The organism is Williamsia muralis, from assembly GCF_051487485.1.
GTDB classification, from domain to species: domain Bacteria; phylum Actinomycetota; class Actinomycetes; order Mycobacteriales; family Mycobacteriaceae; genus Williamsia; species Williamsia muralis_B.
In genome coordinates, this window is sequence record NZ_JAHVCV010000005.1 from 574,526 (window position 1) to 632,196 (window position 57,671).

A 57,671-nucleotide genomic window follows, 5' to 3' on the forward strand; every position below is an offset into this window, starting at 1 on the left:
TGCCGACCTCGCAGCAAGTCTCGGCACCGAAGAACGTCAGGCCTCCGACCTCGCGATCGATGAGATGCGCGCCCGGCTCGATGCGGCCGCCGAAGTCATCCCTGACATCGCCGAGTACCGCGAGGGCGTGCTCCGTGTGTACGACGAGGCCGCACAAGTCGGCCCGACCACGATCCAGCGGGTGCATGGTGACCTTCATCTCGGCCAGGTCCTGCGGACGCCCTGGAAGTGGTTGGTCATCGATTTCGAGGGCGAGCCGGTGAAGTCGGTTGCTGATCGTCGCAAACCCGACAGCCCGCTACGTGATGTTGCGGGAATGCTGCGATCGTTCGACTACGCCGGGCACCACCTGCTGGGCGAGAAGTCGCCCAATCGAACTCACCAGCGTGAGTTCCGCGCCAGTGAGTGGGTCGAACGGAACTCGTCGGCGTTCTGTGACGGCTACGCAGCGGTTACCGGGACAGATCCGCGCGCGTCGTCAGCGCTGCTGCGGGCGTACGAACTCGACAAGGCCGTGTACGAAGCGGTGTACGAGGCGCGACACCGGCCATCGTGGCTGCCGCTGCCTTTGAGTGCGATCGCCAGGCTCGTCGCGCACTGACCTGCGGCTCGGCGCGGTCACCACTCAGGCTCTGGGGAGTAGGTGGAATTCCTCGCGGCTGTCACCGTTCCACCGTCGCAATCCGGCCACGGTGGCGGTGAACGTATCGGGCGAATTGTGGAGCGCCGCAGCGACCTCGGCGATCTGCCCATGCTCGAGTCGTCGCGCGAGCGTCACGTGTGGGGTCCAACTCCCTGGCGTCACATGCTGCAGAGGTTCACCGGTCATGTGCAAGGCGGCCGCGCGAAAGACGTCCGCATGCAGGTGCAACAACGGCAGTGATGGCACCACAAGACGCGCTGCGGTGGCGCGTCGCCCCCTGAAGATCAGGAGGGCGCCGATGTCTAGAGACATCCCCACCACGTCCGTCATCGCCACGAGAGTCGAGTCGATGGCGGGGTCAATCGAGTCCGCGGCGACAAGGGTGACGTGAGGCCGATTGGACGTCGACCTGATGTTGCCTTGACTGGGAAGACCTGCTTCGGTCAGCGCGGCCCACTGCTCACCGATGACGGTGTCGGTGTTCTCGTCGAAGATTAGCTCTATCGAATGCGCCATCAGTGATCACCTCCTCCATGCGTGATGGTCGTGGACGACCACAGGTGGACGGTCGCCGTCGTATCTCTCGATCTGGACCCTCACCAATTGTCCGGTCGAACCCTGCGCGAGCCGTGAAGTACCCACGTCAGGAGCGAGGATGTTCGGATTGCCGTGCACACAATCCGCAATGTCCGGTGCGCTGTAGTCGTACCAGGCTCCCGTGGAGATCTGTGCGACATGCCGTGCAACCTTGTCATCGAGCACCGCTCCGGCCAGCATCTGCGCAGTCTCGCTGCGGACCAGCACAACATCACCGTCGTTGATCGAGCGCGCTGCGGCATCGTCGGGGTGGAGCCGAATCGGTTCTCGCTCCTGCACTTTCGAGGCCGCGCTGTACGCGCCGTGGTCGAGCTGGCTGTGCAGCCTCGTCTTCGGGTTGTTGGCAACAAGGCACAGCGGGTACTGACCCGACCCGAGCCCGGCCACCTCTGGCGGCGCAAGCCACGCCGGATGCGGCGGACAGTCCTCGTACCTGAAACCGTCGATGGTGTCCGAGACGATCTCGATCAGGCCGCTCGGGGTCGCCAACGGGTGGGCGATGGGATCGTTGCGGAAGTCCTGGTACATCACATGACCGGCCATCGCGCCGCGAAGTTCAAGGCGGCCCTTCTCCCAGAACTGCGCGAAGTCTTCTCGGGGCCGGTACTGGTCGGGAGTCACCGCACGCCACTGCTCGTACATCTTCTCCAGCCAGCCGAGTTCGTCCAGGTTCTCGGTGAACTCCTCGTGGACTCCGAGTCGTTTGCTCAGGTGCGAGAAGACGTCGTAGTCGTTCATCGACTCCCCGACGGGAGCAGTGATTTGCCGCATGGCGACCATCGTCTCGTCGAAACGCCCGCAGCCGATGTCGTTGCGTTCGAGTGTGGTGGTCACCGGGAACACGATGTCGGCATGGCGTGCGGTCGCCGTCCAGAACGGTTCGTGCACGATGACGGTCTCGGGGCGCCCGAACGCCCGTCGGAGGCGCCCGAGATCCTGGTGGTGGTGGAACGGGTTGCCGCCGGCCCAATAGATCAGGCGGGTGTCCGGGTAGTTCAGAGTCGCGCCGTTGAACTCGTAGCTCTCGCCGGGGTGCAACAACATGTCTGCGATGCGGGCGACCGGGATGAACTCACGTACCGGGTTGTAGCCCTGATGAAACGTGGGCAGGTCGTACGGGAGTTTGGCAGCGCCCATCCCTCCCGTCGAGCCGTAACCGTGCCCGAAACCCCCACCGGGCAGCCCGATCTGACCAAGGAACGCGGCCAGCGCAATGGAGGCCCACAGGGGTTGTTCGCCGAATGATGCCCGCTGCAGCGACCACGACGTGGTCACCATCGTCCTCGACGACGCCATCCGTCGTGCCAGTGCCGTGATGGTCGCGGCGTCGATACCGCAGATCTGCGCTGCCCAGCGTGCGTCTTTGACCACGCCGTCCGGCCGGCCGCACAAGTAGTCGGCGAATCGTTCGGTACCCGCGCAATGTTTGTCGAGAAACCGTTTGTCCCAGAGGTTCTCGTCGAGAAGCACCCAGCACAGCGCCAGCATCAGGGCGGTGTCGCTCGCCGGGGCGATGGGTATCCACCGGTCCCGCGGTTGTAATTCGAGGTCGTCCGCCAGCGGGCTGATCGAGACGAACTCGGCACCGTTGTCACGTGCGACGTCGATGGCACCTCGGACGATGTGTTTGCTGACCCCGCCGGCGTTGATCTGGAAGTTCTTGGCGGGGATCCCACCGAAACACACGAACAACTCGGTGTGTTCACTCATCACCTGCCAGGTGGTCGGCTCGTACAGCGGCTCCAGTCCGCCGACCACGTGGGGGAGCAATGTCTCCGACGCACCGTGGCTGTACGTGTGCCGTGACCGCGTATATCCGCCGAGGCAGTTGAGGAACCGGTGCAGTTGGCTCTGTGCATGGTGGAAGCGGCCCGCGCTGGCCCAGCCGTACGAGCCACCGAAGATCGCGGTGTTGCCGAATGTGGAACGCACACGCTCCAATTCGCGTGCGGCGAGGTCGAGCGCGTGGTCCCAGGTCACCTCCACGAACTCGTCGTCGCCCCGTGCGGCTGCGCCAGGTCCGTCGGCCAGCCATCCGCGGCGGACGTAGGGATGCAGAATTCGCGCACGGGTGTCGAGTGATGCGGGGATGTTGCCGAGCAGGGGCGAGGGGTCGGCATCGTGGGTGTCCGGGATGACACGCAGTCCGTCGGATTCGACGGATGCAGTGAACAAACCCCAGTGAGAGCTGTTGCCCAGCGCTTCGTTCGGCATGTGGCCAAGTGTCGCAGCAGGCCGGTCTGGGAGCATCGGTGCCATGACACACCCGTATCGGATCGGTCTGATCGACGGCGACGGAATCGGGCCGGAAGTGGTGCCTGCAGCGGCCCGGATCGTGGAAGCGGCGGTCGGTGCCGCCGGTCGCGCAGTCGAGTGGGTACCGCTCGACATCGGACTCGCCGCCATCGAGTCGTCCGGGGATGCGATCCCGCAGAAAACGCTGGCTGCCCTGGACGAACTGGAGATGTGGATACTGGGGCCGCACGATTCGGCGGGCTATCCGCCGGAGCACCGCACCGGATTGACCCCGGGCGCCGTCATCCGCAAACGCTTCGATCTGTTCGCCAACATCCGTCCGGCAAGGGCCTATTCGGGGATACCGGCGGTGAACCCGCGGATGGATCTGATCATCGTGCGCGAAAACAGCGAGGGGCTGTACGCAGACCGCAACATGGCGCGGGGCACGGGGGAGTTCATGCCGACACCGGATGTGGCGTTGGCGGTCGGGGTGGTCACTCGAGAGGCGTCGACACGAATTGCGTTGTCCGCGTTCGAACTCGCGATGACCCGTCGAAAACGGGTGACCATCGTGCACAAGGCGAATGTGCTGACGATGACAACCGGACTGTTCCGGGACGTGTGCCGTAACGTCGGCAGGCAATACCCGGACGTCGAGGTCGACGAGCAACATGTCGATGCCATGGCGGCGCACCTCGTCCGTCGAGGACACGAGTTCGATGTGGTGGTCACCGAGAACCTCTTCGGCGACATCCTGTCCGACCTCGCCGCGGAGCTGGCCGGTTCGCTCGGTACCGCGGCGTCGGTGAACAGCTCGGCCGACAAGGCGATGGCGCAGGCCGCGCACGGAGCTGCCCCTGACATCGCCGGACGAGGCCTGGCCAACCCGGTGGGCATCATCGGCTCGGCGACGCTGCTACTGGACTGGCAGGCCGCGCGAACCGGGGACGGCGCAGCGGCCGAGGCGGCTGGCGCGATTCGCGCTGCGGTCGAGTCCGTGATCGCCGGTGGTCTCAGTACTCCCGACCTGGGAGGGGCGGCCACCACCGAGGAGTTCACGGCCGCCGTCCTGGATCGCTTCTAATCGGGTTTGGTGCAACAGAAGATCGCGGTGCCCGGGAAGTAGTGACCGCGCAGTGGACTCCACTGGCCCCACTCCTGGTCGAAGCCCTCGGGCCACTCCGGCTCGATCAGATCGACGAGAAGCAGGCCGGCGTCGCGGATCTCCCGGATGCGGTCGCCCAACGTCCGATGATGCTCGACGTAACTGACGGTGCCATCGCTCTCGGTCTCGACATACGGCGTCCGGTCGAAGTAGGGGAGCATCACCGTCAGGCCGGCAGGCCCTGGGTCGTCCGGAAAAGCCCACCGCATCGGGTGGTTGACCGAGAACACCCACCGGCCACCCGGTTTGAGCACCCGCGCCACCTCCGCCATCACCCCGGCCGAATCGGCCACGAACGGGACGGCGCCGAACGCCGAGCAGACGATGTCGAAGATGTTGTCGGCAAACGGCAGTTGTTCGGCGCCGGCCTGGACGAGCCCCGGCTGTGGACCGCCCCGGGCCATGGCCACCTGTCCTCGCCGCAGCATCTCCCGGGAGAGGTCCAGACCGATCACCCGCGCGCCCTGCGTGGCGAGCCAACGGCTGCACGGCGCAGAACCACAACCCACCTCGAGAACGTCGCGGTCGGCGACCTCCCCGAGCAGTCGGACGTCCTCTTCGCGCAGCCCTTCGGGGCACCACACGAAGTCTCCGTCGGCGCTTTGGGCACCGAGGAAAGCCCCGTGCTCCTCGTGGTAATTCCCCGCATCGGCGTCCCACCAGCGGCGATTCGCCGATACGCTGGTTCGCGAGTCGATTCTGGTGCGCATCAGGGGTTGTGGGTTCGGGGTATTTGCCCAGCCCAGCGGGCCTGGCGTATCCTCAGACACGCGCGTGCCTGAGCCCGCGTGGTTCTTCATGCCGGTCACTCATCTGTGGCCACTGTTGATCCCGCATTACTGTCCCTACAACCCAACCTGTCCGGAGCCATCTAACATATGCCGTCCACGACCATTACCTCACCACAAGTAGCCGTTAACGATATCGGCTCGGCTGAGGATTTTCTTGCCGCCATCGATGCCACTATCAAGTACTTCAATGATGGCGACATCGTCGAGGGCACCATCGTCAAGGTTGACCGCGACGAAGTGCTGCTCGACATCGGTTACAAGACCGAGGGAGTGATCCCGTCCCGCGAACTGTCCATCAAGCACGACGTCGACCCCAGCGAGGTTGTCAGCGTCGGCGATGAGGTGGAAGCACTCGTCCTCACCAAGGAGGACAAAGAGGGTCGGTTGATCCTGTCCAAGAAGCGCGCTCAGTACGAGCGTGCGTGGGGCACCATCGAAGAGCTCAAGGAAAAGGACGAGGCCGTCAAGGGCACCGTCATCGAGGTCGTCAAGGGCGGCCTGATCCTGGACATCGGTCTGCGCGGATTCCTCCCCGCATCGCTGGTGGAGATGCGTCGCGTGCGCGATCTGCAGCCGTACATCGGCAAGGAGATCGAAGCCAAGATCATCGAGCTGGACAAGAACCGGAACAACGTCGTCCTGTCGCGCCGCGCGTGGCTGGAGCAGACGCAGTCCGAGGTGCGCAGCGAGTTCCTGCACCAGCTCCAGAAGGGCCAGGTCCGCAAGGGCGTCGTGTCCTCGATCGTCAACTTCGGCGCATTCGTCGATCTCGGCGGCGTCGACGGCCTGGTGCACGTCTCCGAGCTGTCTTGGAAGCACATCGATCATCCGTCCGAGGTTGTCGCAGTGGGCGACGAGGTCACCGTCGAGGTTCTCGACGTCGATCTCGACCGCGAGCGGGTTTCGTTGTCGCTCAAGGCAACTCAGGAAGATCCGTGGCGTCAGTTCGCCCGCACACATGCCATCGGGCAGATCGTGCCGGGTAAGGTCACCAAGCTGGTTCCGTTCGGTGCGTTCGTGCGGGTCGAAGAGGGCATCGAAGGCCTCGTGCACATCTCGGAGCTGGCCGAGCGCCACGTCGAGGTGCCGGATCAGGTTGTCGCAGTCGGCGACGACGCGATGGTCAAGGTCATCGACATCGACCTCGAGCGTCGCCGGATCTCGTTGAGCCTCAAGCAGGCCAACGAGGACTACACCGAAGAGTTCGACCCGTCGAAGTACGGCATGGCCGACAGCTACGACGAGCAGGGCAACTACATCTTCCCCGAGGGCTTCGACTCCGAGACCAACGAATGGCTCGAAGGTTTCGAGAAGCAGCGGGAAGCGTGGGAGTCGCGCTACGCCGAGGCCGAGCGTCGCCACAAGATGCACACCGCTCAGATGGAGAAGTTCGCCGCTGCCGCCGAGGCCGCTGCCAACGCTCCGACCGACTACTCGTCGGATTCCGCTGACAAGACCGGTGGTGACGCCGCAACCGCGACGTCCTCCTCGTCGTCGTCGGCGCCGAAGAGTGGTGGATCGCTTGCCAGCGACGAGCAGCTCGCTGCTCTGCGCGAGAAGCTGTCCGGCAACGCCTGATAGAGCACTGACAAGAACGCCCCCGGCCTTTCTGGCCGGGGGCGTTTTTTGTGATCTGCTCATGCACGTATCGCGTTTTGACAATGATTATCATTACCAAGGATCATCAAATCGTGAAATCTACTCGTGCTCCACAGATCGTGTCGCTCCTCTCGGCGGTTGGCTTGCTCGCCGCATGCGGAAGTGATGGCGGTTCCAGTGATTCGACTTCAACCCAGAGTTCGGTGGCGGCCTCGTCCGCCGTCGAACAACAATCGGCCACACCTCGGTTGGCATACACACACGAGAACGGCATCGAGGTACTCGATGCCGAGTCGCTCGAGCCGGTGGGTGAGGTGGAGACCGAAGGATTCATCCGGCTCAACCCGGCCGATGACGGACGGCACCTCTTCGTCTCACAGTCGGACGGGTTCACCGTGTTCGACATGGGAACGTGGACGCGCCAGCACGGCGACCACGGCCATTACTACACTGCTCCGCCGGCGATGACGGACCTGAAGTTCGGCGGCGAAGAGCCGGGCCACGTGGTGCCGCACGATGGCCGGATCACCTTGTTCTCTGACGGCACCGGTGAGATCGACGTCGTACCCCCCGCAGAGCTGTCCCGCGGCAACGCCGAGTCGGAAAAGCATCAGGTTCCTCCGCATCACGGTGTTGCGGTCGCCCGAGAAGACGGCACCTTGGTGACCACGGTCGGCACCGAGGAGTCGCGTAACGGCATTCAGATCCTGGGGTCGGACAACGCAGTGCTGGCCGCCAACGACCAGTGCCCAGGCATCCACGGTGAGGCGATGGCCGCCGACGGAACACTCGCGTTCGGATGCCAGGATGGCCTGCTTGTCGTGCGGGGCAATGACATTCGAAAGGTCACCAGCCCCGATCCCTACGGCCGAATCGGAAATCAGGCTGGGTCGGAATCTTCACCGGTGGTGCTGGGCGACTACAAGGTGGACAAAGATGCAGAGCTCGAACGGCCCACTCGGGTCACCTTGACCAACACCGAGTCAGGTGAGCTGAAATTGGTGGAACTCGGCACCAGCTACAGTTTTCGTTCACTGGGCCGCGGCCCCAACGGGGAGGCGCTCGTGCTCGGAACCGACGGCGACATCCACGTGATCGACCCGCAGACCGCCGCGGTCACGCGAAAGATCGAAGCTGTGGGGGACTGGACCGAACCTGTCGAGTGGCAAGACCCGCGCCCGACACTTTTTGTCATGGACTCGGTGGCCTACGTGACCGACCCGAGTGACAACAAGCTGGTGGCGGTCGACCTCACCAACGGAACCAAGATCGCTGAGACCCAGCTGGACAACACCCCGAATGAGCTGTCGGGTGTCAGTGGCTGACATCGACGTGACCGCCACCGCTTGATGGTTCGGCTCCGATACGTGACACGCTCGTCGAACAAGGACCTGACGGACTCGACCACGATCCGTCGGCACCACAGATCGCAACCCTGCTGCGCATGCGCACTCGCCGATCTGTGACACTGACCACGTGATTCGAGTAGGTCTGACCGGCGGTATCGGAGCCGGCAAGTCAACGGTGGCGCGCACTCTCGTCGATCGCGGTGCATACATCATCGACGCCGACGTGATCGCCCGCGAGGTGGTGGCTCCCGGCACCGACGGCCTGTCCCAACTGGTCGCCGCCTTCGGAGACGACATCCTGGCGGCGGACGGGAGTCTTGACCGGGCAGCGTTGGCGGCCAAGGCCTTTGTCGATGACGAGCAACGCAAGAAGCTCAACGCCATCACGCATCCATTGGTCGGTGCCCGGGCGTTCGAGCTCCTCGAGGCTGCTCCGGATGATGCGGTGGTGGTCCAGGACATACCCCTGCTGGTCGAGAACGGCAGCGCTCCCTTCTTCCATCTCGTGGTCATCGTCCACGCTGCTGAAGAGGACAGGGTGGCGCGGTTGACCGGTCAGCGCGGTATGCCTGAAGCCGATGCCCGGGCGCGGATCAAGGCGCAGGCCTCGGAGGCGGACCGCCGCGCCGTCGCCGACGTCTGGCTCGACAACAGTGGTGCCCCTGACGATCTGGCGGCCCTGGCCCACGATCTGTGGGACGAGAGACTTGTTCCCTACGAACGCAACGTGCGCAGCCGGACGTGCGCCCGGCGGCCGGAGAACCTGGTGGATCATCGCCCGGAGTGGTCGCTCCAGGCCACCCGGTTGAGCAATCGGCTACGTCTTCTGGGTGCGGAGAAGATCGTCGGCGTCACCCATGTCGGACCAACGGCATCCGCCGGTGAAAGGGCCGCCGACGTTCTCGACTTCGAAGTCCAACTCGCCCCGGATGTCGATCCGGCCGATCTCGACGATGCCCTCGCCGACGGGGGTTTCCCGGCGCTGACGCCCGGACTGCACGCCAACGCCGATCCCGGCCGCGCGGTCACCATCCGCCTCATCGCCCCGAGCTGACCGCCACCGGGCTGTCTGCCCCGAACTTCCCGCGTCAGTCCCAGCTGAGTTCGGCGCCTTGCGCCGCCAGCCAGGACTCGACGTCATGGTTGTGCTCGGCGGCACCCGCCATCGTGCGTGCAGCGATGCGGACTGCCGCCTCGGCCCGGTCGTGGGGCAACAGCCACGCCGCGTGCGCGTCGAACAGCTCGTCGACGTCCTCGAGCTCGAGTGGCCGGCCCGGACGGTCGATCAGGTCGAGGTACCAGTCCTCGGAATGCCAGCGGCCGTGTGCGTCGGGACCGGAGAACATCCCGACGTCGATGTAGAGCCGCTGGTCACGCTCGAAACCGGCTCGGTAATGGAAGATGCTGACGCGTAGACCGAAGCCGGGAAGCAACCAGCTCTGCAGGCGGTGGAACTCGGCGTGGTCGGCAGGGCGGTCCATATAGAGCCCGAAGTCGGTGGTCCGGTAGGTGTCCACCTGCCGCCGGAAGCCTTTCGGATCGGTGTTCGTGCCCGCCGCGACGTCGAAGACCTCGTGTTTGGGTGGATGCAACGCGGCCATGCAGCACGCTAACCCACCGCGGCGCGACGAGATCAACACCGAGCCGGTGCGTTTCCCTGTGTTCGCGCACGGCGCATTCGGCGGGCGCCGCTTGTCGGACGTCGCGTTTACTCTGGATACATGGCTTTTGCAGCAGAACATCCGGTCGTTGCGCACTCAGAGTTCCGGCCGGTCGGGGAGATCGAGCGGTCACACGCACCTTTTCAGGTGGTCAGTGACCACAAGCCGGCCGGTGACCAGCCGACCGCGATCAAAGAACTCGAGCGACGACTGCGTGCTGGAGAGAAGGACGTGGTGCTGCTCGGTGCCACCGGTACCGGTAAATCCGCGACCACGGCCTGGCTGATCGAGAAGGTACAACGCCCGACCCTGGTGATGGCACCCAACAAGACGCTTGCCGCGCAGCTTGCCAACGAGCTGCGAGACATGTTGCCGCACAACGCAGTCGAGTACTTCGTCTCGTACTACGACTACTACCAGCCCGAGGCGTACATCGCTCAGACCGACACCTACATCGAGAAGGACTCCTCGATCAACGACGATGTCGAGCGGTTGCGGCACTCGGCCACGTTCAACCTGCTGTCGCGGCGGGATGTTGTGGTGGTGGCCTCGGTGTCGTGCATCTACGGTCTTGGTACCCCGCAGTCATATCTCGACCGTTCGGTTCAGCTGGACGTCGGCCAGGAGGTCGACCGGGATGCGCTGCTGCGACTGCTCGTCGATGTGCAGTACACCCGCAACGACGTGAGTTTCACCCGCGGCAGCTTCCGGGTCCGCGGCGACACCGTCGAGATCATCCCGTCGTACGAGGAATTGGCGGTCAGGATCGAGTTCTTCGGCGACGAGATCGAGGCGTTGTACTACCTGCACCCCTTGACCGGTGATGTGGTGCGTCAGGTGGAGAACCTCCGCATCTTCCCGGCCACGCACTACGTCGCGGGGCCCGACCGGATGGAGCGGGCCATCGCCTCGATCGAGGCCGAACTCGAGGAGCGGCTCGCCGAACTCGAGGGCAAGGGCAAGCTGCTCGAGGCACAGCGTCTGCGGATGCGCACCAACTACGACGTCGAGATGATGCGGCAGGTCGGGTTCTGTTCGGGCATCGAGAACTACTCGCGGCACATCGACGGTCGCGGTCCGGGTACCGCACCAGCAACGCTCATCGACTACTTCCCCGAGGACTTCTTGCTTGTCATCGACGAGTCGCATGTCACGGTTCCGCAGATCGGCGCCATGTACGAGGGGGACATGTCGCGTAAACGCAACCTGGTCGACTTCGGTTTCCGTCTGCCATCAGCCGTGGACAACCGGCCACTCACGTGGAGTGAGTTCGTCGACCGGATCGGGCAGACGGTGTACTTGTCGGCCACGCCGGGCCCGTATGAGTTGGGCCAGGCCAACGGTGAGTTCGTCGAACAGGTGATCCGGCCTACCGGTCTCGTCGATCCGCAGGTGGTGGTCAAACCCACGAAGGGCCAGATCGACGACCTGGTGCACGAGATCAAGCTGCGCACCGACAAGGACGAACGCGTCTTGGTGACCACACTGACCAAGAAGATGTCCGAGGACCTCACCGACTACCTGCTGGAGCTCGGCATTCGGGTGCGATATCTCCACTCGGAGGTCGACACCCTTCGCCGCGTGGAACTCCTTCGGCAGCTGCGCACCGGTGAGTACGACGTCCTGGTTGGTATCAACCTGCTACGCGAGGGGCTCGACCTTCCCGAGGTGTCGCTCGTGGCCATCCTCGATGCCGACAAAGAAGGGTTCCTGCGCAGCACCACCAGTCTCATCCAGACGATCGGCCGTGCGGCGCGAAACGTCTCCGGCGAAGTACACATGTACGCCGACAAGATCACCGACTCGATGCGCAACGCCATCGACGAAACCGACCGCCGTCGCGAAAAGCAGGTCGCCTACAACAAGAAGATGGGCGTCGACCCGCAGCCGCTGCGTAAGAAGATCGCCGACATCCTCGACCAGGTGTACGAGGAAGCCGAGGACAACGCCGTCGCGATCGGTGGGTCGGGGCGCAACTCGAGTCGCGGTCGCAGGGCCCAGGGCGAGCCCGGCCGGTCGTCGTCGTCTTCGGGTGTCATGGACTCGCGCGACGTCTCGGCCATGCCTCGTGCTGAGCTCGCCGACCTCATCGCGGCACTCACCGACCAGATGATGAATGCGGCGCGGGATCTGCAGTTCGAGCTCGCCGGCCGATTGCGAGACGAGATCTCGGACCTCAAGAAGGAGCTGCGTGGTATGGATGCAGCCGGAATCCGCTGAACCCGGCCGACTGTGATCGTCATGACGATCTGCTGTTTTACCTGGTCAGCGGTACGTCTGACGGCCCCGTCGGCCAATACCACGTAATCGAACGGCCGTTACGGGATACCCTCTCCACGGAAGATGCCGCCCGGGGTGGCAGGGGCACGGACAATCGTCGGCGCCCGTGATCTACACAGAACATTGATGGAGGATGGATGAGCGCATACCAGACCGTCGTTGTGGGAACCGATGGTTCTGAATCGTCGATGAAGGCGGTTGAGCGGGCAGGCGCGATCAGTGGTGACAAAGCGCAACTGATCATCGCTTGCGCCTACTTTCCGACCGACGATCGTGACGTTTCCGCAGTCTCGGATGTGCTCAAGGAAGAGGCGTACCAGGTCCACGGATCTGCGCCCACCGAAGAGATCTTGCGAACGGCGCGCGAGCGTGCGGCCAACGCCGGGGGCGGCAACATCTCCACCCGGCCCGTGGTCGGATCACCGGTCGACGCACTGCTGAACCTCGTCGCCGACAGCAAGGCCGATCTGCTTGTCGTCGGTAACAAGGGCCTTAACTCGATTGCAGGACGACTGCTGGGTTCGGTGCCCGCCGATGTCGCGCGCAAATCGAAGTGCGACGTCCTGATCGTTCACACGGTCTGAGCAGGCGCCCGGAGCGGTTCGGGCAACTCGGCGTTGTGCACAATCGCCAACTGCTGAGTTGCCCGGGTCAGCGCCACGTAGAGGTCGCCCCACCCACGTGCCGACTGGCCGACGATCATGGCCGGTTCGACCACCACCGTGCGGTCGAACTCCAATCCCTTGCACTGCGCCACGGTCAGTACCGACAGCTCGGGTGAGTCCTCGATCTCTCCGGTCACCGCCCGGATCTGGTCCACAAGCCCGTCCGGCGCAATGATCGCTGCAATGCCGTCGAGTGACGCCGTGGCCAGTTTGGCCGCAGTGGCCGGAAGGTCGTCGACCGACGTTCGCTCGAACGTCGGGGCCTTGCCGCTCGACCGGATCGAGTTCGGGGCGGCCATGTCGGGGTCGATGCGTTCGAGGATCGGCGCGGCCACCGCCATGATCTCGCTGGGCGTCCGGTAATTCACCGTCAGGTCGTACTTGCGCCAGCGTCGTGCCACGTAGGGACTGAGAACTTCATCCCATGACGTGGTGCCCGCCGGATCTCCTGTTTGCGCAGTGTCGCCGATGACCGTCATCCAGCGGTTCGGTATGCGGCGCATGATCATTCGCCAGGCCATTGCCGACAATTCCTGGGCCTCGTCGACGATCACGTGACCGAAGGCCCACGTCCGGTCGTTGTAGGCGCGCTCAGCGGTTGTCAGGGCAACCCTGGTGGTCTGTCGCGCAGCGAGCTGTTCGGCGTCGATCAGGTCGTAGGCCATCAGGATCTCGGGGTCCAGCTCGTCTTCGAGGTCTTGCGGTGCCGAACCGGTCAGGATGTCGAGCGCGTCCTGCGCTTCGGACAACTTCTGTCGCCACTGCGCTCGCTCACGTTCTTCATCACCGTCGTCGTCGACACCGATGAGCTCCGCGAGCTCGTCGAGCAACGGCGCGTCGGCCGCACTGAATCCGCCGCGCTGTGTTCGCAGGATGGATTGCCGCTCGCTGTCGGACCACGTCGGGGTTGCGGAGGCAATCCGCTCGGGAGAGGTCAACAGGTCCGCCAGCACCACCTGCGGTGAGAGCTGCGGCCAGAAGTGCGCCAGGGCGGCATTGATGTCGGGATCGGCCCGCATCTCGTCGCGGATGTCGGCGATGTCCATGTTGCTCAGCAACTGCGATCCGTCGATCAGGCTGGCGCCGATACGCTCGGCGTGCTGCTGCGCCAGCGAGTCGAACGCCGACCGCAGGAAGACCGATCGAGCGTGATTGTGCGGGCGCCGAGACGATCGTGCCCGGCCCCTGGCGCGCTGAATCACCTTGCTGCTGATCCTGAGTGGGTAGCCGTCGAACCTCAGCTCGATGGGCGACTTCGGCAATTCCTGCCGATCACGCACCGCTTGCCGCAGTACATCAACGATCGCGAGGTCGCCTTTGAGGGTGGTGGCGACGGGGTTGTCGGTCAACGATGCCCGCACGCCCGGGTAGAGGTCGCCGACGGTGGACAGCAATACGCCGCTCTCGCCCAGGGAGGGAAGCACCTGACCGATGTAGTTCAAAAATGTGGTGTTGGGGCCCACGATGAGCACACCGCTGCGCGCGAGGGTGTCTCGGTAGGTGTAGAGCAAATAGGCCGCACGGTGCAGGGCCACCGCCGTCTTCCCGGTTCCCGGTCCGCCCTGCACCACGAGGACGCCGCGGTGCGAGGCTCGAATGATCTCGTCCTGCTCACGCTGGATGGTCTCGACGATGTCGGTCATGTGCCCGGTGCGGGCGGCATTCAAGGCGTTGATCAGTGCGGATTCGTTCACCACGTCGCCGTGACCGGTGGTGTCGGCATCCTCGAGCTCGGTCATGTCGAGCCGCTCGTCGTTGACGGCGGTGATCTTGCGGTTGCGGGTTCTGATGTGGCGACGGACTTGCACGTCCTCTGGAGAGGCTGGGGTGGCCAGGTAGAACGGCCGGCTCATCGGTGCGCGCCAGTCGAGCAGCAGGGTGCTGTCCTGCTCGTCGTCGTCCAGGATGCCGATACGGCCGATGCGGCGAACCTCGCCGGTCTCGAGATCGAGACGACCGAAGTAGAGGTTGTGTTCGGCGGCATCGAACTTCGTCAGATCGTCGGTGTAAAGGCGCTCGTAGGACTCACGCTCGGACCGGGCCTGTGGCGTTCCGCCGGTGTCGCGGAGGGCAGACGCCAACCGCGACTGGGTGTTGCGGCGCATCCGGTCCAATCGGCCGTACACCCGGTCGAGATGACGCTGTTCAGCCTCGAACACGTTCCTCCTTGTTGTGGTGGAGCAAAAATAGTGCCAAAGGATAACGCGGTGGCCCGGGAGATCGTTCCCGGACCACCGCGTCGTCAGGTGTCCATCATCGAGGGGGCCGCACCGACCGTCACAACCGGGTCGGGCGTTCGGGCGGCGAACCTGGAGTCGAGTGCGCCGCTCGCCGATCAGGCGTCGAGGTCGGACGCCACCAGTTTGGCAATGGTGTCCAGTGCCGCCTGGTCTTCGCTCTCGACGGTCACCTCGGTGCCGGCGGTGGCGCCGAGGGTCATGATGAGCAGGGCCGACCCGGCATCCACCGGTTCGCCGCCCGCAACCGAAAGAGTCACCGGGACACCGGCTTCGGCTACTGCTTCGGCGATAACCGCGGCGGGGCGGGCGTGCAGGCCGACTGACGAACCGACTAGGACGTTGGTGCTGGGCATGATTTCTCCTTTTTTGACGATTGCTTTCTGAGTTTTTGAAACTGCCGGATCAGGCGTTGGCGAGAACCTTCGACTTCGCCGCCTGTGGCTTACGCGGCTTGATCAGCTGCTTCGCTGCGACGACACACGCGGCCGAAATCGCGGTGCCGATGGCCAGCGACAGGAAGAACCATCCGATTCCACCGATCGCGAACGACACGAAGATGCCGCCGTGCGGCGCGCTCAACGTGGCACCGGTGGCCATGATCAATCCGCCGGTGACTGCTCCACCGGCCATCATCGAGGGGATGACACGCAGCGGGTCGGCTGCCGCAAACGGGATTGCGCCCTCGGAGATGAACGAAGCACCCAAGAGCCAGGCTGCCTTGCCGTTCTCCCGTTCCGCTTCGGTGAACAAGCCGGGTCGAACCGTCGAGGCCAATGCCATCGCCAACGGGGGAACCATGCCGGCAGCCATCACAGCGGCCATGATCTTCAGCGACGCGTTATCGGTGACCGACAGGCCCGCCACGGCGAACGCATACGCGGCCTTGTTGACCGGGCCGCCGAGGTCGAAGCACATCATCAGACCGAGGATGATCCCGAGCAGGATGGCCGAGGAACCGGAGAGCCCGTTGAGCCAGTCGGTCAATCCGTCGGTGACCGCTGCGAGGGGCTTGCCGAGCACCACGAACATCAGGACACCAACGATCAGAGAGGCGAAGAGCGGGATGACCACCACGGGCATCAGCCCGCGCGCCCACTGGGGTACCCCGATCCGGCCGATCCACAGAGCGGCGAAGCCCGCGATCAGGCCACCGACGAGGCCACCGATGAAGCCGGCACCGACGAACACTGCGACCGCACCGGCGGTGAAGCCGGGTGCCAGTCCGGGCCTGTCGGCTATCGCGAAGGCGATGTACCCGGCGAGCGCCGGGACCAGGAAGCTGAACGCGAGCGACCCGAGTTGGAAGAGCACTGCGCCGAGGTAGGTCTTCAGTCCGCCATCAGGCAGTTGTGTCAGAGAGTTGTCGAGAGTGATCTTCTCGGCGGTGTCGGTGATCTCGTAGCCCGCGAGCAAGAAACCCAGGGCTATGAGCAGACCTCCGGCGGCGACGAACGGGATCATGTAGCTCACGCCGGTCAGCAGGATCTGCCGTAGACGTGTGCCCCAACCGATACCGGTGGTCGTCGATGCTCCGTCGTTGCCGGCGGTGGCGTCGCCCGCCACCTTGGCCGCGGACGGGTCGAGGCTGGCTCGCAGCGCCTCGGTGACCATGGCGTCGGGCTCATTGATCGCCCGCTTGACCCCGGACGCCACCACCGGCTTGCCCGCGAATCGTTCACGGCCTTTCACGCCGACGTCCGTGGCGAAGATGACCGCCCCCGCATCGGCGATGATCTGGGCCGCAAGGGGAGTGCTGCCACTCGAGCCCTGCGTTTCGACATGCACGGTCACGCCGGCCCGCTCACCCGCGGCGACCAGGGAGTCGGCCGCCATATAGGTGTGCGCGATGCCGGTCGGGCACGCCGTCACCGCGACCAGGGTCTTGCTCGGCACGTCGGAGCTGTCGGTGTCGGTCGGCTTGGTGTCGGCAGGCTCGGTGGTGGCCGCCGACGCGGTTGCGGTCGAGGCAGCCGACGCCGTCGGACTCGGTGGCGTGGCGGGTGCGAGTACTTCCTCCACAAGAGCGACAACGTTCGTGGGAGTGGCTGCTGCTCGCAGCGATGCCACGAATGCCGGCTTGACCAATGCGCGCGCAAGACTGGACAGCAGCTTCATGTGTTCGGAACCGGCCCCCTCGGGTGCGGCGATCAGGAACACAAGGTCGGCAGGGCCGTCCGGCGCGCCGAAATCGACTTTCGGTGACAGACGGGCGAAACCGAGAGATGCGGTGGCGATCGACGCATCCCGGCAATGTGGGATCGCGATGCCGCCCGGCAGGCCGGTGGCCGACTGGGATTCACGTGCCAGGGCAGCGGCTTTGAGCGCATCCACGTCGGACGTGCGGCCATCTGCTGCGAGCCGGTGGGCCAGCGCGTCGATGACAGCATCTTTGGTGGTGCCCAGATCGGCGTCGAGCGCGATCAGTTCCGGGCTGATGATCGCCGGTGCGGAACCGGCTCGGATCGTCGGGTGGGACATGACTTTTCCTTAGGGGGTGGTGGAGCCGGGATCAGTGGTTGCCGATGACCGGGTTGAGCGCGGTGACGGTCACGGCGCCGGGCTGGGTGTGGTGCGGACTCGGCAAAGCCGTTCCCGGTAGCGCTGCTGCGGCGCTGCCATACGAGACCGCCCATGCGAGGCGGTCGGCCGGTCCGGCATTTTGCAGATCGGCGAGTAGATATCCGGCCAGCGACGAATCGCCGGCTCCGACCGTGCTGCGCGGCGCGATCGGGGGAGTTGTTGCGTGCCAGGCGCCTTCGTCGTTGACGAGTACGGCTCCTGCGGCGCCCAGAGTTGCCAGTACGGCACGCGGACCGCCGGCCTCGATCAACGACCTCGCGGCCCGGGCGGTTGGCAACGGGTCGCCGTGCTCGGCGGCGAGTTCGAGCTCGGCGCCGTCCAGCCCGGTGAGCTGACCGAGTTCGGATGCGTTCGGTTTGATGAGATCCGTTGCGGCCGAAGGGAACCGGGCCGCGAGGGCGAGCAGCGGTTCATCGGAGGTGTCCACTGCGATCTGGGTCGGCCCGACGCGGAGCGCGGTGACGAGGTCGGCGTACCAATCGGCCGGAACACCAGGTGGTAGCGACCCGGACAACACGACCCACACGGCCGAGCCGGCCAGATCCTGCAGGCAGGCCGTCAGCGCTGCCAGCGTTTCCGGTGGCAGAGCTGCCCCCGGCTGGTTGATCTTTGTTGTCGTGCCGTCGGGTTCGGTGACCGTGAGGTTGACCCGGGCTGTTCCCGGGTGCGAGATACCGCGATGGTCGATTCCTGCCTCGTCCAATGCCAGCAGGATCGGCTCACCGGGGTTACCGGGCAACACCGCAATCGAGCGCTTGCCTGCAGCCGTGACGACGCGCGAGACATTGACGCCCTTGCCTCCCGGATGCGAGGTCGCTGCCGATGCGCGGTGTACTGCGCCGCGCTGGAGTGGCCCGGTCAGATTGATCGTGCGGTCGATGCTGGGATTGGCAGTGAGGGTGACGATCATGCCGTCACCACCTCGACGTCGTGTGCAAGCAGTTCGGCACGATCCGACTCGCGCAGGGCGCTGTCGGTGATGAGGACGTCGACCCTGTCGATGGGGGCGAAACTGATCAGGTCTTCTCGGCCGACCTTCGACGAATCAGCAACCACCACCACCCGGTGCGCACTGGTGACCATCGCCCGTTTGATGGCGGCCTCATCGCTGTCGGGAGTGGACAGTCCATGGCGCAGACTGAGTCCGTTGGTCCCGACGAAGGCGACGTCGATGCGCATCGACGCCAGCGTTCGCAGCGCGTCGTCGCCGACCACTGCCTGGGTGATCCCGCGGACACGTCCACCGAGCAGATGCAGGCGTGACCCACCGAGGCCTCCCACTCGGGCCGCGACCGGGATCGAGTTGGTGACGATGACGAGGTCCATGTCGGCGGGGAGGTGCGCCGCAACTCGGGCCGTGGTCGTCCCGGCGTCGAGCAGGATGCTGCCGCCGACCGGGGGGAGCTGGTCCACGGCCGCCTTCCCGATGCGATCCTTCTCGCCGGAGCGACTGTGCTCGCGTTCGGCCGTGCCGACCTCGATGGCTGTGAGCGCGGATGCGGGTACTGCACCGCCATGGACCCGTCGGATCACGCCGAGCCTGTCGAGGGCCGCCAGATCGCGACGAACCGTCTCGGTCGTCACGCCGTACAGATCGGACAGATCAGCGACCGACATGCGGCCTTTCTGCGCGATCAGCGCGGCCATGGCCTGCTGCCGCTCCTCTGCGTACATCTGCCCTCCATGTGGGATACGTTGCTAGTTGGTGTTGCTTTATGTTGTTTTATGCCCGATCGTATTGCTTTGTCAAGGATTTTGAGTAATCTGAATCACATCGAGTCGGGCTGGTGACGTAGACACGAAAGCCCGCAAGACTTGTCAGAGGAGGACGGATGACGAAGTCAACGCTGATCGGAAGCCCGCGAAGGGTGTTGCACGGAACTCCGGTGGTGCCGGGCGTGGTGGCGGGCCCGGTGATCGTTCCGGGTCCCCGCGTCGCGCCGCCGCTCGACGACGCCGTGATCGACCCTGCGGACCGCGACCGCGAGCTGCAGGTGTTCCGCGAAAGCACCACAGCTGTTGCGACGCGACTGCAGGCACGGGCCGCGGTGTCGAGCGGGGCGGCGTCCGAAGTGCTCGCCGCCAATGCGGCCATGGCAACGGACCGGGGCTGGCTGGGCGCAGCCGAAAAACTCATCGCCGCAGGCAACTCCGCCACCGCAGCGACCGCCGCGGCCACAGAACAGTTCGTGGCCATGTTCACCAAACTCGGCGGCTTGATGGCCGAGCGTGTGACCGATCTCCGCGATGTCCGTGACCGCGTGCTCGCCGAACTGATCGGGGCTCCCGAACCAGGGGTTCCGGAACCGGACGTTCCGTCGATCCTGTTCGCGGAGGACCTGGCGCCGGCAGATACGGCCGGCCTCGACCCGGCGAAGGTCATCGGACTGGCGACGTCGCTCGGTGGCCCGACTAGCCATACCGCGATCATCGCGCGCCAGTTGGGTATCCCGTGCGTCGTGGCGGTCACCGGCCTCGACGAGGTCGCAGCAGGGAGTTCGGTTCTGCTCGACGGCGCGGAGGGCGAGATCACCGTGTCGCCCGATGCTGCCGCGGCGTCCGATGCAGTGGCGCAATACCGGTTGATTGCCGAGCGCACAGCCGCGTGGACCGGACCCGGGGCCACCGCCGACGGTCATCGAGTAGACGTCCTGGCGAATGTGCAAGACGGCGCCGGGGCGCGGGTGGCTGCGGAGACCTCGGCCGGCGGAATTGGGTTGTTCCGGACCGAGCTGTGCTTCCTCGACCGGGAGACCGAACCCACGGTCGCCGAGCAATCCGCGATCTACCGCGAGGTGCTCGATGCCTTCCCGGACGCAAAGGTTGTCGTTCGCACACTCGATGCCGGGTCGGACAAGCCTTTGCGATTCGCTGAACACCCACATGAGGCCAATCCGGCTCTCGGGGTGCGTGGCATCCGGATCGCAGCCCGTGACAGCGGCATTCTCGATCGGCAACTGGACGCGATTGCCGCTGCGGCCGAAGGCATTTCACGCCCGTGGGTGATGGCGCCCATGATCTCGACGGCTGCTGAAGCTCAGTCGTTCGCCGCGAAGGTCCGCGAACGCGGGCTTGTCCCCGGAGTGATGATCGAGGTCCCGGCAGGGGCGTTGCTCGCCGAACGGATTCTCGACCACGTCGACTTCCTGTCGGTGGGAACCAACGATCTTGCGCAGTACACGATGGCAGCCGACCGGATGTCGGCCGATCTCGCCGAGCTCACCGATCCCTGGCAGCCCGCAGTCCTGTCACTGCTGGCGCGAACGGCTGTTGCCGGCGCCGCCGTGAACAAGCCGGTGGGGGTATGCGGTGAAGCGGCGGCCGACCCACTGCTCGCCTGTGTGCTGGTCGGTTTCGGGATCACATCGCTGTCGGCGGCAGCATCGGCGGTTGCGGGTGTGGGTGCCAAGCTGGCGACCGTGACTCTGGATCAGTGTCGTCGAGCAGCGGATGCGGTGTCGCAGACGGCAGATCCGATGAGTGCGCGGGCAGCAGCTCGCAGTCTTCTGGACTGACTGCGTTTGTGGGCTGCTGCCCGCGCACTCGGGAGATCAATCGGTCGAACGGGCGAACCTACTGCGCTTTCTTTGCCTGCTTGCGTGCCTGGGCTGACAGCTTGACGCCCTCATCGGCTGCACGCTCGGCGAGCTGCGCGGCGTAGACGCGGGCCGATTCGGCCAGCTCGGGTGCCCGGTCACGAGCGGTCGCCAGCGTCTTCTCGGCGTACCCATTGGTGGCAGCCAAAGTCTGCGACGCAGACGCGGCGAGTTCTGCCCGACGATCGGCGGCAGCACTCTTCGCCTTGGCTCCGTTGGTCAGAGCCTGCTTGGCGAACTTGGTCTGCTGCTTGGTCAGCTTGGCCTGCTGCTTGGCGGCGGTCTTACCCAGCTTCGCCTGCTTCTTGCCGGCCTGCTTGCTCAGCTTGGCCTGCTTCTTCGCAGCGGCCTTGCTGAGCGACGCGGTGCGCTCGGTGGCGACCTCGGCGAGCTTCGCGCTCTGTGTGGTGGCCTTGGCCGCGAGCTCTCCGGCCCGCTCGGAAGCGACTCCGGCGAGAACTGCGCCCCGCTTGGAAGCGACGTCGACGATCTCGCTTCCACGTTCGCCTGCGACATCGGCCAGGACGGCCGCACGTTGCGACGCCTTTTGTGCCAGTTCAGCCGCCCGCTCGGACGCGACCTCGGCGAACTTGCCGCCGCGGTCGGAGGCCACCTCGGCCAGATCGCCGGTTCGCTCGCCGACCACCTCGGCGATGTGCGACGCACGATCGGCAAGGACGCCCGCGGTCGAAGCGCTCGCAGCGGCAGTAGGCAGTACTGCACTGACCTTGTCACTCGCGATTGCAGCGGCCTTGCGTCCGCGCCATGCCAGCGACGGCTTGCCCTCGGTGTCGACGGTTGCGATCAGCAGCCCGCCGAGCAATCCCACGTTCTTGATGAAATGCGCTTGCTGCTCGGCCCGCTCGTGCGGGTCGGTCTCATTCCAGAAGTCGTTTCCGGCCAGCGTGGTGGGGATGACGACGCCGGCAAGGGTCAGCGACGCGAGCCGCGGGAACTTGCCGGTCGCCAGCGCCAAACCACCGATGATGTGAATGGCGCCGTTGATACGGACAACCACCTGCGCGTCAGCCGGGATCAGGTCGGCGGCCTGCGGCGGGAGCTGGGTTTTTGCTTTGTCGACGAACGGCTGCGCGGTTTCGGCTAGCTGTTCCGGGCGTCGGATCGCGTCGATCCCAGTTGCGATGAACGCGGTCGCGAGCATGGGACGGGCAATGCGGCGGATGAGCATAGAAGGGCCTCCTCAAGACACTTGTTACATGGACCTGTCCCCGGGAAAGTCATGCGTGAAACCTTCCTCTCGCCAGGTGGTCCGACAGAACCTGCTTAACGGATGGACTCTGTTGACCCTATAGATGAAGCAGGACCTGTGTGATGGTCCCTCGTAATGGGTAGACATCGGCCGACCGAACGGAGGTGAGTGGTGCCCATCGAACACGGGGATGTCGGCTGCTGGGTGGTGAAGTGCAACCCGGTGACCGGGACCGACTACTTCGCGGCCATCGCTGCAGATGATCAGGCCCAGGGACCTTTCCCTAACCTTCATGCAGACAGCTGGTGCCTGAGTCCGCGGTCCGGCAGAAGCCGCATGGTCTCGGCCGGCGATCTCATAGCCCTGTGGGTGACCGGACCGAAGAACCCCGGGGTCTATGAGGTGGGCTGGGTGGTCGAGAACCGCGAGGACCCTTCGAACTCGATCGGCGCCCCCGAACCACGAAAGGTCCACTACATGGGCGTGCGGCTCGGCGCCGAGAACCATGTGCCGCGTGGCCTGATCCAGGCCACCCCGGGTCTGGACCGGTGCGAGCAGTTGCGGGCGCCGATGATGTCCAATCCCAGTTATCTGACGGTCGACGAAGCCACGGTGCTTGCTCGTCTCGTCTCGGCCAGGATGTCCGAGGATGGCATGACAGCGGCCCGGTGGAACACGCTGCTCACCTGATCACCAGCCGCGACAACCCCGTTTACGTAGCGGCGCGGTACCCGCACCGGGCCAAAGCCCCTGGTTGCCTCGTGAACGTGCGCTCGACGAGTGCGGGCAGAGTGGTTCCAGCTCGGTTGTTTAGTGGCTCCAGCAATCGAATACCAGCACTAACGAAATCCGACCGATCTCCATGCGGATATCCGCAGCTGCCGCGACCGAGCAACGCAGGATAGGTATCCTGGCCCTAGATTCGAGGGATGCCGGACGGCGTCTGTCGCAGACCCGAATTTTTTGATTGGTCTGCCTACCTTGTTTTTACGAGACCAAGTGCCGTCCTGCAGTTCATCGACCAAGCAAATAGTATTGGGGGTCACGTCTCTGATTTTTGGCATTTTGTCGGGAGTAGAGTTTCCCTGCAGAATTCGGTTGCATCCAAAACTTGCTAGCATGTCAAACGAAGCCGCGAAGTCCACGGCAAATAGCGCGAGTTGCTCCAGGTCAGCGATTGTAATATTGGCAGTCGAGGTATGTGCAGCTTCGTGCCGTTTGCTTAGTGTGGAAGTGAATCGCTGCTCTAGGATGAGTCCGCGACTCCCAATCTGGGCTAGAAGTTTGTCCATCTGACTCCAACCGTCGCCGATGTGAAAAGCTCCAAAAACCGTGTTGATGTCCTCTTTGCTAACGTTTGAACCCGTGTGCATGAGGGAGTAGCGATAAATGCGAAATCCGCCTCCGCCGGATGTGCTTGCCACGTCGGCAGCCATGTCCCTCAGTAAGGCATCCTGATTCGACCGATTGAATCTGGCCTGAATTAGGGAGTTTTGAACTGCATCTCTTACAGCAACTTCGCGCATCTTACGCGGAAGCTGGCTATAGGGGATACCTGAACCACTAGCTTCATCTAGGAGTTCAATCGTGCGGCTCCTCAAGAAATCTTCTAGGGTATTGAAAGTAACGACGTATAGTCCGCGTCGCAGAATCTCAGCCTGCCTGTTGTGGTCCGCATTAGAACGCGTGAGTGCCTGTGTCTGCAGTGTTTGCGCACTGGACTGAAGCGCACCGCGGACAGCCTGGATTTGGTCGAGGAAGCGAGATCTTAGTGTCACGACGATTCGTCAGCCTCGCGACGCTCGACGCATGGTTTTGACCATCTCTTCGACTCGGTAAACCACTCGAGTCGGTGTGTTTGTGCCGGTGCGAACCGCCAAGTCAAAATCCGGATCTTGAAATAGCTTCCGAATCGCTGGGCGCACTCGTGCTCGATTACTGGTCTGAAGTCGTTCGAGTTCCGCCTCCGACAACATGCTCATTGCTATCATTTGTGCTTCGTATACCGCCGCGAGAGTTTGGTCTCGCCATGCGCCATTGCCGTACCTCTTAAAGGCGATCTCACCGAGGATTTGCTCACATGCTCCGAGGGAGCGGATGAATTTTCCCTCCAGCTGCATAAGCTGGCGTCTGCCCAGAAATTGGTTTGCCATCATGAACTGGTCCATTGACTTTCGGAAGTCTCCACCGAAATGAGACCAAGACGATTCCAATGTGAAAAACCGCAGCACATACTCCACGTCTTGCATCGTCCGATAATTCGGCGAACGATTGTCCCGAATTTTTAGTTTTTTTCTTAGAAATGTGTTAGCGGCCAGCTCAAAAAGGAGATCATTGAGTGGTCCTCGATAGATGACATTGCGTATCTCCTGCGCGAGAAGGGGTTCCCCTCCTGAGTTTAGCCGATGAAAAACCTCATACTTTATAACAGGGTCGGACTGGCGAAGGAGCGTGACTACGCGAATGTATGGACGCACCTGAAGTGCGTTGCTTAATGAGACGGGAAGATCGGTGAAGCGGAGTCCCTCGATTTCTGTGAAACGAGAGAGTCCAGTCAATGTTAGCTCGTCTCTCATAAACGAGTGAATTGCCGTTATCCTCTGTTTTCCGTCAATCACGGAGTAGCTACCAAATTCCTCTTCGGCTAGATAAATCGGAGGCACGGGAATGTTAAGGAGGAACGATTCAATCAAAGCGGACGCCTGTTTAGGTGACCATCTCTCCCGCCTCTGGAACTCCGGGGCTACGTCGATCGCATTATTTGCCACCATGCTCGCGATCGATTCGAGGGAAAGATCGCTCGCTTGTTGAACGAGGCGGTCTTGGGCCTTCTTGAAGTTCGCTGTTATACGATCGTTATCCATTGCTTGTGTGACTCCGCTCGTATGCATGGAAGTTTAGTGGAAGGCGTGTCCCAGTGTAGCCAATAAATGAGTTGCGAGCGATCGGGTTTATCAGATTCTTCATCATTACGATGCTCGCTGGGGCAGCGCTGCGGGCAATCCGCAATTATTGTTCACGTCAATGTGTCGCTACCGGAGCGCCTCTGGTACGTGGGCCGCTAGTCACTGATCCGGTTGCGCTGGGTCGTTCCGACTTGATTGTCGGTTTGAACCCAAGCCGATACATGGTGGCCGAATGGCGCGGACCCGATGTAGTCACGAAACCTGAGGCCCGTTGTCCATGCGGTGGCAAACTGTTCGTTGAGGTGAGCGGCAAGTTGCAATAGAACTTCTCCTGGCGTGCTAGCGATCGCTTGGAGGGAGTCGCCAGGGTTCGGGCTTGGGCGAATGTTGTGAGTGAGCGGGTCGGCCCAGGTTAGAGACCCCCTTCCGAGGATCCATACGCTGTCTACATGTTGATAAGGCTCGTCCTCGAACTCCGCTGCCACTTCGGCCATGGCATCGCCCAACGTCTGCAGTTCGGCTCCCTCGTAGCCGAAAATCATCCCTACGGTTGGCATGTGCGTCCATTCGCGACCATAAACTTTGCGTGTCCGGTGTGGCCCGAGCGATGGTAAGTAGGCAGTTTTTGGAATACCTTTTATGGCCGCAATCTTCCTGTATGACGCCTTTAGTTCGGCTGCGGTCAAGTTTGACTTCACTTCGATGACCCCGAAGACGCTCTCGACAGCAGCGATCCTGTAATCATCTTTCTCTAGAAGAAATGGACTAGTTGGATCGGTGATCATAAGGTCGCACTGTGTTGAGAATTGCCCTTTGACACTGCAAATTTCGCCGCTGCCATGGACGGCCACATTGTTGGGTATGTACTTTTTGAAAAATTGCTCCAGTGCAAGCGCTTCACGGACGCTTCCCTTCGAGCCGCGGTGTTGTATCTGCCTCGTGCGTTCGTAGTCGGCAACCATTATATTGGCGGTTTCCAGGAGTACTTCCGCGAGAGTGTTTGGACGCGGTGCCTCCAGTCCATCACCAACCACGGGTGCGCCACTCATCGAGGTGAGGCCGCTCGGCCCCCAGCGTGGTGTCGAGACCGTGCCCGGGGTAGACCACCGAGCTGTCGTCGAAGCGGTCGAAGAGTTTGGTCGCCACGTCGTTCAGCAGGATCTCGAAATCGCCGTCCCGGTGTGTCTTTCCGACACCACCCGGAAAGAGCGAGTCGCCGGTGAACAGGTGAGTGACGTCGTCTTCGAGTGCCAGCGCGATGGAGCCGTCGGTGTGACCCTTCAAGTGGATCGCCTCCAGGCGGAGTTCGCCGACCTCGATGACGTCGCCCTCGTCGATCAGCCGGTCTGTCTTCACCTGGATCGGCTCGGCGTCGATTCGTCCTGCGGCGGTGGGAAGACCGGTCGCCTTGACCACCTCTTCGAGCGCGATCCAATGGTCCGGGTGCCAATGGGTGGTGAAGATCAGCTCGATATTGCCGTGATTTCTGATCAGCTCGATGAGCGTGTCCGCGTCATTCGCAGCATCGATCAGCAGCGCCTTGCCGGTCTGCTTGCAGGTGATGACGTAGACGTTGTTGTCCATCGGACCGACCGACAATTTGACGATGGTCGCCCGAGGAGTCGATTTGCGTTGAGGGACTTCGGATTCACTGAAGTCGCCGGTGTATGTGTCGGAGATCGGGGCCGCTGCACTCATGGCTCAAGACCTTACTTGGTCACCGGACTTGGTCACTGGCCCTGAAAGGTCCGGCGATAACGGGTGGGGGACGTCCCCAGATGGTGGCGGAGGTGGTGACGGAGATTGGCCCCGGTGGCAAGACCCGACAGTCTGGCCACCTCGTCGACCGGGAGGTCGCGGGACTCGAGTAGTTCGCGGGCGTGATGCACACGCTGCTTACGGACCCAGACCGCAGGCGTGTCTCCCGTTTCTTCGCGGAATCGCCGGTTGAAGGTACGCACACTCATGTTGGCCTGGCGGGCGAGCTGGGCAACGGTGAGTGGCTCGGTCAGGTTGTGGCGAGCCCACTCCCGCACCGCCGATGTAGAAGCGTCGCCGACGTCGGGTACTGCAGCGTCGATGTATTGGGCCTGGCCGCCATCGCGCCAGGGTGGCACCACGCAGTACTTGGCCACCCGGTTCGCCACCCGCGCGCCGTGGTCGCGGCGAATGATGTGCAGACACAGGTCGATTCCCGCGGCCAGGCCCGCCGAGGTGAGAACGTCCCCGTCGTCGACGAACAGAACGTCCTCGTCGAGGTGCACCGCCGGGTAGAGCCGGCGCAGGTCGTCGGCCTTGTCCCAGTGGGTGGTCGCCGGCCGGCCGTCGAGAAGCCCCGCTGCAGCGAGCGCGAAGGCGCCGGTACAGATCGACACCATTCGCGTGCCCGTCCGTACGCGCTCCAGCGCTTGACGCAGTTCGGCGGGGCAGGTGCCGTCGAAGCGGACCTCGTGCAGCCTGGTGCCGGGGATCACGACCGTGTCCGCCGAGTCGAGAGCCTCAGGACCTCGGGTGGGCACCATCGCGAATCCCGACAGAGTCTGCACGGGTCTGGTCGAGAGGCCGATCAACTCGACGTCGTACAGCGGATTTCCCGCATCGTCGGCGGCCTGCCCGAACACCATCGGCGGAATCGTCGCATCGAATCCGATCACCGGCTCGAGCATCAGCACAGCGATTCGGTGAGGGATCGGGATGCGAGGGGACATGGCAGTATTTTTACAGATGTTGTCATCTATGCCAATGGCGGTGCCGATCGGCGACAGCGACAGTTGTCCGGTGACCATCGCCGAGAACCCGTGCGTCCGATCCGGGCCCCGTCTGCACTGGGCGTGGATAGTGGCCGCCGTCAGCTTCGTGGCTCTCCTTGCAGCTGCCGGTTTCCGGTCGGTTCCCAGCGTGATGATGGACCCGTTGCACGAGGAGTTCGGCTGGTCCCACGGCACGGTGGGTCTGGCGATGTCGATCAACATGACATTGTTCGGCCTGACCGCGCCGTTCTCGGCGGCGTTGATGGACCGTTTCGGGGTGCGCCCGATCCTGGCCGGCGCACTTACCCTGATCGCACTGGGCACGGCGCTCAGCGTCTTCATGACTGCCGAGTGGCAGCTGCTGTTGCTGTGGGGCGTTCTGGTGGGCATCGGCACCGGGTCGATCTCGATGGGGTTCGTGGCGACGGTCGCCACCCGCTGGTTCGTCGAACGCCGCGGATTGGTGACCGGGGTCCTGACGGCTGCGAGCGCCACGGGACAGCTGATATTCCTCCCGCTGGTGGCCCTGGTCACCACTCGATACGGGTGGCGGTTGGCGGCCCTGATCGTCGCGGCAGCTGCCTTGGCGGTGGTTCCGCTGATCGTGGTCTTCATGCGAAACCATCCGAGCGACAAGGGGATCACCGCATACGGTGCGCCGATCGAGCAGCAACCGTCGCAACCGCCCGTCGCGCGCTCGGGCAGTTTTCGCATGGCTCTGCACGGGCTGGCGATAGGTGCGCGTACACGGGTGTTCTGGTTGCTCGCGGCGAGTTTCGCGATCTGTGGGGCGACGACGAACGGACTGATCGGCACCCACTTCATCCCGGCTGCGCACGACCATGGCATGCCGACAACGGTCGCTGCCGGTCTACTCGCCACCATCGGGGTGTTCGATGTCGCAGGCACGATCTTCTCCGGCTGGCTCACCGATCGTGTGGACGCTCGGATCCTGCTTGCCGTCTATTACCTGGGCAGGGGCGTGTCACTGCTCGCCCTCCCCGTGCTGCTGTCTCCGCATGCCGAACCGAGCACATGGGTGTTCATCATCTTCTACGGTCTGGACTGGGTCGCGACGGTCCCGCCCACCATCGCGCTGTGCCGAACCCACTTCGCGGACCGCACACCGGTGGTGTTCGGCTGGGTGTTCGCCGCTCATCAACTGGGGGCTGCGGTGGCGGCGTTCGGCGCGGGCCATCTGCGCGACCAGCACGGCAGTTACGACATGGCGTTCTACGTGGCGTCCGGCCTCTGCGTCGTCGCTGCGCTGCTGTCCCTGGGCATTCGGCGGCCGGCAAGTATCAACACACAACCGTCCGTGCCCGCGAAGCGACTCGCGAACGATAAGCACTGATCAGCGGGGTTGAATGGGCGGTTGAGGGTCGGCTCGGCCGGGGTGCGATTTGCTGGGGCCGGTATCTTGTCAGTGGGTGCCTCTAGCATTGCCGGGTACGCCCCTGGCTGACACCGACCTTCCGACCTGCATGCGGTCGGTACCCCCGATTCGACCCCGAAAAGGACCACTGTGGCTGATCGCCTCATCGTGCGCGGAGCCCGCGAACACAACCTGCGCGGCATCGACGTCGACCTCCCGCGTGACAGCTTGATCGTCTTCACGGGGCTGTCCGGCTCGGGGAAATCGAGCCTGGCGTTCGACACGATCTTCGCCGAAGGGCAGCGCCGCTACGTCGAGTCGTTGTCGGCGTACGCGCGTCAGTTCCTCGGTCAGATGGACAAACCCGACGTCGACTTCATCGAGGGGCTCTCACCCGCGGTCTCGATCGATCAGAAGTCGACCAACCGGAACCCGCGTTCCACCGTCGGCACCATCACCGAGGTCTACGACTACCTCCGTCTGCTCTACGCACGCGCGGGCAAGGCCCACTGCCCCGAGTGTGGTTCGGCCATCGAGAAGCAGACCCCGCAGCAGATCGTCGACCAGGTGCTCGAGATGGAACAGGGCATCCGTTTCCAGGTGTTGGCGCCGGTGGTCCGCACCCGCAAGGGTGAATTCGTCGACCTGTTCGGAACCCTTCAGACACAAGGCTTTTCGCGTGCCCGGATCGATGGTGTGGTGTACCCGCTCACCGATCCGCCGAAGCTCAAGAAGCAGGAGAAGCACGACATCGAGGTCGTGGTGGACCGGTTGTCCGTCAAGTCCTCGGCCAAACAGCGACTCACCGACTCGGTCGAGACCGCATTGGGCCTGGCCGACGGTGTGGTGGTGCTCGACTTCGTCGACCTGGAGGAGAACGACCCCCACCGCGAACGGCGCTTCTCCGAGCGGATGGCCTGCCCCAACGGCCACCCGATCGCCATCGACGACCTCGAGCCGCGGTCCTTTTCGTTCAACTCGCCATACGGTGCGTGCCCGGAGTGCGACGGGCTCGGTATCCGCAAAGAGGTGGACGAGGAACTCGTGGTTCCCGACCCCGACCTGTCGCTTGCCGACGGTGCGATCGCGCCGTGGTCGGGCGGCCACAACGCCGACTATTTCCTCCGGTTGCTCTCAGGCCTCGGCGACGAGATGGGGTTCGACACCAAGACACCGTGGAAGAAGCTCCCGATCAAGGCGCGTAAGGCGATCCTGAACGGCAGTGACCACCAGGTGCACGTCCGTTTCCGCAACCGCTACGGACGTACGCGCTCGTACTACACCGAGTTCGAAGGTGTGATGTCGTTCCTGCACCGGCGCATGGAACAGACCGAGTCCGAGCAGATGAAGGACCGGTACGAGGGATACATGCGTGACATCCCTTGTCCCGAGTGCGGTGGTGCCCGCCTGCGCCCCGAGATCCTCGCCGTCACGCTCGACCACCAGCGTTTCGGTGAGAAGTCGATCGCGGACGTGTGTGCGTTGTCGGTCGCCGAGTGCGCCGACTACCTGTCCGACCTCAAGCTGGGCTCGCGCGAGCAGGCCATCGCCGGACGTGTGCTCAAAGAGGTGCAATCCCGCATCACGTTCCTGCTGGACGTCGGTCTCGAGTACCTGTCGTTGTCGCGGGCAGCGGGATCGCTCTCCGGCGGCGAGGCGCAACGCATCCGTCTGGCCACCCAGATCGGTTCCGGCCTGGCCGGCGTTCTCTACGTGCTCGATGAACCATCGATCGGCCTTCACCAGCGCGACAACCGTCGTCTCATCGACACCCTCACCCGGCTGCGCAACCTGGGCAACACCCTCATCGTCGTCGAGCACGACGAAGACACCATCCGCTCGGCCGATTGGATCGTCGACATCGGACCGTATGCCGGCGAGCACGGTGGGCGTGTGGTGCACAGCGGTAGCTACAAGGATCTGCTGACCAACACCGAGTCCCTGACCGGTGCGTATCTCTCCGGTCGAGAGTTCCTCGAGGTCCCCGAGATCCGGCGTCCGATCGACCGCAAGCGACAGCTGACCGTTGTCGGCGCACGCGAGCACAACCTGGACAACATCGATGTGGTGTTCCCGCTCGGTGTGCTCACCGCGGTCACCGGCGTGTCGGGTTCGGGCAAGTCCACGCTCGTCAACGACATCCTGGCCACGGTGATGGCCAACAAGCTCAACGGTGCGCGCCAGGTACCGGGCAGGCACACGCGGATCAACGGCATGGACAACCTCGACAAACTGGTGCGCGTCGACCAGTCGCCGATCGGTCGGACCCCGCGGTCGAATCCGGCCACCTACACCGGTGTGTTCGACAAGATCCGTACGCTCTTCGCCGCGACCACCGAGGCGAAGGTTCGTGGCTACCAGCCGGGACGATTCTCGTTCAACGTCAAGGGCGGTCGCTGCGAGGCGTGTACCGGCGAGGGCACCATCAAGATCGAGATGAACTTCCTGCCCGACGTGTACGTCCCCTGCGAGGTGTGCCACGGTGCGCGATACAACCGCGAAACGCTGGAGGTCCACTACAAGGGCAAGACCATCTCCGAGGTCTTGGACATGCCGATCGAGGAGGCCGTCGATTTCTTCGAGGCCATCACCTCGATCCACCGGTACCTCAAGACCCTCAACGACGTCGGCTTGGGCTACGTCCGACTCGGACAGCCGGCCCCGACACTGTCCGGTGGTGAGGCGCAGCGTGTGAAGCTGGCCGCCGAGCTCCAGAAGCGGTCCACCGGACGCACGGCCTATGTGCTGGACGAGCCGACCACCGGTCTGCACTTCGAGGACATCCGCAAGCTGCTCAAGGTGATCAACGGGCTCGTCGACAAGGGCAACTCCGTGATCGTCATCGAGCACAACCTCGACGTCATCAAGACCGCGGACTGGGTCATCGACATGGGGCCGGAAGGTGGTTCCGGTGGCGGCACTGTCGTGGCGGAAGGTACGCCCGAAGATGTCGCAGCCGTGGCGGAAAGCCACACCGGGAAGTTCCTCGCGGAGATGCTCAAACCGCGGACGGTCGCGTCCGTCCCGGCCAAACCCAAGCGCAAAACGCCCGCACGCAAAGCTGCGGCGAAGCAGACTGGTCGTAAGCAAGAGGTCGCAGCGAGTTGATCGCGGCCGACCGGCTGTCCCATCCACCGAGTAGGAGTCAGCACCATGGTTGACATGAAGCCGCGCAGTCGCACCGTCACCGACGGGATCTCGGCGGCACCCAGCCGCGGGATGTTGCGGGCGGTCGGAATGGGCGACGAGGACTGGGGTAAAGCCCAGATCGGCATCGGAAGCTCGTGGAACGAGATCACACCGTGCAACCTCTCGCTCGATCGGCTCGCGCAGGCGGCCAAGGAGGGCGTGCACGCCGGCGGTGGTTATCCACTGCAGTTCGGCACCATCTCGGTGTCGGACGGCATCTCGATGGGCCACGAGGGCATGCACTTCTCCCTGGTGTCGCGCGAAGTGATCGCCGACTCGGTGGAAACCGTGATGCAGGCCGAACGGCTCGACGGGTCGGTCCTGCTCGCCGGTTGCGACAAGTCGCTGCCCGGGATGCTGATGGCCGCCGCTCGCCTCGACCTCGCCTCGGTGTTCCTCTATGCCGGCACCATCGCCCCCGGATGGGTCAAGCTGAGTGCCGGCACCGAACGGGATGTCACGCTGATCGACGCCTTCGAGGCTGTCGGGGCGTGCCGGGTCGGTTCGATGTCGGAAGAGGATCTCGGCCGCATCGAGCGCGCGATCTGTCCCGGTGAGGGTGCCTGCGGCGGTATGTACACCGCGAACACGATGGCGTCGATCGCCGAGGCGATGGGTATGAGCCTCCCAGGATCGGCGTCACCTCCCGCAGCGGACCGCAGGCGTGACGCCTTCGCGCACCGCTCCGGCGAGGCAGTGGTCAACCTGATCCGTCTCGGCATCACCGCCCGCGACATCATCACCAAGCCCGCGCTCGAGAACGCCATCACGGTCACCATGGCCCTCGGCGGTTCCACCAATGCCGTCCTGCACCTGCTTGCCATCGCCAGTGAAGCGGATGTCGATCTCGATCTCGACGACTTCAACCGTATCGGCGACCGCACCCCCCACCTGGGCGACCTCAAGCCCTTCGGCCGGTTCGTGATGAACGACTTCGACCGTCACGGCGGTATCCCGGTGGTCATGAAGGCCCTGCTCGACGCCGGCCTCCTCAACGGTGACGCACTGACCGTCACCGGAAAGACGTTGTCGGAGAACCTCGCTGCGATGGACATCGCGCCACTCGACGGCGACGTCATCCGCACGCTGAGCAACCCCATCCACAAGACCGGCGGGATCACGGTGCTTCACGGCTCGCTGGCGCCCGAGGGTGCAGTGGTGAAGTCCGCGGGATTCGACGCCGACACCTTCGAGGGTCCGGCGCGAGTATTCGAGCGCGAGCAGGGTGCGCTGGCCGCTCTCGCGGACGGCGTCATCAAAGCCGGTGACGTGGTGGTCATCCGATACGAGGGACCCAAGGGCGGACCGGGCATGCGCGAGATGCTCGCGATCACCGGTGCCATCAAGGGCGCCGGTCTCGGCAAGGACGTGTTGCTGCTGACCGACGGCCGTTTCTCCGGCGGCACCACCGGCCTGTGCATCGGGCACCTCGCGCCCGAGGCATCCGACGGGGGACCGGTGGCCTTCATCCGCGACGGGGACCGCATTCGTGTGGACATCGCTGCGCGGACATTGGATCTCCTCGTCGACGACGACGAGCTGGAGTCACGCAAACAGGATTGGCAGCCTCTCGACCACAAGTACCAGCGGGGTGTGCTTTCCAAGTACGCCAAGCTGGTCCGTTCGGCGTCCGTCGGAGCCGTCACCCACTGACCCCGCCGAACCCGAAAGTGTGCCCTTCTGGCGAATGAATACCCAGGTCGCCTCCGCCAGAAGGGCACACTTCGGGCTAGTCGGTGACGGGGCCGGTCTGCTTCTCGCCCGGGCCCTTGCCCGGTTCATCGGGGTGCGCGCTGGCCTCGCGGAAGGCGAGCTGCAGACTCTTGAGGCCGTCGCGCAGGGGAGCGGCGTGGATACCGAGGTCGGCAACCGACGACTGTACGAGTCCGGCCAGTGCGCCGATCAGTTTCCGCGCCTCGTCGAGGTCGAAGTGCGGACTGGTCGATGGGTCGCTCTCGGACAAACCGAGCTTTTCCGCCGCCGCACTCATCAACATCACTGCGGCGCGCGTGATCACCTCGATGGCCGGGACCTCGGCCAGGTCGCGCACCTCGGGCTCGGAATTCACGTTTTCCGTCATGGCTGTTAGACTTCCACCTACGACCGCCCTGGCGTACGCCGGGGTTGCAAGTGGAGTTCACACTCCCACCGCTCGACGTCGGTGTCTTCGCAAGAAGTCCGCACAGTTGAACGGTCCGGTTTTGTCGCCGGAGGTATCCGTGTCAGCGGAATATTTCCGGTGGCCTCTGAGTTGGAGGCTGTGATCGCTGGGATGCGATAGGTGACATGAACCGGTCGGTGTGGGCCCCGTCGATGAACATTCATCGAGCCGGGGCCTTTTCGCTGAGGATCTGTCTTCACCAGTTGCTCCCGCGGTCCAACCCGACAGAAAACGTCTGCCACGAGGAACCACCTACGTACGCGGACACAAATGAGGAGGCCCCATCAGCACTGAGACTCGTATCAATGAGCGCATCCGAGTTCCCGAGGTCCGTTTGGTCGGACCGAACTCGGAGCAGGTCGGTATCGTCCGCGTGGAAGATGCCCTGCGCTTGGCTATCGAGGCCGATCTTGATCTGGTCGAGGTGGCCCCGAACGCGCGCCCGCCGGTCTGCAAGATCATGGACTACGGCAAGTTCAAATACGAGGCGGCACAGAAGCAGCGCGAATCGCGTCGCAACCAGCAGATGACCGTCATCAAGGAGCAGAAGCTCCGCCCCAAGATCGACGACCACGATTACGAGACCAAAAAAGGTCACGTCATCCGCTTCCTCGAAGCCGGGTCCAAGGTCAAGGTGACGATCATGTTCCGCGGACGCGAGCAGTCGCGACCCGAGCTCGGTTACCGATTGCTGCAGCGCTTGGGCAACGACGTCGGCGAGTACGGGTTCGTCGAGACCTCCGCCAAGCAGGATGGCCGCAACATGACGATGGTTCTGGCACCGCACAAGGGCGCCAAGACCAAAGCACAAGCTCAAGCACAAGCTCAGGCACCGAAAGCGCAACCAGCGCAGAGTGCACCCAGTAAGCCTGCGGCAGATTCAGGACCGGCTCCGGCCGCAAATCCTGAGGCCTGACCGCCTCCCAGGCTGACCGAGAAGAAAGGCATAACCATGCCCAAGACAAAGACCCACAAGGGAACCGCGAAGCGATTCAAGGTGACCGGCAGTGGCAAGATCGTCCGCCAGCGCGCAAACCGTCGCCACTTGATGGAGCACAAGCCCACCAAGCGCACGCGTCGTCTCGACGGCACCGTTGTCGTCTCCGAGAACGATGCTCCCCGCATCAAGCGCCTGCTGAAGATCTGACGCTCCCCACAGACCACCCGCTGGCCGGTTCCCGGCAGCCGCACTACTAAGAGGTAAATCAACGATGGCACGCGTAAAAAGGGCGGTAAACGCCCAGAAGAAGCGTCGTACAACCCTGGAGGCTTCCAAGGGCTACCGCGGACAGCGTTCGCGGCTCTACCGCAAGGCCAAAGAGCAGCAGCTGCACTCGCTCACCTACGCGTACCGGGACCGCCGGGCGCGCAAGGGCGAGTTCCGCAAGCTCTGGATCTCGCGGATCAACGCCGCAGCCCGGGCCAACGACATCACCTACAACCGCTTCATCCAGGGTCTGAAGATCGCTGGTGTCGAGGTCGACCGGAAGATCCTCGCCGAGATCGCCGTCAGCGATCCCGAGGCCTTCACCGGTCTGGTTGCTGTCGCCAAGAAGGCGCTGCCGTCGGACGTCAACGCGCCGGCCGCCTGATCGAGCCCGCCAACAACATGTCCGCGCCGGACGTTCTCACCGAACGTTCGGCGCGGATTGTTTCGTACGCCAAACTGCACCGTTCCGCCGGCCGACGCAAGGCAGCCGCATTCCTGGCCGAGGGCTTCAACTCGGTGGCGGCTGCACTACAGAGTTCCCGTGCCCGAGTCCTGCTCGCGACGGACGACGCGCACCTCCGGCACGCTGACCTGATCGATGACGCTCAGCGCTCGGGCATCGAGGTCTGCGCGATCACCGAGGGTGCCGCGGCCAAGCTCGCCGACACGGTCACCAGCACTGGTCTGTTCGTGATTGCCGACCTGGTCGACGTGCCTCTCGCCGGCGTGCTGGCGACCTCGCCCCGGCTGCTTGCGGTTCCCGTCGAGATGACCGACCCCGGCAATGCCGGCACGCTCATCCGGACTGCAGATGCAATGGGTGCCGACGCCGTGGTGCTGGCAGGCGACAGTGTGGACCCCCACAACGGGAAGTGTGTGCGTTCCACCGCCGGAAGCGTCTTCCATATCCCCATTGCCCGTGAGCGTGACATCGATGTGGTCCTGGCAGAACTGCGTGCTGCCGGGGTTTCGATCTGCGCGACATCCGGGAATGCCGACCTGAGTCTGCCCGAGGCCGGCGACGTGTTGTCGGGTCCCACTGCGTGGCTCTTCGGCAATGAGGCGCACGGTCTGTCCGAGGACATCCTCGGTCGCGCCGACCATCGCATCTCGATCCCGATCAGGGGGCGGGCCGAGAGCCTCAACTTGGCTGCTGCGGCCGCGATCTGCCTGTATGCCAGCGCCGATGCGCATTCGGGTGTCGACTACCCTCGTACGGGGTCCAGCCCGACCCCCTGAACCTTTCTCCCGAACATCTGACGAGCAGGAGTTACCGCAGCCGTGGCCGACGAGTCGATCCCAATCAGCGAGGCGGACAAGTCACTCGCTACCGCAGTGGACGCCGCTGTGGCAGCGTTCTCCGACGCGGTCGACCTGCCCGCGCTCGCGGTCGCCAAGACCGAACACATGGGGGACAAGTCGGCGATCGCTCTGGCCCGCCGCGAGCTCGGCGCGCTGCCCAAAGAGCAGAAGGCCGAAGCGGGCAAGCGTGTCAACATCGCCCGTGGCCAGGTCCAGCGCGCCTACGAGGAGCGATTGGCGGTCTTGACCGCCGAACGCGACGCGGCCGTCCTGGTCGCCGAGACCATTGACGTGACCTTGCCCAGTGCGCGTCGTCCGTCGGGAGCGCGTCACCCGATCACGGTGATCGCCGATCAGGTCGCCGACGTGTTCGTCGGGATGGGCTGGGAGATCGCCGAAGGCCCGGAGGTCGAGACCGAGCACTTCAACTTCGATGCGCTGAACTTCCTGCCCGACCACCCGGCGCGCTCGATGCAGGACACCTTCTACATCTCCCCACCCGATTCACGGCAGGTGCTGCGTACGCACACCTCACCTGTTCAGGTTCGCGCGATGCTCTCGCGTGACCTCCCGATCTACGTCGCCTGCCCGGGCCGCACCTTCCGCACCGACGAACTCGACAGCACCCATACCCCGGTGTTCCACCAGGTCGAGGGTCTGGCCGTGGACAAGGGGCTGACGATGGCGCATTTACGCGGCACGCTCGACCTTTTCGCGAAGGCGCTGTTCGGGCCGGAGACGGTGACCCGGATGCGGCCCAGCTACTTCCCGTTCACCGAACCGTCGGCCGAGGTGGACGTCTGGTTCACCGGTAAGAAGGGCGGCGCAGGCTGGGTGGAGTGGGGCGGTTGCGGCATGGTCAACCCTAATGTGTTGCGCGCCAGCGGAATCGACCCAGACGTCTATTCGGGATTCGCTTTCGGCATGGGTCTCGAACGCACGCTGCAGTTCCGCAACGACCTGCCCGACATGCGCGACATGGTCGAGGGTGACATCCGATTCACGGTGCCCTTCGGCCCCGGCGCCTGATTTCCTTCCGAACGAAAGAGCTGAGTCCCAGTGCAAGTAGCGCAGTCGTGGCTGACCGAAGTCCTGCAACGTGGCGCGCCCGGATGGAGCGCATCGTCTGCCCAGATCGATGAAGGCTTCGTGCGGGTCGGCTTCGAGATCGAAGAGATCCGCTCGTTGCCCGTGATCACCGGCCCGCTGGTGGTCGGCCGGGTCAACCACATCGAGCAACTCACCGAGTTCAAGAAGCCGATCCGGTTCTGTCAGGTCGACGTCGGTGAATCCGCTGATCGCGGAATCGTCTGTGGTGCACAGAACTTCGCCGAGGGGGACCTGATCGTCGCGGCTCTGCCGGGCAGCGTCTTGCCGGGCGACTTCGCCATCGCGGCACGCAAGACCTACGGCAGGGTGTCCGACGGGATGATCTGCTCGGTGTCGGAGATGGGCATCGGCAACGACCACAGCGGGATTCTGGTGTTGCCCCCGAACATCGCCGCCCCGGGGTCGGACGCCCGCGTGGTCCTGGGCCTGGACGACACCGTCATCGACGTCAATGTGACTCCCGACCGTGGCTACGCGTTCTCGGTCCGGGGGTTGTCCCGCGAGCTCGCCTGCAGCTTCGATCTTGAGTTCGTGGATCCCGCGGACAAGCCCGAGCTGCCCACGAGCGCAGGCGATTCCGGCTGGCCCGTGCGGATCGACCCGGCATCTGGGGCCACCCGGTACAGCGCAGCTGTCGTCCGTGGCATCGACCCGACGGCTCCGTCGCCGTGGTGGCTTGTCAAGCGGCTCATGTTGGCCGGTGTGCGTCCGATTTCTGCTGCTGTCGACATCACCAACTACGTGATGCTCGAACTGGGCCAACCGCTGCACGCTTTCGACGCCGCCAAATTGTCGGGCGAGATCGTGGTGCGCCGCGCACTGGCCGGAGAAAAGCTGACCACACTCGACGATGCCGTCCGCGTGCTTGACCCCGAAGACGTTGTGATCACCGACGACTCGGGCCCCATCGCATTGGCGGGTGTGATGGGCGGGGCGTCCACCGAGATCAACCTCGAAAGCAGCGACGTGCTGCTCGAAGCCGCTACCTTCGATCCGGTTGCGGTTTTCCGGACGGCAAAAAGGCACCGCCTCACCAGTGAGGCGAGCAAGCGATTCGAGCGGGTGGTCGACCCTCGCATTACCGATGTCGCATTGCTCAGGGCTGCGCAGCTCCTCACCGAGATCTGCGGTGGCACCATTGATCCTGTCTACACCGATGTCGGTGAGGTGGCTCCGCAGACTCCGGTCACGATGGCATTGTCAGCGCCTTCGGCCACTGCGGGTATCGCCTATCCCGATGGCACCGCGGTGCGGCGCCTCGAGCAAGTCGGCTGTGAGGTCACCGCGTCCGGCGACAACCTCACCGTGGTTCCGCCGAGTTGGCGTCCCGATCTACGCCAGAGCGCCGATCTCGTGGAAGAAGTGCTACGCCTCGAGGGCTACGAGAACATCCCGGTGGCCGTTCCGACGGCCCCCGGAGGCACTGGCCTGACCCCGGCTCAGCGCCGTCGACGCAGCATCGGACGCAGCCTTGCGTTGTCGGGCTATGTCGAGGTGCTGCCTTACCCGTTCATGCCCGCCGGTGTGTTCGACGTGTGGAACCTCCCGGCCGACGATCCGCGCCGCAACACCGTCAAGGTGCTCAACCCACTGGAAGCCGACCGTCCAGAGTTGAACTCCACCCTGCTGCCCGGACTGCTGGAGATGGTCGGGCGCAATCTTGCTCGGGGACAACGTGATCTGTCGATGTTCGCAATCGGTCAGGTGGTGCTGGCCGGCGCCGGTGTGCACCCGGTGCCAGCGCTGCCGGTTGATCGTCGACCCAGCGATGACGAGGTCGCCGAGCTGATCGGTTCGTTGCCCGCGCAGCCGCTGCATGTTGCCGCCGTTTTGACAGGCTTGCGAGAGCCGGCAGGGCCGTGGGGCAAGGGGCGTCAGGCCGACCCCACCGACGTCTTCGATGCCGTACGCATCATCGGCCAGGCTGCGGGTGTCGAGCTGACGCTGCGCTCGGGCTCCGAGGTGCCCTGGCATCCGGGCCGTTGCGCCGAAATCCTGGTCGATGACTCCGTGGTCGGCTGGGCGGGTGAACTACATCCGGCGGTGCTCGAGAAGATGCATCTTCCGGCACGCTCGTTGGCGCTCGAGATCAATATCGACGCCGTACCGCTCAGCGAGCGTCTGGTGTCGCCGCGTATCTCGCCGTATCCTCCCGTGCTGCAAGATCTCGCAGTGGTCGTCGACGCCGATGTCGCTGCCGCCGAGGTGCAGGCCGCGCTGGCCGCCGGTGCCGGTGAGCTGCTCGAGAGCATTGCTCTGTTCGATGTGTTCACCGGTGAGCAGGTGGGGGACGGCCGCAAGTCGTTGACCTTCTCCCTGCGCTTCCGGGCATCGGACCGCACCCTCACCGAAGACGAGGCCACTGCAGCCCGCGACGCCGCGCTCGCACAGGCGACGGCGACTGTCGGTGCACAGATGCGGAGCTGACCAACCGGGCACTGCCTAGTGTTGGGCTCGGTCGGTTGCGCGAATGGTGTGCTCACGCCTACGAGATCGGGTGATGCCCTGATGCTCTACGGGCTGATCGGCCCGGTGAGGTACCGCTGGATCGTGGGTCCGAGGTTGGCGACCACGTCGTCGGCGGGCAGCGAAGCGAGTGGTTCGAAACGCAGCAGGTACCGCGTCATGATCATGCCGAGTACTGCGCTGCCCACGAGGTTGGCCCGCAATCGCCCTGTGCCGGCGGGGTTGTCGGCGCGTTCGGTGATCTCTGCGAGCACCACCTCGAGCACCATGGTTCGGATCAACGTCGGGTCGGGTCCACTGATCACCGTGCGCAGCAACGCGATTCCCGATTCTTGCAATTCGCCGTCCCATACCCCGACCACCGTACGGACGAGGGTGGGACCCAATTCGTCTATCGGGACCTCGCGTAGAGGCCCCACCACGTCGAGCGGATCGATGGGCAATTCGATCGCGGCCAGGAACAGCTTGTGCTTGGTGCCGAAGTAGTGGTGCACAAGTGCCGGATCCACCCCCGCGTCCGCGGCGACCGCACGAATGGATGTGCGGTCGAGACCGTCGCGAGCGAAGAGTGTGCGGGCCGACGTCAAGATCTGTCCCTTGGTGTCGGGTTCACCGGGGCGCCGTCCTGATCGTCTGGGTGCGCTCACCCCGGCATCATCTCAAGGTGCCGGTGGTGCCGGACGGGCCGGTCCATCACTCGGTCCGTCTCCGCAGCGAGGCGGCGGCCAACGCCAGTGCGGCGATGGTGCACAGAAGTACAACAAGCAGGTCCCGCCACATCGTGCCGGTCGGGTCGGTGTATCTACCCACTTGATCGAGCGCTTCCACGGCGTAGCTCAGCGGCATCACATTGCTGATCATCTCGAGCCACTGCGGCAGATCGGCTCGCGGGACGAAGAGTCCACACAGGAACAACTGGGGGATGACCACCACCGGCAAGAACTGGACGGCCTGGAATTCGGTCTGGGCAAACGCGCTGCACAACAATCCGAGACCGACGCCGAGAATGGCGTCGAGGATCGCGATCACGAGAACCCATCCGATGCTTCCGGCCGTCTGCAGTCCGAGAATCCAGAACGACACAACACATGCAAGTGCTGCTTGGGCCATCGCGGCCGTGGAGAACGCCGCGGCGTAGCCGACCAGCAGGTCAGCCTTGCTCATGGGAGTGGTGAGCAGCCGTTCCAACGTGCCGGACGATCTCTCGCGCAACATCGCGATCGAGGTGATCAAGAACATGATGGCGAATGGGAGCACTCCGAGCAGGACGAGCGCGATCCGATCGAACGGCTCGGGTCCGCCGGGGGGACCGACCTGGTTCTCGAACATGAAGTACAGCAACGTCATCAGGATCACCGGGATGAGCAGGATCATGGCGATCGTTCGTGGGTCGGCCTTGAGTTGCCGCAGAACCCGGCCGGTGGTCGAGAGGGCGATGGTGGCATTCATGATGCGGTCCGTTCGGTGATCAGGGCGAGAAAGGCTTGTTCGAGGTTGGTCTGATGTGTCCGCGCGCGTAGTTCGTCCGGTGTGAGTTCTGCGATCACTCGCCCTTCGCGCATCAGCACGAGGGCGTCGCAGTGGTCGGCCTCGTCCATCACGTGACTGGACACGAGCAGGGTGGTCCCGGTGTCGGCCAGTGCACGGAACCGTTCCCACAGCTCCGACCGCAGTACCGGGTCGAGCCCCACGGTCGGTTCGTCGAGGATCAAGATCTCGGGGCTGCCGACAAGGGCGCAGGCGATCGACACCCGGCTGCGCTGACCGCCTGACAACTGGGCAGTTCGGCGACCACGGAAATCGTCGAGACCGACGGCGCGAATCGAGTCGTTGATCAGGTCGCGACGACGATAGAGGTCGGCGAAGTAACGGACGTTCTCCTCGACGGTGAGATCCGTGTAGACCGAGGGAGCTTGCGTCACGTAGCCGACGCGTCCGCGGAGTTCTTTCGCGCCGGCGGGTCGGTCCAGCACGTTGACGGAGCCGGATGTGATGCGTTGGGTGCCCACCACTGAACGCATGAGCGTGGTCTTGCCGCACCCCGATGGTCCGAGCAGTCCGGTGATCGAGCCGCGGGGTACCGACAGCGTCACGCCGTTCAGTGCGCGAGCGCTACCGCGCTTGACGACCAGGTCGTCGATTCGGACGGCGGGTTGCGGATGGCTGATGGGGTCTGGCTGCACCATGACGATCTCAATTCATCTTGTGTTGAATTCATTGCCTGATGAAAAAGGTAGACCGCACTAGCGCGGACGTCAATGATGGGTTGATGAATTAACTTGCGGCAAGGTGCATAATGAATCATATGACTGTGTCAGTGGCTGTCGCCGGAGCCAGCGGGTACGCGGGCGGGGAGATTCTCCGCCTGTTGCTCGGCCATCCCAAGTACATCTCGGGAGAGATGCGAATCGGTTCACTCACCGCTGGTTCGAATGCGGGGTCGCTGCTGGGTGCCCATCATCCCCACCTTTTACCGCTGGCGGATCGCGAACTCGGCGAGACCACCACCGAAGCGCTGAGCGGCCACGACGTGGTTTTTCTGGCGCTCCCGCACGGTACGTCGGGGCCGGTCGCCGACGCGTTGCCGCCCAGCACTCTGGTGATCGACTGTGGTGCGGACTTCCGCTTGCAGGACTCGGCGGAGTGGGACAAGTACTACGGCGGAAATCATGCCGGCAGTTGGCCCTACGGTCTGCCTGAGCTTCCCGGAAATCGCGAGATCTTGTCCGGTGCCTCGCGAATCGCCGTGCCTGGTTGCTATCCGACAGTGAGCACACTTGCGTTGTTACCCGCTGTCGCGGCGGGAATCGTCGGTCCGCAACTGACGATCGTCGCGGTGACCGGTGCCTCGGGTGCCGGCCGTTCGCCACGGGTCGATCTGCTGGGTTCGGAGGTGATCGGTTCTGCTCGTGCCTATGGGGTTGGCGGGTCACACAGGCACACGCCCGAGATCATCCAGAACCTGTCGGCCGTGGGGAACTCACCGGTCAGCGTCTCCTTCACCCCGATACTGGTGCCGATGACCCGGGGCATTCTCGCCACGTGCACAGCCCCCTCGACCGCAACCACCGCCGAGGCGCGTGCCGTGTACGAGAAGGCATATGCCGATGAGCCTTTTGTAGCGTTGTTGCCCGAAGGCCGGCTGCCGGCCACGGGGTCGGTGATGGGGTCGAACGCCGTGCAACTCAGCGTGGCCGTCGACGAGCGTGCGGGCACCCTGGTCGCCGTCGCTGCGATCGACAATCTCACCAAAGGCACCGGCGGCGGTGCGGTCCAATCCATGAACCTGGCTATGGGCTGGGACGAAACAGAGGGTCTGAGCACTGTGGGTGTGGCGCCATGAGCAACGGTGATACGACTGTCAACGGCATCGAGCCCGATTCGGTTGCCGCGCCAGAGAATTGGCGAGAGGTGGCCGGCGGGCACCGGATGACTCGATTGCAGGGCGTCACGGCATCCTCAGGTTTCCGGGCGGCGGGCATCGCTGCCGGTATCAAGGCCAGCGGCAAGGAAGATCTGGCGTTGGTGTTCAACGAGGGCCCCGAGTACGACGCCGCTGGTGTGTTCACGGAGAACAAGGTCAAGGCCGCCCCGGTGTTGTGGAGCCGGCAGGTCCTGTCCACGGGCAGGCTGCGGGCCGTGATCCTCAACTCCGGCGGTGCGAACGCCTGCACAGGGCCCGGGGGGTTTCAAGACGCGCACGCCACGGCAGAAGCCGTGGCAGAAGCCATCAGCGGCTGGGGTACCGAGACCGGCGCCATAGAGGTGGCCGTCTGCTCGACCGGTCTGATCGGTGACCGGTTGCCCATGGACAAGGTGCTGGCAGGCGTGACCGAGGTGGTACACGAGATGGGCGGCGGTATCTCGGGTGGGACCGATGCCGCGCACGCGATCATGACCACCGACACCGTGCCGAAGCAATCTGCGTTCCACCATGCCGACGGCTGGAATGTGGGAGGCATGGCCAAAGGCGCAGGCATGCTTGCTCCCTCGTTGGCGACCATGCTGTCGGTGTTGACCACGGACGCGAAAGTGACCGCGGCTCAGCTCGACGAGGCACTGCGGGCGGCGGCAGCGGTCACATTCGATCGGCTGGATGTCGACGGCGCCAGTTCCACCAACGACACCGTGTTGCTTCTGAGTTCTGGTGCCAGCGAGGTCGAACCCACGCAGGCCGACCTCAACGAGGCGGTGCGGCTGGTGTGTGACGATCTCGCCGCCCAGATGCAGGCCGATGCCGAGGGTGTCACCAAACGAGTGGTGGTCACCGTGACCGGCGCGGCCAGTGATTCCGAAGCACTTGTCGCGGCACGCACAATCGCCCGGGACAGTCTGGTGAAGACCGCGTTGTTCGGATCCGATCCCAACTGGGGCCGTGTCCTGGCCGCAGTCGGTATCGCGCCCATCGAGCTCGACCCTGATCGGATTGCCGTGCGGTTCAACGGTTCACCGGTGTGTGAACAGGGGATGGGTGTCCCGGGTGCACGCGAGGTGGACCTGTCGGTCACTGATATCGACCTCACCGTCGACCTGGGAATCGGATCGGGCAGCGCGTGGATCCGCACCACAGACCTGTCCCATGCGTATGTCGAAGAGAACTCGGCGTACTCGTCGTGATGGGCGCACTCACGCCTCTCGAGAAGGCACACGTTCTCGCCGAAGCACTTCCGTGGCTGCAGCGGTTCTCCGGCAAGGTGATCGTCGTCAAATACGGCGGCAATGCCATGATCGACGACACCCTGAAGGCGGCATTCGCCGAGGACATGGTGTTCCTGCGGACCTGCGGAATCCATCCGGTCGTGGTCCACGGCGGCGGACCGCAGATCTCGGCGATGCTGAAGCGGCTCGGGCTCACCGGCGAGTTCCGCGGCGGATTCCGGGTCACCACGCCGGAAGTGATGGATGTGGTGCGGATGGTGCTCTTCGGTCAGGTCGGCCGGGAGCTCGTGGGTCTTATCAATGCGCACGGACCCTATGCGGTCGGCATCTCCGGGGAAGACGCGCACCTGTTCACCGCGACGCGCCGCTCGGTTCTCGTGGACGGCGAGGCCACCGATATCGGGCTGGTGGGTGACGTGACGACAGTCGATCCTGCTGCCGTCACCGATCTCATTGCAGCGGGGCGTATTCCGGTGGTGTCGACCATCGCGCCCGACGCGGACGGGGTGGTGCACAACATCAACGCCGACACCGCCGCGGCCGCGCTGGCTCAGGCACTCGGTGCCGAGAAGCTGGTGGTGCTCACCGATGTCGAGGGTCTGTACACCAATTGGCCCGACCGCGACTCGCTGGTGTCGCAGATCAACACAACCGACCTCGCCGAGCTGCTCCCGCGGCTTGATTCGGGCATGGTCCCGAAGATGGAGGCGTGCTTGCGCGCAGTGGGTGGAGGTGTCGGTCAAGCGCACGTGATCGACGGGCGCACACCGCATTCGATGCTCCTCGAGCTCTTCACGAGTGAGGGCATCGGCACCATGGTGGTTCGCGACCAAGCACATGCGGCGCCGCCGGCCTATGGGCATGAGGTGCCCGCCGTCGACCACGCTCAGACGCACCCGACACCTAGTGGGGAAAACAAATGACACACGATCGGACCGAGGCCTTGCAAGAACGGTGGTCGGCCTCGCTGATGAAGAACTACGGGACGCCGAAGGTGGCCCTGAAGTCCGGGCTCGGCGCGGTTCTCACCGATGTTGAGGGACGCGAGTATCTCGACCTTCTCGGTGGGATCGCGGTGAACATCCTGGGGCACGCCAACCCCGGCGTCATCGCGGCGGTGACCGAGCAGATGTCCACCCTCGGACACACCTCGAACATCTACCTCAACGAACCGGTGGTCAAGCTGGCCGAGGCGCTGCTGTCGAGGTGGGGTGTCGAGGGCAGGGCGTTCTTCTGCAACTCCGGCGCCGAGGCCAACGAGGCGGCGTTCAAGATCGCCCGGCGCACCGGGAGGCCCGAGATCATCGCGGCCGAGCAGGCGTTCCACGGACGCACGATGGGGGCTCTGGCACTGACGGGCCAGCCGGCGAAACGCACGCCGTTCGAGCCGATGCCTCCAGGGGTCCGCCACGTGCCCTACGGGGACATCGACGCGATGGCCGCAGCCATCGGACCGCAGACCGCTGCAGTCTTTCTCGAACCCATCATGGGCGAAAGTGGGGTGGTGGTGCCGCCTGCGGATTACCTCGCGTCGGTGCGGCAGCTCACCACCGACCACGGCGCCCTCCTGATCCTGGACGAGGTACAGACCGGAATCGGCCGTACCGGAACGTTTTACGCACACCAGTCGGTCGGGATCACCCCGGACGTGATCACGTTGGCCAAGGGCCTCGGCGGCGGACTGCCGATCGGAGCGGTCCTGGCGACCGGCCCGGCCGCAGATCTGCTCGAACCGGGTCAACACGGCACCACGTTCGGTGGTAATCCGGTCTGCGCCGCAGCGGCGCTGTCGGTGCTCGATCAGATCGACTCACAGGGGCTCACCGAGCATGCTGCGTCGCTGGGCAAGTTCATCGCCAGTGGCATCGACGATCTCGGCCACCCGCTGATCTCCCATACCCGCGGTGCGGGTCTGCTGTTGGCCGTTGTCCTCACCGAGCCGGTCGCCGCCGCGGCCGAGGCCGCGGCTCGAGAGCGGGGGTTCCTCATCAATGCTCCGGCCCCGGACGTGCTGCGGCTGGCACCACCGTTGATCCTCACCGAAGATCAGGCAGCAGGGTTCGTGCGAGCGTTACCCGCCATCCTCGACGCGGCCGGGCAGGCACAATCATGACGCGGCATTTCCTGAGGGACGACGACCTCTCGCCGGAGGAGCAGGCCCAAGTCTTGGCGCTGGCGGCCGAGGTCAAGGCCCAACCTTTCGCTCACACACCGCTTTCCGGCCCCAAAGGTGTCGGGGTCATCTTCGACAAGAACTCCACCCGAACGCGATTCTCCTTCGAGATGGGTATCGCCCAGCTCGGTGGGCACGCGGTGGTTGTCGACGGCAAAGAAACCCAACTGGGCCGTGATGAGACCCTGGCCGACACGGGCCGGGTCCTGTCCCGGTATGTGGAGGCGATCGTCTGGCGCACATACGGTCAGAACCGTCTCGAAGAGATGGCGTCCACCGCAACCGTCCCGGTCATCAACGCATTGTCCGACGACTTCCACCCGTGCCAGGTGCTGGCTGATCTGCAGACGATCATCGAACACAAAGGTCGTGCTGAGGGTCTCACGTTGACTTACCTCGGGGACGGCGCGAACAACATGGCCCACTCGTTGATGCTCGGCTGTGTGACCGCGGGAATGCACGTCAAAATCAGTGCGCCGGAGGGTTTTACACCCGACGAACGGTTTGTCGGCTACGCACGGGACCGAGCGGCACTCACCGGCGGAAGCGTCGAGGTTGTCGTCGACCCGAAGTCGGCCGTTGCCGGGGCCGATGTACTCGTGACCGACACCTGGGTGTCGATGGGTCAGGAAGACGACGGACGTGATCGGAGGGCGCCCTTCCGCGCCTATCAGATCAACTCCGATCTGCTGGCGCTCGCCGATCCCGAGTCGATTGTGCTCCACTGTCTGCCCGCACACCGCGGGGAGGAGATCACCGACGACGTCATCGACGGACCACAAAGCGTGGTGTTCGACGAGGCGGAGAACCGGTTGCACGCCCAGAAGGCGGTGTTGTTGTGGCTGCTGGATCAACGGTGACCACCCGGGCCGGCCGACACGCACGGATCATCGCTCTGCTGGCCGGCCGCGAGGTGCACAGTCAGACCCAGCTGCGGGAGCTTCTCGCCGCCGATGGCATCGACGCGACCCAGGCGACGATCTCCCGTGATCTCGACGAACTGGGTGCGGTGAAGATCCGCGGCGCCGACGGCGGATCCGGTATCTACGTGGTGCCAGAGGACGGCTCACCGGTCCGCGGGGTCAGCGGCGGCACCGACCGCTTGTCGCGCCTGATGGGGGACCTGCTCGTGTCGATCGACTTCAGCGGCGCCATGGCGGTGTTGCGAACCCCGCCCGGCGCGGCGCACTATCTGGCCAGTGCGCTCGACCGGGCGAGCCTCCCCGAAGTCGTCGGCACCATCGCCGGGGACGACACACTTTTTGTACTGGCCCGTGAGCCGATCACCGGCGCCGACCTGGCCGAGATGCTCGAGGCGCTGGCATGAGATTCTGAGCAGCACCACCTGACGTACAGCCCTAAGACCTACAACGCACGACCGAACTACAAGGAGTAACCCCCTCATGGCGCAGCGCGTGATCCTCGCGTATTCCGGCGGCCTGGACACCTCGGTGGCCATCAGCTGGATCGGTAAGGAAACCGGTAAGGAGGTGGTGGCCGTGGCCATCGACCTCGGCCAGGGTGGTGAGGACATGGAGGTGGTCCGCCAGCGAGCCCTCGACTGCGGGGCGGTGGAGTCGGTGGTGGTCGACGCCCGTGACGAGTTCGCCGAGCAGTACTGCCTGCCTGCCATCACCAGCAACGCGCTGTACATGGATCGCTACCCACTGGTGTCGGCCATCTCCCGGCCGCTGATCGCCAAGCACCTGGTGACCGCGGCCCGCGAACACGGCGGCACCATCGTCGCGCACGGTTGCACCGGCAAGGGCAACGACCAGGTTCGATTCGAGGTCGGATTCGGTTCGCTCGCACCGGAACTCGAGGTGATCGCACCGGTCCGCGACTACGCCTGGACCCGTGAGAAGGCCATCACCTTCGCCGAAGAGAACGCCATCCCCATCAACGTGTCGAAGAAGTCACCGTTCTCGATCGACCAGAACGTGTGGGGCCGGGCAGTGGAAACCGGTTTCCTCGAAGATCTCTGGAATGCGCCCACCAAGGATGTGTACTCGTACACCGAAGATCCGACCATCAATTGGCAGGCGCCCGACGAGGTCATCATCAGTTTCGAGAAGGGCCGTCCCACGGCGATCGACGGACGGCCGGTCTCGGTCCTCGAGGCGATCGTCGAACTGAACCGTCGAGCAGGCGCGCACGGCGTCGGCCGTCTCGACGTGGTCGAGGACCGATTGGTCGGCATCAAGAGCCGCGAGATCTACGAGGCTCCGGGCGCCATGGTCTTGATCCGCGCGCACGAAGAGCTCGAACACGTCACCCTCGAGCGCGAACTCGGTCGTTTCAAGCGCGGCACCGACCGCAAGTGGGCCGAGCTCGTCTACGACGGACTGTGGTTCTCGCCTCTGAAGTCATCGCTCGAAGCGTTCGTCGACCACACGCAGCAGCACGTGAGCGGCGACATCAGGCTCAATCTGCACGGTGGTCACATCGCGGTCACCGGTCGGCGCAGTGAGGAGTCGTTGTACGACTTCAACCTCGCCACCTACGACGAAGGCGACACGTTCGACCAGTCGGCAGCCAAGGGCTTTGTCCATCTGCACGGCCTGTCGTCGAAGATCTCGGCGAAGCGGGATCTGCGCTAGATGTCCACGAACCAGGGATCTCTGTGGGGAGGCCGGTTCGCCTCTGGCCCGGCCGACGCCATGGCTGCCCTGAGCAAGTCCACTCACTTCGATTGGGTGTTGGCTCCGTACGACATTCGGGCCTCCCAGGCTCACGCCCGAGTTCTCCACAGCGCCGGCTTGCTGTCGGACGACGACCTGCAGACCATGCAGGACGGACTCACGAGGTTGGCCGACGACGTCCGGTCGGGCGAGTTCGCACCGGCGGACAGCGACGAGGACGTCCATGGTGCGCTCGAACGCGGTCTGATCGAGCGGGTGGGAGCCGAGGTCGGTGGCCGGTTGCGCGCCGGGCGATCGCGAAATGACCAGGTGGCAACCCTCTTTCGGATGTGGCTGCGCGACGCCGTGCGGATGGTGTCGGCGGGTGTCCTCGACGTGGTGGACGCGCTGGTCGATCAGGCACGGGCGCATCCCGATGCGGTGATGCCGGGCAAGACGCACCTGCAGGCGGCGCAGCCGGTGTTGCTCGCGCATCACCTGCTCGCGCATGCTCATCCGTTGATCCGTGATGTCGAGCGGCTGAAGGACTTCGATCGTCGCGCCGCCGTCTCGCCGTACGGGTCGGGTGCCTTGGCGGGGTCATCGTTGGGTCTCGACCCCGAGGCCATCGCAGCTGATCTCGGATTCGATTCGGCGGCAGACAATTCGATCGACGCCACGTCGTCGCGGGACTTCGCCGCGGAGGCCGCCTTTGTCTTCGCGATGATCGGGGTCGACCTGTCCAGGATGGCCGAAGAGGTCATCCTCTGGAGCACACCGGAGTTCGGATATGTGACGCTGGCCGACGAGTGGTCGACTGGCAGTTCGATCATGCCGCAGAAGAAGAATCCGGACGTCTCGGAACTGACCCGCGGAAAATCCGGACGGATGATCGGCAACCTCACCGGGTTGCTGGCAACCCTGAAGGCACAGCCGCTCGCGTACAACCGTGACCTGCAAGAGGACAAAGAGCCGGTCTTCGACTCGGTCACCCAGTTGCTCCTGCTGCTGCCGGCAATCGCCGGGCTGGTCAGCACCCTGACCTTCGACGAGAACCGGATGGCAGAACTGGCTCCCGCCGGGTTCACGCTGGCCACCGACATAGCGGAGTGGATGGTTCGCGCGGGTGTGCCGTTCCGTGTTGCCCACGAGGTCGCGGGTGCATGTGTCCGCACCGCCGAGGAAAAGGGGATCGGGCTGCCCGATCTCACCGACGACCAGTTCGCCGAGATCCATCCGGCGTTGACGCCGGCGGTTCGTGACGTGCTGACTGTCGAGGGGTCGATCGCCTCGCGGGACGCGCGCGGCGGAACAGCCGGTGTGCGCGTCGCCGAACAATTGAACAGGCTGGCCGAGGCCGCAATCGGACACAGGGACTTTTAGGGTTCCCGCCGGGGGCGGCCGCTGCGGCCGGGGTAGAGTGTGACGCCAGTCACGGTCCAACCAGATGTTGTTTCTTAGGGGTGTTTGTGCGCGGCCTTCCGAACGTCAAGGAAACCCTTGATCGTGTTGTAGCCACTGCCCAGAATGGGCTGGAGGTCATCAGGTACGGCAGTCTCGAGACCGGGACCAGACCTGCTCCGTTCCGGATCGAGGAAACCGTTCCGATGTACCAGCTGCGGCGGTACTTCCCGGACGAGCCCGGCGACGGTCCGCCCGTGGTGCTGGTGCCGCCGATGATGGTGTCGGCCAACGTCTACGACGTCACGGCCGACAACGGGGCGGTCACAGTCCTCCATCGCAACGGTCTCGACCCCTGGGTGGTCGACTTCGGTTCGCCGGACAAGGTCGTCGGCGGGATGGACCGCACGCTCGCCGACCACGTCGTGGCCATCAGCGAGGTCATCGACTCGGTTCGGGAGGTCACGGGCAAAGACGTCCATCTCGCCGGGTATTCGCAAGGCGGGATGTTCTGCTACCAGACCGCCGCGTACCGCCGTTCCGAGGGCATCGCGAGTCTCATCACCTACGGCAGCCCCGTCGACGTCCTCGGTGCGCTCCCGCTGGGATTGCCCGCAGCGCTGGTCACCCCGGGCGCACAGTTCCTGGCAGAGAACGTGTTCAACCGGATCTCTGTGCCCGGCTGGTTGGCGCGCACCGGGTTTCAGCTCCTCGACCCCGTGAAGGCGGCGCGCAGCCGTATCGACTTCCTGCGTCAGCTCCACGACCGCGAAGCTCTGCTGCCCCGGGAGGACTCGCGTCGGTTCATCGAGGTCGACGGCTGGGTCGCGTGGTCGGGGCCTGCCGTGGCAGAGCTGTTGCGCCAGTTCGTCGTCCACAACCGGATGGTCGGCGGCGGCTTCGTCATCAAGGACCGTGTCGTCACACTCGCCGAGGTCAGCTGCCCCGTACTGGCATTCCTCGGCGAGGCCGACGACATCGGTCAGCCGGTGGCCGTCCGCGGGATCATGCGTGCGGCGCCGCTGGCGCAGGTGTATGAATCGTCGCTCCCGGTCGGGCATTTCGGACTCGTTGTCGGATCGACCGCCGGCACCCGCACGTGGCCCACCACCGCGCAATGGATTCGATGGCAGGACGGTTCGGCCGATCAACCCGAACTGATCGAGAAGATGCACGACAACAGCGACGCGCTTGGTGGCTCCGGTGTCAGCTTCTCGTCGCGAGTCGTCCATGGTGTGGGGACGGCCGCAGGGGTCGGCGCAGAGGCCGGCCGGGATCTGGTTGGTGCAGCGAAGTCGGTCGGACGCACCACCGATGCCGTGCTCCGGGAATCGGCACGTGTGGTCCCTCGGCTCGTGCGGCTGGGCCAGTTGCAGGCCCGGACCACGATCTCGCTCGGGAAGTTGATGAACGAGAACGCCCGACGCAACGGCAAACAGGAGCTGTTCCTCTTCGAGGATCGGGTACTGAGTCATCGTCAGGTCAACGACCGTATCGACAACGTCGTGCGCGGTTTGATCGCGTGCGGGGTGCGTCCGGGCGAGCACGTCGGTGTACTGATGCTCACCAGACCCAGTGCCCTGGTTGCGATCGCGGCACTGTCGAGGCTGGGCGCCGTGGCAGTGATGCTCTCACCCGGGAATGATCTCAAACAGTCTCTGCGGCTCGGGGATTGCTCTCTCGTCCTCGCCGACCCCGCCAACCTCGACGACTCTGCGGCGATCGCAGACCGGGTGCTCGTACTGGGCGGCGGCGACACCCGAACGCTGTCGCAGGCCGACGGTGAACGCATCATCGACATGGAACAGATCGATCCGGACGCTGTCGAAGTACCCACGTGGTACCGGCCCGATCCGGGCCGCGCCGGCGACCTCGCATTCGTTCTGTTCAGCAAGAACGGTGGCACCCTCGAGAAGTGGCCGGTGACCAACCATCGGTGGGCGCTCTCGGCCTTCGGAGCCGCATCTGCCGCAGCACTCAGCAGCAACGACACCGTTTACTGCCTCACGCCGCTGCATCACGCCTCGGGACTGCTGACCGCCCTCGGTGGCACCGTTGCAGGTGGTGCCCGGATCGCGCTGTCCAACGGGATCGATCCGAAGCTGTTCTCCGCCGAGGTTCACCGGTACGGGATCACGGTGGTGTCCTACACGTGGTCGATGCTGCAGGACGTCATCCAATGCGACAGCCTTGCCATCCAGCCGCACAACCCGATTCGGTTGTTCATGGGTTCGGGCATCAACACCGGGCTGTGGGAAGACCTCCTCGAACGTTTCCCGCGTGCCCGGGTGCTCGAGTTCTTCGCCACCGGCGACGGTTCGGCGATCCTGGCCAACGTCACCGGCACCAAGGTCGGGTCGGCAGGCAGGCCGGTGCCCGGTGTCAACGAAGTCGCGATAGCGGCATACGACCTGGGGGAGAGCCGTCTGATCACAGACGACACCGGGTACGTCAGGGAAGCGCGCGTCGACGAGGTCGGGGTGATGCTGTCCAAGGCGCAGCAGCAGTACGAGGTGGGGGCAACGGTGCTGCGCGACGTGTTTGTCATAGGTGATCGCTGGCAGCTGTCCGAGCACATGTTCAGACGCGATGCCGATGGGGATTTCTGGTTCATGGGCCACACCTCTTCGGTGATCCACTCGGCGGAGGGCTACATCTACCCCCAGCCGATCGTCGACGGGCTGTCGCGGCTGGTGCAGGTCAAGCACGCGGTCGTCTACAAGGTGGGGGAGCCCGGTAACCAGCTCGCGATCGCGGCGATCTCGAGGCAGTCCGACACCGGCTCACCGACGGGCTCGGCACTCAGACTCGCGCTGGCCGAACTGACTCCGGCCGAACGGCCGCACATCATCCGTGTGCTCGACAACATCGAGGTGACCAACTCCTACCGTCCGCGGTCGGAAGCCCTGCGTCAGGCGGGCATCCCCGCCGCCGGCGCGGGCGTCTGGTTCCGCGACGACGAGGGTCGGTACCGGAGGCTGACGCGGGCGATCGCCACCGAACGCGGTTGGCACGCCGGCGCGCGATCGGTCGCAGCGGTCGCCCACTGAGGTGACCGATTCGAAAAGGTACCGTTGACGCCGTGTCACATGAAGCCGGACTGAACCCCTTGTTGCTGACCTTGCTGGCATGCCCGCAGGACCATGGGCCCTTGCTGGTCATCGGCGACGAGCTGATGTACAACCCCAGGCTCCGCCGTGCCTATCGCATCGATGACGGCATACCTGCCCTGTTGATCGACGATGCGCGTGATGTCGGCGACGAAGAACACGAGCAATTGCTCCAGCGCGTCACTGCCACGACCGGTCCCTCGCCCAGCTGAACCTTGGCCCAACCGACTCTCTTCGACGTGGAGCGGCTGGCAGGTGCCACGCCGCTGCAGGCGGCTCGCCGTCTACTCGGATCGTTGCTCGAGGTGGAAGCCGCCGATGGCGTGGTGCGGATGCGCATCGTCGAGGTCGAGGCCTACGGGGGCACCCCCGACAGTCGGTTCCCTGACCCTGCGTCGCACGGATACCGCGGACCGACCGACCGGAACCGGGTGATGTTCGGGTCGGCGGGTCACCTGTACGTGTACCGGTCGTATGGCATCCACTGGTGCGCCAACATCTCCTACGGCCGGGCCGGACAGTGCGGTGGTGTGTTGATGCGCGCGGGTGAGATAGTCGGTGGCCTCGACATCGCCAGACTCCGACGCCCGACGGCCCGTGCTGATCACCAATTGGCCTGCGGCCCAGGCAATGTCGGGTCAGCGCTGGCCATCAGCAGAGAACTGAACGGGTCGGCCGTCTGCACGGGGGAGTCGCCGGTCAGGTTGTTCAGGGGCCCACGTCTACCGGCTGCCGCGATCGAGAACGGGCCGCGCGTCGGCGTCAGCACCGCCCAGGATCGTCCGTGGCGTCTCTGGGACGGGCGCAGTCTCGCAGTGTCGAAGTACCGGCGCGCCCAGCCGTTGCCCTCCGGGACGCGCACCCTCCGCCTATCGGTACCTGCGGCGGGTACGGAAGGATCGACACCGTGACCGATGCGATCCTCGACGAACTGACCTGGCGCGGGCTGATCGCCCAGACCACCGACATCGACGAGTTGGCAAAAGTGCTGACGAGTCCGACGACGCTCTACGCAGGGTTCGACCCCACTGCGCCGAGCCTGCACGCCGGCCACCTCGTTCCACTCCTCACGCTGAAGCGGTTCCAGCGCGCAGGCCACCGGCCCATAGTTCTCGCCGGTGGCGCGACGGGAATGATCGGCGATCCACGCGACGTCGGGGAACGCACCATGCAGTCAGCGGACACCGTGGCCGAATCAGCGCGGAGGATCAGGTCCCAGTTGGAACGATTTGTCGACTTCGATGATTCGCCCACGGGTGCTGTCGTGGTCAACAACCTCGATTGGACAGGCAACCTTCCAGTGGTCGACTTCCTACGAGACGTCGGCAAACACTTCTCGGTCAACGTGATGCTGGCTCGTGACACCGTGCGGCGCCGACTGGAATCCGACGGCATGAGCTACACCGAATTCAGCTATATGTTGTTGCAGGCCAACGACTATTTGCAATTGAACCGCGAGTTCGGTTGCGCTCTGCAGGTGGGTGGTTCCGACCAGTGGGGCAACATCGTCGCCGGTGTCGACCTCACCAGGAGGGTCGATGGCCGAGCTGTCCACGCGTTGACGGTCCCGCTTGTGACGTCGTCCGACGGCAAGAAGTTCGGCAAGTCAACCGGTGGTGGAAGCCTGTGGCTGGACCCGGAGCGGACCAGCCCCTACTCCTGGTACCAGTACTTCCTGAACACCGCGGACGCCGATGTGGTGCGTTACCTCAAGTGGTTCACCTTCCTGGGTCAGGAAGAGATCACCGAACTCGAGCAGGTCACCCTGGAATCGCCGCACAAGCGCGAGGCGCAGAGACGGCTGGCGCAGGAGATGACCACTCTGGTCCACGGTCAGGCGAACACCGACGCGGTGCAACTGGCGAGCCAGGCGCTGTTCGGCCGTGCCGAGTTGACCGAGCTCGACGAGAACACGCTGGCCGCAGCTCTGTCAGAGACCACGATTGCCGACCTGGCCGCAGACTCGCAGCCGACCATCATCGACATCTTGGTGGCGACGGGACTGTCCGAGAGCAACAAAGCCGCTCGCCGAACCATCGGAGAGGGCGGCGCGTACGTCAACAACGTCAAGATCTCGGATCCGCAGTGGCAGCCCGGTTCGACAGATCTGCTGCACGGATCATGGTTGGTGGTGCGTCGCGGGAAGCGAAACTTCGCCGGCGCCCGGGTCCGATGACGGCTGTTCATGCGGTGTTACTCGAAAACACCCCTCTGACCAGGCGATTTGACGCCACGCTCACGACCGCGTAACTTTCTTCAAGTCAGCGAGTGAGGCGCCGGAGAGCGAGAGTCCGGAGCGGCCAAGAACACCGACAGGATGTTTTCCTGAAGGAACAACGCTGACCGCCCAAGTAAGATACGGATCCACTCCGGTGGAGCGTTTCTGCGCGGGTGGCTGAAGGCCGAGAGACCACGGAGCAGCCGGAAACGGAATGTTGCGAGCAGGTTTCAGAGCTGATAGGCTGGGAGACCTGCTCCGGACGAGATTCGGAGCGGAACTTCTAAGCAAGACAATAACAAATGCCCTCCGGGATGGCACCTGATTTCAGGTGTCGAAGTCGGGGAGTGTGTGTTCTTTGAGAACTCGATAGTGTGTCGATGGATTGTTAGTGCCAATTTAGGTG

General features: G+C 64.4%; 49 protein-coding genes (1 of these 49 cut by a window edge). 30 read left to right on the forward strand and 19 right to left on the reverse strand.

Annotation, left to right across the window (positions count from 1 at the left end):
* A protein-coding gene (locus KXR83_RS16990) for a maltokinase N-terminal cap-like domain-containing protein (RefSeq protein WP_437425797.1) crosses the window boundary here: on the forward strand, positions 1-601 show its end. Its footprint begins 665 nt before the window's first position; 601 of the gene's 1,266 nt are visible here — the last part of the coding sequence; its start codon lies off the left edge, out of view; its stop codon occupies positions 599-601.
* 24 nt (positions 602-625) lie between these two features.
* On the opposite strand, the gene KXR83_RS16995 is transcribed toward KXR83_RS16990, so the two are convergent.
* Together KXR83_RS16995 and KXR83_RS17000 are read right to left on the reverse strand one after the other, a co-directional pair.
* Positions 626-1,159, reverse strand: coding sequence for a 2'-5' RNA ligase family protein (locus KXR83_RS16995; protein ID WP_437425798.1), 534 nt, complete (start codon positions 1,157-1,159; stop codon positions 626-628).
* Between the two features lie 6 nt (positions 1,160-1,165).
* Entirely contained in the window at positions 1,166-3,454 is a 2,289-nt protein-coding gene (locus tag KXR83_RS17000; RefSeq protein WP_437425799.1) for a molybdopterin-dependent oxidoreductase, read from the reverse strand.
* Positions 3,455-3,497: 43 nt separating this feature from the next.
* On the opposite strand from KXR83_RS17000, the gene KXR83_RS17005 reads away from it, so the two are divergent.
* Positions 3,498-4,562: an isocitrate/isopropylmalate dehydrogenase family protein gene (locus KXR83_RS17005; RefSeq protein WP_437425800.1), complete on the forward strand. Its 1,065-nt coding sequence runs from the start codon at positions 3,498-3,500 to the stop codon at positions 4,560-4,562.
* Here the strand turns inward: KXR83_RS17005 and KXR83_RS17010 are convergent.
* Positions 4,559-5,353, reverse strand: a complete 795-nt coding sequence (locus tag KXR83_RS17010; RefSeq protein ID WP_437425801.1) for a class I SAM-dependent methyltransferase — start codon at positions 5,351-5,353, stop codon at positions 4,559-4,561. The genes KXR83_RS17005 and KXR83_RS17010 overlap by 4 nt on opposite strands.
* A 168-nt stretch (positions 5,354-5,521) precedes the next feature.
* Between KXR83_RS17010 and rpsA the strand changes: the two genes are divergently transcribed.
* The 3 genes from rpsA (at position 5,522) to coaE (ending at position 9,436) form a co-directional block, all read left to right on the forward strand.
* Complete coding sequence (gene rpsA, locus KXR83_RS17015) at positions 5,522-7,012, forward strand: 30S ribosomal protein S1 (protein WP_437425802.1); 1,491 nt, start codon at positions 5,522-5,524, stop codon at positions 7,010-7,012.
* Between the two features lie 83 nt (positions 7,013-7,095).
* Positions 7,096-8,358 carry a zinc metallochaperone AztD gene (aztD, locus tag KXR83_RS17020; protein WP_437425803.1) on the forward strand — a complete coding sequence of 421 codons (1,263 nt, stop codon included), beginning with the start codon at positions 7,096-7,098 and terminating at the stop codon, positions 8,356-8,358.
* Positions 8,359-8,509: 151 nt separating this feature from the next.
* Entirely contained in the window at positions 8,510-9,436 is a 927-nt protein-coding gene (gene coaE, locus KXR83_RS17025; RefSeq protein ID WP_437425804.1) for a dephospho-CoA kinase, read from the forward strand.
* Between the two features lie 34 nt (positions 9,437-9,470).
* On the opposite strand, the gene KXR83_RS17030 is transcribed toward coaE, so the two are convergent.
* Positions 9,471-9,983, reverse strand: coding sequence for a DUF402 domain-containing protein (locus tag KXR83_RS17030; protein WP_317714622.1), 513 nt, complete (start codon positions 9,981-9,983; stop codon positions 9,471-9,473).
* Positions 9,984-10,103: 120 nt separating this feature from the next.
* Here KXR83_RS17030 and uvrB point away from each other — a divergent pair, with 120 nt between their 5' ends.
* Together uvrB and KXR83_RS17040 are read left to right on the forward strand one after the other, a co-directional pair.
* On the forward strand, positions 10,104-12,263 hold the full coding sequence (gene uvrB, locus KXR83_RS17035; protein ID WP_317714623.1) for an excinuclease ABC subunit UvrB: 2,160 nt from the start codon (positions 10,104-10,106) through the stop codon (positions 12,261-12,263).
* Positions 12,264-12,460: 197 nt separating this feature from the next.
* Complete coding sequence (locus KXR83_RS17040; protein ID WP_023960716.1) at positions 12,461-12,907, forward strand: universal stress protein; 447 nt, start codon at positions 12,461-12,463, stop codon at positions 12,905-12,907.
* Here KXR83_RS17040 and KXR83_RS17045 read toward each other — a convergent pair.
* From KXR83_RS17045 to KXR83_RS17065, 5 genes are all read right to left on the reverse strand, one after another.
* Positions 12,895-15,093, reverse strand: coding sequence for a HelD family protein (locus tag KXR83_RS17045; RefSeq protein WP_437425867.1), 2,199 nt, complete (start codon positions 15,091-15,093; stop codon positions 12,895-12,897). The genes KXR83_RS17040 and KXR83_RS17045 overlap by 13 nt on opposite strands.
* 230 nt (positions 15,094-15,323) lie before the next feature.
* The gene (locus tag KXR83_RS17050; protein WP_317714624.1) at positions 15,324-15,581 is read right to left on the reverse strand and encodes an HPr family phosphocarrier protein; all 258 of its coding nucleotides are present in this window, start codon (positions 15,579-15,581) and stop codon (positions 15,324-15,326) included.
* Positions 15,582-15,630: 49 nt separating this feature from the next.
* The gene (locus tag KXR83_RS17055; protein WP_437425805.1) at positions 15,631-17,706 is read right to left on the reverse strand and encodes a PTS fructose transporter subunit IIABC; all 2,076 of its coding nucleotides are present in this window, start codon (positions 17,704-17,706) and stop codon (positions 15,631-15,633) included.
* A 31-nt stretch (positions 17,707-17,737) separates the two neighbouring features.
* Positions 17,738-18,718 (reverse strand): 1-phosphofructokinase family hexose kinase, encoded by a 981-nt coding sequence (locus KXR83_RS17060; RefSeq protein WP_437425806.1) that lies wholly within the window; start codon positions 18,716-18,718, stop codon positions 17,738-17,740.
* Positions 18,715-19,482: a DeoR/GlpR family DNA-binding transcription regulator gene (locus KXR83_RS17065; RefSeq protein WP_030173170.1), complete on the reverse strand. Its 768-nt coding sequence runs from the start codon at positions 19,480-19,482 to the stop codon at positions 18,715-18,717. The genes KXR83_RS17060 and KXR83_RS17065 overlap by 4 nt, the downstream gene beginning before the upstream one ends.
* 158 nt (positions 19,483-19,640) lie before the next feature.
* Here KXR83_RS17065 and KXR83_RS17070 point away from each other — a divergent pair, with 158 nt between their 5' ends.
* Positions 19,641-21,323, forward strand: a complete 1,683-nt coding sequence (locus KXR83_RS17070) for a phosphoenolpyruvate--protein phosphotransferase (protein ID WP_437425807.1) — start codon at positions 19,641-19,643, stop codon at positions 21,321-21,323.
* 58 nt (positions 21,324-21,381) lie between these two features.
* Here the strand turns inward: KXR83_RS17070 and KXR83_RS17075 are convergent, their stop codons facing one another.
* Positions 21,382-22,593, reverse strand: coding sequence for a DoxX family protein (locus KXR83_RS17075; protein WP_223248955.1), 1,212 nt, complete (start codon positions 22,591-22,593; stop codon positions 21,382-21,384).
* A gap of 192 nt (positions 22,594-22,785) precedes the next feature.
* Here KXR83_RS17075 and KXR83_RS17080 point away from each other — a divergent pair, with 192 nt between their 5' ends.
* Entirely contained in the window at positions 22,786-23,304 is a 519-nt protein-coding gene (locus KXR83_RS17080; protein ID WP_437425808.1) for a hypothetical protein, read from the forward strand.
* 149 nt (positions 23,305-23,453) lie between these two features.
* Here the strand turns inward: KXR83_RS17080 and KXR83_RS17085 are convergent, their stop codons facing one another.
* The 5 genes from KXR83_RS17085 to KXR83_RS17105 all read right to left on the reverse strand — a co-directional run bounded on the left by KXR83_RS17085 (position 23,454) and on the right by KXR83_RS17105 (position 28,228).
* A complete protein-coding gene (locus KXR83_RS17085; RefSeq protein ID WP_437425809.1) occupies positions 23,454-24,392 on the reverse strand; it encodes a HEPN domain-containing protein in 939 nt (312 codons plus the stop codon).
* 9 nt (positions 24,393-24,401) lie between these two features.
* Complete coding sequence (locus KXR83_RS17090) at positions 24,402-25,478, reverse strand: DUF262 domain-containing protein (protein ID WP_437425810.1); 1,077 nt, start codon at positions 25,476-25,478, stop codon at positions 24,402-24,404.
* A 197-nt stretch (positions 25,479-25,675) separates the two neighbouring features.
* Positions 25,676-26,482, reverse strand: a complete 807-nt coding sequence (locus tag KXR83_RS17095) for a DUF6602 domain-containing protein (RefSeq protein WP_437425811.1) — start codon at positions 26,480-26,482, stop codon at positions 25,676-25,678.
* A gap of 61 nt (positions 26,483-26,543) precedes the next feature.
* On the reverse strand, positions 26,544-27,218 hold the full coding sequence (locus tag KXR83_RS17100) for an MBL fold metallo-hydrolase (protein WP_437425812.1): 675 nt from the start codon (positions 27,216-27,218) through the stop codon (positions 26,544-26,546).
* A 32-nt stretch (positions 27,219-27,250) separates the two neighbouring features.
* Positions 27,251-28,228 carry a GlxA family transcriptional regulator gene (locus KXR83_RS17105; RefSeq protein ID WP_437425813.1) on the reverse strand — a complete coding sequence of 326 codons (978 nt, stop codon included), beginning with the start codon at positions 28,226-28,228 and terminating at the stop codon, positions 27,251-27,253.
* Positions 28,229-28,262: 34 nt separating this feature from the next.
* Between KXR83_RS17105 and KXR83_RS17110 the strand changes: the two genes are divergently transcribed.
* From KXR83_RS17110 to ilvD, 3 genes are all read left to right on the forward strand, one after another.
* Positions 28,263-29,624 carry an MFS transporter gene (locus tag KXR83_RS17110; RefSeq protein ID WP_437425814.1) on the forward strand — a complete coding sequence of 454 codons (1,362 nt, stop codon included), beginning with the start codon at positions 28,263-28,265 and terminating at the stop codon, positions 29,622-29,624.
* Positions 29,625-29,795: 171 nt separating this feature from the next.
* Positions 29,796-32,753: an excinuclease ABC subunit UvrA gene (gene uvrA / locus KXR83_RS17115; protein WP_437425815.1), complete on the forward strand. Its 2,958-nt coding sequence runs from the start codon at positions 29,796-29,798 to the stop codon at positions 32,751-32,753.
* Between the two features lie 45 nt (positions 32,754-32,798).
* A complete protein-coding gene (gene ilvD / locus KXR83_RS17120) occupies positions 32,799-34,487 on the forward strand; it encodes a dihydroxy-acid dehydratase (protein WP_437425816.1) in 1,689 nt (562 codons plus the stop codon).
* A 76-nt stretch (positions 34,488-34,563) separates the two neighbouring features.
* Here ilvD and KXR83_RS17125 read toward each other — a convergent pair whose 3' ends face one another.
* Positions 34,564-34,914 carry a DUF1844 domain-containing protein gene (locus tag KXR83_RS17125; protein WP_023960690.1) on the reverse strand — a complete coding sequence of 117 codons (351 nt, stop codon included), beginning with the start codon at positions 34,912-34,914 and terminating at the stop codon, positions 34,564-34,566.
* 364 nt (positions 34,915-35,278) lie between these two features.
* Here KXR83_RS17125 and infC point away from each other — a divergent pair, with 364 nt between their 5' ends.
* The 6 genes from infC to pheT all read left to right on the forward strand — a co-directional run bounded on the left by infC (position 35,279) and on the right by pheT (position 41,044).
* Positions 35,279-35,911: a translation initiation factor IF-3 gene (infC, locus tag KXR83_RS17130; protein ID WP_437425868.1), complete on the forward strand. Its 633-nt coding sequence runs from the start codon at positions 35,279-35,281 to the stop codon at positions 35,909-35,911.
* A 36-nt stretch (positions 35,912-35,947) separates the two neighbouring features.
* Positions 35,948-36,142, forward strand: a complete 195-nt coding sequence (gene rpmI / locus KXR83_RS17135) for a 50S ribosomal protein L35 (protein ID WP_023960686.1) — start codon at positions 35,948-35,950, stop codon at positions 36,140-36,142.
* Between the two features lie 64 nt (positions 36,143-36,206).
* A complete protein-coding gene (rplT, locus tag KXR83_RS17140) occupies positions 36,207-36,587 on the forward strand; it encodes a 50S ribosomal protein L20 (protein WP_030173202.1) in 381 nt (126 codons plus the stop codon).
* Between the two features lie 17 nt (positions 36,588-36,604).
* Entirely contained in the window at positions 36,605-37,444 is an 840-nt protein-coding gene (locus tag KXR83_RS17145) for a TrmH family RNA methyltransferase (protein ID WP_437425817.1), read from the forward strand.
* Between the two features lie 42 nt (positions 37,445-37,486).
* Positions 37,487-38,536: a phenylalanine--tRNA ligase subunit alpha gene (gene pheS / locus KXR83_RS17150; RefSeq protein ID WP_437425818.1), complete on the forward strand. Its 1,050-nt coding sequence runs from the start codon at positions 37,487-37,489 to the stop codon at positions 38,534-38,536.
* A 30-nt stretch (positions 38,537-38,566) separates the two neighbouring features.
* Positions 38,567-41,044 carry a phenylalanine--tRNA ligase subunit beta gene (pheT, locus tag KXR83_RS17155; RefSeq protein ID WP_437425819.1) on the forward strand — a complete coding sequence of 826 codons (2,478 nt, stop codon included), beginning with the start codon at positions 38,567-38,569 and terminating at the stop codon, positions 41,042-41,044.
* Positions 41,045-41,130: 86 nt separating this feature from the next.
* Here the strand turns inward: pheT and KXR83_RS17160 are convergent, their stop codons facing one another.
* Genes KXR83_RS17160 through KXR83_RS17170 form a run of 3 tightly spaced genes read right to left on the reverse strand, consistent with a single transcriptional unit; the run spans position 41,131 to position 43,269 of the window.
* A complete protein-coding gene (locus tag KXR83_RS17160) occupies positions 41,131-41,730 on the reverse strand; it encodes a TetR family transcriptional regulator (RefSeq protein ID WP_437425820.1) in 600 nt (199 codons plus the stop codon).
* A 46-nt stretch (positions 41,731-41,776) separates the two neighbouring features.
* Positions 41,777-42,532, reverse strand: a complete 756-nt coding sequence (locus tag KXR83_RS17165) for an ABC transporter permease (protein WP_437425821.1) — start codon at positions 42,530-42,532, stop codon at positions 41,777-41,779.
* Entirely contained in the window at positions 42,529-43,269 is a 741-nt protein-coding gene (locus KXR83_RS17170; protein WP_437425822.1) for an ABC transporter ATP-binding protein, read from the reverse strand. The genes KXR83_RS17165 and KXR83_RS17170 overlap by 4 nt, the downstream gene beginning before the upstream one ends.
* 119 nt (positions 43,270-43,388) lie before the next feature.
* Here KXR83_RS17170 and argC point away from each other — a divergent pair, with 119 nt between their 5' ends.
* The 12 genes from argC to tyrS all read left to right on the forward strand — a co-directional run bounded on the left by argC (position 43,389) and on the right by tyrS (position 57,223).
* Positions 43,389-44,426: an N-acetyl-gamma-glutamyl-phosphate reductase gene (gene argC, locus KXR83_RS17175; protein WP_437425823.1), complete on the forward strand. Its 1,038-nt coding sequence runs from the start codon at positions 43,389-43,391 to the stop codon at positions 44,424-44,426.
* An 86-nt stretch (positions 44,427-44,512) separates the two neighbouring features.
* The gene (gene argJ, locus KXR83_RS17180) at positions 44,513-45,700 is read left to right on the forward strand and encodes a bifunctional glutamate N-acetyltransferase/amino-acid acetyltransferase ArgJ (RefSeq protein WP_437425869.1); all 1,188 of its coding nucleotides are present in this window, start codon (positions 44,513-44,515) and stop codon (positions 45,698-45,700) included.
* Complete coding sequence (gene argB / locus KXR83_RS17185; protein WP_437425824.1) at positions 45,700-46,665, forward strand: acetylglutamate kinase; 966 nt, start codon at positions 45,700-45,702, stop codon at positions 46,663-46,665. Before argJ ends, argB begins: the two co-directional genes overlap by 1 nt.
* Positions 46,662-47,855, forward strand: coding sequence for an acetylornithine transaminase (locus tag KXR83_RS17190; RefSeq protein WP_437425825.1), 1,194 nt, complete (start codon positions 46,662-46,664; stop codon positions 47,853-47,855). The genes argB and KXR83_RS17190 overlap by 4 nt, the downstream gene beginning before the upstream one ends.
* Positions 47,852-48,775, forward strand: a complete 924-nt coding sequence (argF, locus tag KXR83_RS17195) for an ornithine carbamoyltransferase (protein WP_437425826.1) — start codon at positions 47,852-47,854, stop codon at positions 48,773-48,775. Before KXR83_RS17190 ends, argF begins: the two co-directional genes overlap by 4 nt.
* Positions 48,754-49,242, forward strand: coding sequence for an arginine repressor (locus KXR83_RS17200; RefSeq protein WP_437425827.1), 489 nt, complete (start codon positions 48,754-48,756; stop codon positions 49,240-49,242). The genes argF and KXR83_RS17200 overlap by 22 nt, the downstream gene beginning before the upstream one ends.
* Positions 49,243-49,318: 76 nt before the next feature.
* On the forward strand, positions 49,319-50,515 hold the full coding sequence (locus tag KXR83_RS17205; RefSeq protein ID WP_437425828.1) for an argininosuccinate synthase: 1,197 nt from the start codon (positions 49,319-49,321) through the stop codon (positions 50,513-50,515).
* Positions 50,516-51,919 (forward strand): argininosuccinate lyase, encoded by a 1,404-nt coding sequence (gene argH / locus KXR83_RS17210; protein ID WP_437425829.1) that lies wholly within the window; start codon positions 50,516-50,518, stop codon positions 51,917-51,919. It begins immediately after the preceding gene.
* Between the two features lie 86 nt (positions 51,920-52,005).
* Positions 52,006-54,987 (forward strand): AMP-binding protein, encoded by a 2,982-nt coding sequence (locus KXR83_RS17215; protein ID WP_437425830.1) that lies wholly within the window; start codon positions 52,006-52,008, stop codon positions 54,985-54,987.
* Positions 54,988-55,019: 32 nt separating this feature from the next.
* Entirely contained in the window at positions 55,020-55,259 is a 240-nt protein-coding gene (locus tag KXR83_RS17220; protein ID WP_437425831.1) for a Trm112 family protein, read from the forward strand.
* A 27-nt stretch (positions 55,260-55,286) separates the two neighbouring features.
* Complete coding sequence (locus KXR83_RS17225) at positions 55,287-55,958, forward strand: DNA-3-methyladenine glycosylase (RefSeq protein ID WP_437425832.1); 672 nt, start codon at positions 55,287-55,289, stop codon at positions 55,956-55,958.
* Complete coding sequence (gene tyrS / locus KXR83_RS17230; protein WP_437425833.1) at positions 55,955-57,223, forward strand: tyrosine--tRNA ligase; 1,269 nt, start codon at positions 55,955-55,957, stop codon at positions 57,221-57,223. Before KXR83_RS17225 ends, tyrS begins: the two co-directional genes overlap by 4 nt.
* The last annotated feature ends 448 nt before the right edge of the window (positions 57,224-57,671 follow it).

Excerpts from the sequence above, each read along its gene's own strand:
- rplT (WP_030173202.1), top strand. The coding sequence starts at position 36,207 with ATGGCACGCGTAAAAAGGGCGGTAAACGCCCAGAAGAAGCGTCGTACA.
- KXR83_RS16995 (WP_437425798.1), bottom strand. The coding sequence starts at position 1,159 with ATGGCGCATTCGATAGAGCTAATCTTCGACGAGAACACCGACACCGTC.
- ilvD (WP_437425816.1), top strand. The coding sequence starts at position 32,799 with ATGGTTGACATGAAGCCGCGCAGTCGCACCGTCACCGACGGGATCTCG.
- KXR83_RS17045 (WP_437425867.1), bottom strand. The coding sequence starts at position 15,093 with ATGCGCCGCAACACCCAGTCGCGGTTGGCGTCTGCCCTCCGCGACACC.
- KXR83_RS17050 (WP_317714624.1), bottom strand. The coding sequence starts at position 15,581 with ATGCCCAGCACCAACGTCCTAGTCGGTTCGTCAGTCGGCCTGCACGCC.
- KXR83_RS17090 (WP_437425810.1), bottom strand. The coding sequence starts at position 25,478 with ATGGATAACGATCGTATAACAGCGAACTTCAAGAAGGCCCAAGACCGC.
- KXR83_RS17060 (WP_437425806.1), bottom strand. The coding sequence starts at position 18,718 with ATGATCGTCACCCTCACTGCCAATCCCAGCATCGACCGCACGATCAAT.
- KXR83_RS17100 (WP_437425812.1), bottom strand. The coding sequence starts at position 27,218 with ATGAGTGCAGCGGCCCCGATCTCCGACACATACACCGGCGACTTCAGT.
- KXR83_RS17055 (WP_437425805.1), bottom strand. The coding sequence starts at position 17,706 with ATGTCCCACCCGACGATCCGAGCCGGTTCCGCACCGGCGATCATCAGC.
- KXR83_RS17205 (WP_437425828.1), top strand. The coding sequence starts at position 49,319 with ATGGCGCAGCGCGTGATCCTCGCGTATTCCGGCGGCCTGGACACCTCG.
- KXR83_RS17000 (WP_437425799.1), bottom strand. The coding sequence starts at position 3,454 with ATGCCGAACGAAGCGCTGGGCAACAGCTCTCACTGGGGTTTGTTCACT.
- argJ (WP_437425869.1), top strand. The coding sequence starts at position 44,513 with ATGACTCGATTGCAGGGCGTCACGGCATCCTCAGGTTTCCGGGCGGCG.
- KXR83_RS17040 (WP_023960716.1), top strand. The coding sequence starts at position 12,461 with ATGAGCGCATACCAGACCGTCGTTGTGGGAACCGATGGTTCTGAATCG.
- rpsA (WP_437425802.1), top strand. The coding sequence starts at position 5,522 with ATGCCGTCCACGACCATTACCTCACCACAAGTAGCCGTTAACGATATC.
- aztD (WP_437425803.1), top strand. The coding sequence starts at position 7,096 with ATGATTATCATTACCAAGGATCATCAAATCGTGAAATCTACTCGTGCT.
- KXR83_RS17075 (WP_223248955.1), bottom strand. The coding sequence starts at position 22,593 with ATGCTCATCCGCCGCATTGCCCGTCCCATGCTCGCGACCGCGTTCATC.
- KXR83_RS17065 (WP_030173170.1), bottom strand. The coding sequence starts at position 19,482 with ATGTACGCAGAGGAGCGGCAGCAGGCCATGGCCGCGCTGATCGCGCAG.
- KXR83_RS17110 (WP_437425814.1), top strand. The coding sequence starts at position 28,263 with ATGGCGGTGCCGATCGGCGACAGCGACAGTTGTCCGGTGACCATCGCC.
- KXR83_RS17030 (WP_317714622.1), bottom strand. The coding sequence starts at position 9,983 with ATGGCCGCGTTGCATCCACCCAAACACGAGGTCTTCGACGTCGCGGCG.
- KXR83_RS17070 (WP_437425807.1), top strand. The coding sequence starts at position 19,641 with ATGACGAAGTCAACGCTGATCGGAAGCCCGCGAAGGGTGTTGCACGGA.
- KXR83_RS17105 (WP_437425813.1), bottom strand. The coding sequence starts at position 28,228 with ATGTCCCCTCGCATCCCGATCCCTCACCGAATCGCTGTGCTGATGCTC.
- KXR83_RS17145 (WP_437425817.1), top strand. The coding sequence starts at position 36,605 with ATGTCCGCGCCGGACGTTCTCACCGAACGTTCGGCGCGGATTGTTTCG.
- KXR83_RS17165 (WP_437425821.1), bottom strand. The coding sequence starts at position 42,532 with ATGAATGCCACCATCGCCCTCTCGACCACCGGCCGGGTTCTGCGGCAA.
- KXR83_RS17190 (WP_437425825.1), top strand. The coding sequence starts at position 46,662 with ATGACACACGATCGGACCGAGGCCTTGCAAGAACGGTGGTCGGCCTCG.
- rpmI (WP_023960686.1), top strand. The coding sequence starts at position 35,948 with ATGCCCAAGACAAAGACCCACAAGGGAACCGCGAAGCGATTCAAGGTG.
- uvrB (WP_317714623.1), top strand. The coding sequence starts at position 10,104 with ATGGCTTTTGCAGCAGAACATCCGGTCGTTGCGCACTCAGAGTTCCGG.
- KXR83_RS17095 (WP_437425811.1), bottom strand. The coding sequence starts at position 26,482 with ATGGTTGCCGACTACGAACGCACGAGGCAGATACAACACCGCGGCTCG.
- argB (WP_437425824.1), top strand. The coding sequence starts at position 45,700 with ATGGGCGCACTCACGCCTCTCGAGAAGGCACACGTTCTCGCCGAAGCA.
- argH (WP_437425829.1), top strand. The coding sequence starts at position 50,516 with ATGTCCACGAACCAGGGATCTCTGTGGGGAGGCCGGTTCGCCTCTGGC.
- argF (WP_437425826.1), top strand. The coding sequence starts at position 47,852 with ATGACGCGGCATTTCCTGAGGGACGACGACCTCTCGCCGGAGGAGCAG.
- KXR83_RS17010 (WP_437425801.1), bottom strand. The coding sequence starts at position 5,353 with ATGCGCACCAGAATCGACTCGCGAACCAGCGTATCGGCGAATCGCCGC.
- KXR83_RS17170 (WP_437425822.1), bottom strand. The coding sequence starts at position 43,269 with ATGGTGCAGCCAGACCCCATCAGCCATCCGCAACCCGCCGTCCGAATC.
- argC (WP_437425823.1), top strand. The coding sequence starts at position 43,389 with ATGACTGTGTCAGTGGCTGTCGCCGGAGCCAGCGGGTACGCGGGCGGG.
- KXR83_RS17005 (WP_437425800.1), top strand. The coding sequence starts at position 3,498 with ATGACACACCCGTATCGGATCGGTCTGATCGACGGCGACGGAATCGGG.
- KXR83_RS17125 (WP_023960690.1), bottom strand. The coding sequence starts at position 34,914 with ATGACGGAAAACGTGAATTCCGAGCCCGAGGTGCGCGACCTGGCCGAG.